The organism is Flavobacterium sp. (assembly GCF_024710485.1).
Classification (GTDB): Bacteria; Bacteroidota; Bacteroidia; order Flavobacteriales; family Flavobacteriaceae; genus Flavobacterium.
In genome coordinates, this window is sequence record NZ_JANJUQ010000044.1 from 1 (window position 1) to 57,671 (window position 57,671).

43 protein-coding genes, 1 tRNA gene and 1 pseudogene (1 of these 45 running past the window's edge) are annotated in these 57,671 nt (G+C 38.8%); 32 read left to right on the forward strand and 13 right to left on the reverse strand.

What is annotated here, in order from left to right:
* From Q0M21_RS11380 to aat, 3 genes and pseudogenes are all read left to right on the forward strand, one after another.
* Nucleotides 1-440, forward strand: a pseudogene (locus tag Q0M21_RS11380) (flavin reductase family protein); the annotation flags it as partial.
* Nucleotides 441-452: 12 nt separating this feature from the next.
* Nucleotides 453-869 carry a DUF3127 domain-containing protein gene (locus Q0M21_RS11385; protein ID WP_295338305.1) on the forward strand — a complete coding sequence of 139 codons (417 nt, stop codon included), beginning with the start codon at nt 453-455 and terminating at the stop codon, nt 867-869.
* 104 nt (nt 870-973) lie between these two features.
* Nucleotides 974-1,609 (forward strand): leucyl/phenylalanyl-tRNA--protein transferase, encoded by a 636-nt coding sequence (aat, locus tag Q0M21_RS11390; RefSeq protein WP_295338306.1) that lies wholly within the window; start codon nt 974-976, stop codon nt 1,607-1,609.
* 57 nt (nt 1,610-1,666) lie between these two features.
* Here aat and Q0M21_RS11395 read toward each other — a convergent pair whose 3' ends face one another.
* Nucleotides 1,667-2,227, reverse strand: a complete 561-nt coding sequence (locus tag Q0M21_RS11395; protein ID WP_295338307.1) for a DNA-3-methyladenine glycosylase I — start codon at nt 2,225-2,227, stop codon at nt 1,667-1,669.
* A complete protein-coding gene (locus Q0M21_RS11400; protein ID WP_295338308.1) occupies nt 2,217-2,867 on the reverse strand; it encodes a queuosine precursor transporter in 651 nt (216 codons plus the stop codon). Before Q0M21_RS11400 ends, Q0M21_RS11395 begins: the two co-directional genes overlap by 11 nt.
* Nucleotides 2,868-2,966: 99 nt before the next feature.
* Between Q0M21_RS11400 and Q0M21_RS11405 the strand changes: the two genes are divergently transcribed.
* A complete protein-coding gene (locus Q0M21_RS11405) occupies nt 2,967-5,081 on the forward strand; it encodes a M3 family metallopeptidase (RefSeq protein WP_295338309.1) in 2,115 nt (704 codons plus the stop codon).
* A gap of 104 nt (nt 5,082-5,185) precedes the next feature.
* Here Q0M21_RS11405 and tsf read toward each other — a convergent pair whose 3' ends face one another.
* The 4 genes from tsf to rplM form a co-directional block, all read right to left on the reverse strand.
* Nucleotides 5,186-6,148: a translation elongation factor Ts gene (tsf, locus tag Q0M21_RS11410; protein ID WP_295338310.1), complete on the reverse strand. Its 963-nt coding sequence runs from the start codon at nt 6,146-6,148 to the stop codon at nt 5,186-5,188.
* A 120-nt stretch (nt 6,149-6,268) separates the two neighbouring features.
* A complete protein-coding gene (gene rpsB, locus Q0M21_RS11415) occupies nt 6,269-7,075 on the reverse strand; it encodes a 30S ribosomal protein S2 (RefSeq protein ID WP_295338311.1) in 807 nt (268 codons plus the stop codon).
* A 160-nt stretch (nt 7,076-7,235) separates the two neighbouring features.
* Nucleotides 7,236-7,622 (reverse strand): 30S ribosomal protein S9, encoded by a 387-nt coding sequence (gene rpsI, locus Q0M21_RS11420; RefSeq protein ID WP_295338312.1) that lies wholly within the window; start codon nt 7,620-7,622, stop codon nt 7,236-7,238.
* Entirely contained in the window at nt 7,622-8,077 is a 456-nt protein-coding gene (rplM, locus tag Q0M21_RS11425; protein ID WP_290875465.1) for a 50S ribosomal protein L13, read from the reverse strand. The genes rpsI and rplM overlap by 1 nt, the downstream gene beginning before the upstream one ends.
* Nucleotides 8,078-8,349: 272 nt before the next feature.
* Between rplM and Q0M21_RS11430 the strand changes: the two genes are divergently transcribed.
* On the forward strand, nt 8,350-9,375 hold the full coding sequence (locus tag Q0M21_RS11430) for a LacI family DNA-binding transcriptional regulator (RefSeq protein ID WP_295338314.1): 1,026 nt from the start codon (nt 8,350-8,352) through the stop codon (nt 9,373-9,375).
* A 32-nt stretch (nt 9,376-9,407) separates the two neighbouring features.
* Here Q0M21_RS11430 and ribA read toward each other — a convergent pair whose 3' ends face one another.
* On the reverse strand, nt 9,408-9,995 hold the full coding sequence (gene ribA, locus Q0M21_RS11435; RefSeq protein ID WP_295338316.1) for a GTP cyclohydrolase II: 588 nt from the start codon (nt 9,993-9,995) through the stop codon (nt 9,408-9,410).
* Between the two features lie 172 nt (nt 9,996-10,167).
* On the opposite strand from ribA, the gene Q0M21_RS11440 reads away from it, so the two are divergent.
* Nucleotides 10,168-10,695 (forward strand): ankyrin repeat domain-containing protein, encoded by a 528-nt coding sequence (locus Q0M21_RS11440; RefSeq protein ID WP_295338318.1) that lies wholly within the window; start codon nt 10,168-10,170, stop codon nt 10,693-10,695.
* 6 nt (nt 10,696-10,701) lie between these two features.
* Nucleotides 10,702-11,460: a T9SS type A sorting domain-containing protein gene (locus Q0M21_RS11445; RefSeq protein ID WP_295338320.1), complete on the forward strand. Its 759-nt coding sequence runs from the start codon at nt 10,702-10,704 to the stop codon at nt 11,458-11,460.
* Nucleotides 11,461-11,513: 53 nt separating this feature from the next.
* Here the strand turns inward: Q0M21_RS11445 and Q0M21_RS11450 are convergent, their stop codons facing one another.
* On the reverse strand, nt 11,514-12,824 hold the full coding sequence (locus tag Q0M21_RS11450) for a serine hydrolase (RefSeq protein WP_295338322.1): 1,311 nt from the start codon (nt 12,822-12,824) through the stop codon (nt 11,514-11,516).
* A 24-nt stretch (nt 12,825-12,848) separates the two neighbouring features.
* Complete coding sequence (polA, locus tag Q0M21_RS11455; protein ID WP_295338324.1) at nt 12,849-15,707, reverse strand: DNA polymerase I; 2,859 nt, start codon at nt 15,705-15,707, stop codon at nt 12,849-12,851.
* 136 nt (nt 15,708-15,843) lie between these two features.
* On the opposite strand from polA, the gene Q0M21_RS11460 reads away from it, so the two are divergent.
* Nucleotides 15,844-17,076, forward strand: coding sequence for a metallophosphoesterase (locus tag Q0M21_RS11460; RefSeq protein WP_295338326.1), 1,233 nt, complete (start codon nt 15,844-15,846; stop codon nt 17,074-17,076).
* 74 nt (nt 17,077-17,150) lie between these two features.
* Nucleotides 17,151-17,447, forward strand: a complete 297-nt coding sequence (locus Q0M21_RS11465; protein WP_295338327.1) for a co-chaperone YbbN — start codon at nt 17,151-17,153, stop codon at nt 17,445-17,447.
* Here the strand turns inward: Q0M21_RS11465 and Q0M21_RS11470 are convergent.
* Both Q0M21_RS11470 and Q0M21_RS11475 read right to left on the reverse strand, forming a co-directional pair.
* Complete coding sequence (locus tag Q0M21_RS11470; RefSeq protein WP_295338329.1) at nt 17,444-18,085, reverse strand: polysaccharide deacetylase family protein; 642 nt, start codon at nt 18,083-18,085, stop codon at nt 17,444-17,446. The two genes, Q0M21_RS11465 and Q0M21_RS11470, sit on opposite strands and share 4 nt — an antisense overlap.
* A gap of 68 nt (nt 18,086-18,153) precedes the next feature.
* Nucleotides 18,154-21,432, reverse strand: a complete 3,279-nt coding sequence (locus tag Q0M21_RS11475) for a DUF2723 domain-containing protein (protein ID WP_295338332.1) — start codon at nt 21,430-21,432, stop codon at nt 18,154-18,156.
* Between the two features lie 224 nt (nt 21,433-21,656).
* Here Q0M21_RS11475 and Q0M21_RS11480 point away from each other — a divergent pair.
* A tRNA-Gln gene (locus Q0M21_RS11480) sits at nt 21,657-21,727 on the forward strand.
* 91 nt (nt 21,728-21,818) lie between these two features.
* Here the strand turns inward: Q0M21_RS11480 and Q0M21_RS11485 are convergent.
* Nucleotides 21,819-22,643: a universal stress protein gene (locus Q0M21_RS11485; protein ID WP_295338335.1), complete on the reverse strand. Its 825-nt coding sequence runs from the start codon at nt 22,641-22,643 to the stop codon at nt 21,819-21,821.
* A 170-nt stretch (nt 22,644-22,813) separates the two neighbouring features.
* On the opposite strand from Q0M21_RS11485, the gene rimP reads away from it, so the two are divergent.
* The 3 genes from rimP to infB are packed head-to-tail and all read left to right on the forward strand — an operon-like array spanning nt 22,814 to nt 27,330.
* Nucleotides 22,814-23,284 carry a ribosome assembly cofactor RimP gene (rimP, locus tag Q0M21_RS11490; protein WP_295338451.1) on the forward strand — a complete coding sequence of 157 codons (471 nt, stop codon included), beginning with the start codon at nt 22,814-22,816 and terminating at the stop codon, nt 23,282-23,284.
* An 8-nt stretch (nt 23,285-23,292) separates the two neighbouring features.
* A complete protein-coding gene (nusA, locus tag Q0M21_RS11495; RefSeq protein WP_295338338.1) occupies nt 23,293-24,534 on the forward strand; it encodes a transcription termination factor NusA in 1,242 nt (413 codons plus the stop codon).
* 42 nt (nt 24,535-24,576) lie between these two features.
* Entirely contained in the window at nt 24,577-27,330 is a 2,754-nt protein-coding gene (gene infB / locus Q0M21_RS11500) for a translation initiation factor IF-2 (protein WP_295338341.1), read from the forward strand.
* 35 nt (nt 27,331-27,365) lie between these two features.
* Here infB and Q0M21_RS11505 read toward each other — a convergent pair whose 3' ends face one another.
* A complete protein-coding gene (locus tag Q0M21_RS11505) occupies nt 27,366-27,776 on the reverse strand; it encodes an SPOR domain-containing protein (RefSeq protein ID WP_295338345.1) in 411 nt (136 codons plus the stop codon).
* A gap of 196 nt (nt 27,777-27,972) precedes the next feature.
* On the opposite strand from Q0M21_RS11505, the gene Q0M21_RS11510 reads away from it, so the two are divergent.
* The 19 genes from Q0M21_RS11510 to cyoE form a co-directional block, all read left to right on the forward strand.
* Nucleotides 27,973-29,313, forward strand: a complete 1,341-nt coding sequence (locus Q0M21_RS11510; RefSeq protein ID WP_295338348.1) for a c-type cytochrome — start codon at nt 27,973-27,975, stop codon at nt 29,311-29,313.
* Between the two features lie 32 nt (nt 29,314-29,345).
* Nucleotides 29,346-32,408 (forward strand): TAT-variant-translocated molybdopterin oxidoreductase, encoded by a 3,063-nt coding sequence (locus Q0M21_RS11515; protein WP_295338352.1) that lies wholly within the window; start codon nt 29,346-29,348, stop codon nt 32,406-32,408.
* 39 nt (nt 32,409-32,447) lie between these two features.
* A complete protein-coding gene (gene nrfD, locus Q0M21_RS11520; protein WP_295338355.1) occupies nt 32,448-33,857 on the forward strand; it encodes an NrfD/PsrC family molybdoenzyme membrane anchor subunit in 1,410 nt (469 codons plus the stop codon).
* A gap of 8 nt (nt 33,858-33,865) precedes the next feature.
* Nucleotides 33,866-34,393, forward strand: a complete 528-nt coding sequence (locus Q0M21_RS11525; protein ID WP_295338358.1) for a DUF3341 domain-containing protein — start codon at nt 33,866-33,868, stop codon at nt 34,391-34,393.
* 8 nt (nt 34,394-34,401) lie between these two features.
* Nucleotides 34,402-34,965 (forward strand): cytochrome c, encoded by a 564-nt coding sequence (locus Q0M21_RS11530; protein ID WP_295338361.1) that lies wholly within the window; start codon nt 34,402-34,404, stop codon nt 34,963-34,965.
* Nucleotides 34,966-34,992: 27 nt separating this feature from the next.
* Complete coding sequence (locus tag Q0M21_RS11535; RefSeq protein WP_295338364.1) at nt 34,993-36,324, forward strand: quinol:cytochrome C oxidoreductase; 1,332 nt, start codon at nt 34,993-34,995, stop codon at nt 36,322-36,324.
* Nucleotides 36,325-36,343: 19 nt separating this feature from the next.
* Nucleotides 36,344-37,534, forward strand: a complete 1,191-nt coding sequence (locus Q0M21_RS11540; protein ID WP_295338367.1) for a cytochrome c oxidase subunit II — start codon at nt 36,344-36,346, stop codon at nt 37,532-37,534.
* Nucleotides 37,535-37,557: 23 nt separating this feature from the next.
* Nucleotides 37,558-39,351 carry a cbb3-type cytochrome c oxidase subunit I gene (locus tag Q0M21_RS11545; RefSeq protein WP_295338370.1) on the forward strand — a complete coding sequence of 598 codons (1,794 nt, stop codon included), beginning with the start codon at nt 37,558-37,560 and terminating at the stop codon, nt 39,349-39,351.
* An 80-nt stretch (nt 39,352-39,431) separates the two neighbouring features.
* A complete protein-coding gene (ruvB, locus tag Q0M21_RS11550) occupies nt 39,432-40,454 on the forward strand; it encodes a Holliday junction branch migration DNA helicase RuvB (RefSeq protein WP_295338373.1) in 1,023 nt (340 codons plus the stop codon).
* Nucleotides 40,455-40,573: 119 nt separating this feature from the next.
* Entirely contained in the window at nt 40,574-41,497 is a 924-nt protein-coding gene (gene queG, locus Q0M21_RS11555; RefSeq protein ID WP_295338376.1) for a tRNA epoxyqueuosine(34) reductase QueG, read from the forward strand.
* Between the two features lie 84 nt (nt 41,498-41,581).
* Complete coding sequence (locus tag Q0M21_RS11560) at nt 41,582-43,873, forward strand: NADP-dependent malic enzyme (protein WP_295338379.1); 2,292 nt, start codon at nt 41,582-41,584, stop codon at nt 43,871-43,873.
* An 81-nt stretch (nt 43,874-43,954) separates the two neighbouring features.
* Nucleotides 43,955-44,536, forward strand: a complete 582-nt coding sequence (ruvA, locus tag Q0M21_RS11565) for a Holliday junction branch migration protein RuvA (RefSeq protein ID WP_295338383.1) — start codon at nt 43,955-43,957, stop codon at nt 44,534-44,536.
* A 66-nt stretch (nt 44,537-44,602) separates the two neighbouring features.
* Nucleotides 44,603-51,811, forward strand: coding sequence for a cell surface protein SprA (gene sprA, locus Q0M21_RS11570; RefSeq protein ID WP_295338454.1), 7,209 nt, complete (start codon nt 44,603-44,605; stop codon nt 51,809-51,811).
* An 87-nt stretch (nt 51,812-51,898) separates the two neighbouring features.
* Complete coding sequence (gcvH, locus tag Q0M21_RS11575) at nt 51,899-52,279, forward strand: glycine cleavage system protein GcvH (protein WP_295338457.1); 381 nt, start codon at nt 51,899-51,901, stop codon at nt 52,277-52,279.
* Nucleotides 52,251-52,643 (forward strand): VanZ family protein, encoded by a 393-nt coding sequence (locus Q0M21_RS11580; protein ID WP_295338386.1) that lies wholly within the window; start codon nt 52,251-52,253, stop codon nt 52,641-52,643. Before gcvH ends, Q0M21_RS11580 begins: the two co-directional genes overlap by 29 nt.
* A gap of 110 nt (nt 52,644-52,753) precedes the next feature.
* On the forward strand, nt 52,754-53,497 hold the full coding sequence (deoC, locus tag Q0M21_RS11585; RefSeq protein WP_295338389.1) for a deoxyribose-phosphate aldolase: 744 nt from the start codon (nt 52,754-52,756) through the stop codon (nt 53,495-53,497).
* Nucleotides 53,498-53,515: 18 nt separating this feature from the next.
* A complete protein-coding gene (locus Q0M21_RS11590) occupies nt 53,516-55,630 on the forward strand; it encodes a gliding motility protein RemB (RefSeq protein ID WP_295338392.1) in 2,115 nt (704 codons plus the stop codon).
* A 400-nt stretch (nt 55,631-56,030) separates the two neighbouring features.
* A complete protein-coding gene (locus Q0M21_RS11595; RefSeq protein WP_295338395.1) occupies nt 56,031-56,651 on the forward strand; it encodes a fasciclin domain-containing protein in 621 nt (206 codons plus the stop codon).
* 268 nt (nt 56,652-56,919) lie between these two features.
* A protein-coding gene (gene cyoE, locus Q0M21_RS11600) for a heme o synthase (protein ID WP_295338398.1) crosses the window boundary here: on the forward strand, nt 56,920-57,671 show its 5' portion. It continues 151 nt past the right edge of the window; only the first 752 of its 903 coding nucleotides appear in the window; its start codon is at nt 56,920-56,922; its stop codon lies off the right edge, out of view.

The window sequence follows — 57,671 nt, forward strand, 5'->3', positions numbered from 1 at the left end:
GCAATCAAGGCGGTGCCGGCAATTTGATTATTTGCGAAGTGGTAAAAATCCACATCAACGAGAGTGTTTTAGATGATAAAGGCGCGATAGACCAGAGCAAAATTGACTTGGTTTCCCGTTTGGGCGGCAATTGGTATTCGCGTTCCAATGCCGGTTTGTTTGAAGTGGAAAAACCTTTGGTAACCTTAGGAATCGGCGTGGATTCTATTCCGGATTTTATCAAAAAAAGCCCGATTTTCGACGGGAATGATTTGGGAAAATTAGGAAACGTAGAAGCCTTGCCAACCGAAGAAGAAATTGCTATATTTGTACAACAAAATTTTGCCGTGAAAGGCGTTTTAAGCTCCGATGACGAGCAAAAAATCCACCAAAAAGCAAAAGAATATTTGAATAACAACGAAGTACTCTCCGCCTGGAAAGTGCTTTTAGCAAAACAATAAACTAATTATATTATGGAAGTTATAGGTAAAGTTAAAGTAAATGGTGAAGTGCAATACTTTTTGAATGGAAAAGTTGCTGTTAATGAAGAGGATAAGTCAAAAGCATCATTTAGAAAAAGAGAATTGGTAATTACAACAGAAGAGCAATATCCTCAAATAATTATGATTGAATTTATTCAAGATAAATGTGATTTGTTAAATTCAATTAATGTAGGTGAAAATGTAAAAGTTTCTATTAACTTAGGAGGAAGAGAATGGGTGAATCCGCAAGGGGAGACTAAATATTTTAATTCTATAAAAGGTTGGAGAGTGGAAAAACTACAACCGGAAGCTCCCGCTGCATCCGGAATGGCGCCAATGCCACCGGCCGAAGCATTTGCACCGGCTACGAACTTTAACGAAGAAGAGCACGACGATTTACCTTTTTAATCTTTGATTAAAAAGTAATCAAATAACAAATTTCAAATCCCAAATTCCAAAAATGGTTGTTTGGGATTTTTTATTGGAATTTAAATTATTAGAATTTCTAACAGATGCATTTCCTAACCAAAGACTTATACTTTCCGCCGGTTGACGAAGCTTCCTATGAAGGCATTTTAGCCATCGGTGGTGATTTGTCGACTGAGCGATTGCTGTTGGCGTATCGCAACGGCATATTTCCTTGGTTTAATGAAGACGAACCTATCTTGTGGTGGTCGCCACCGGAACGAATGGTGGTAGTGCCGCAGTTGTACAAGGTGTCAAAGAGCATTCGGAATTTATTGAATCGAAAGCAGTTTGAAGTTACGTTTAACCAAGATTTTGCGTCGGTTATCCGTAACTGTCAACAAATACCACGTAAAGAGCAAGACGGCACTTGGATTACGGAAGATATTATTACTTCATACACCAAATTACACCAAATGGGTTTGGCAAAATCAGTAGAAGTATGGCAAAATGGTGACTTGGTAGGCGGATTGTACGGGGTGGATTTGGGACATGTTTTTTGTGGGGAAAGTATGTTTTCTAAAGTGTCGAATGCGAGTAAGATTGCGTTTGTAACTTTAGTACAATATTTAAAAGACCACAACTATAAATTACTCGATTGCCAAATTCACAATGAGTATTTGGAGCAATTGGGCGCTTTTGAGATTTCACGCGATACTTTTATTAAAGTCCTGAAGAGTTAGTCACAGTTTACAGTCGCAGTTTACAGTCTTTCTGACTACTGTGACTGCGACTGAACACTATTTTCGCTTCCAGCAATCTTCCACGTGATCATTGACCATTCCTGTGGCTTGCATGTGCGCGTAGACTACGGTGGAGCCTACAAACTTAAATCCGCGTTTTTTCAAATCTTTACTAATGGTGTCAGACAGCGGTGTGGTAGCCGGAACATCGGCCAATGTTTTGGGTTGGTTGTCGATAGGTTTTCCGCCGGTAAAATTCCAAATGTAGTTAGAGAAGCTGCCAAATTCTTCCTGAACTTTGATAAAGGCAATGGCATTGGCAATCGTGCCTTGGATTTTGAGTCGGTTTCGAATGATTCCGGTGTCTTTCATTAATTTCTCTACTTCATAGTCATCAAATACGGCTACCGTTTTATAATCAAAATCGGCGAACGCTTTCTTGAAGTTTTCTCTTTTCTTCAAAATGGTGTACCAACTCAGTCCGGCTTGAAAAGTTTCCAAGACTAAAAACTCGAACAATTTGGCGTCGTCGTATACCGGATTTCCCCACTCGGTGTCGTGGTAATGGCGGTATAAATCGTCTTTTTCGCACCAAGTGCAGCGTATTTTATTTTCCATCTTTGGCTATGTATTTTTGGATTAAGTAATGTCCCAAATAGATGAAAGGCGTCATTCCAACGGCGATAAGTAACTTGACTGTATAACCCGTTAATCCCGAAATGATATACGTTTTAGTGTCCATAATACCCGGAATCCAAAAAGCAATCCCTAAAACTATAAAACTGTCAAAAAATTGAGAGATTACGGTAGAACCGGTACTTCTGAGCCAAATCATTTTGTTGCCTGTTCTTCTTTTAACAAAATGAAAGATGGTCACGTCTATCAATTGAGAGGCTAAGAAGGCGATAATACTGCCTAGTATAATTAACTGACTTTGTCCGAACACTGCATTGAACTGTTCCGAAGAGACCGAACTGATTGCGGTAGACGGAATTTGCATCGCAAAATGCAGAATAATAAAGGTGTAAGCGATGAGTCCTGCAGTGATGAAGGAAAGTTTTCGTACGCCTTTTTCTCCGAAGTATTCATTAATCAAATCGGTGGTAACAAATACTATCGGCCAAGGCAGAATACCGATGCTCATTACTGCGGAGCCTACATCGATGAGTTTGCCGCCTATCAGTTCAGCTACAATAGCATTAGTGATGAATATGCCGGCTAAAACAACATAGACGGTGTCTTTTTTTGATTGGAACATACTTGTGCAACTTTTTCTCAAATGTAGTCAATAATAGGCTAAGATTTAAAGTAGTCTTTCATGCAAATTTTAAGTACATTTGAAAAAAGGAGAATCAAAATGAAAAAAATACTATTAACATTGCTTATGAGTGTTCCTGTTGTAACTACTAATGCCCAAACGAATCAAAATCCGTTACTAGCAGATTGGAAAGGTCCTTACGGAGGAGTTCCGGCTTTTGAAACCTACGCTATAAAAGATTTCAAGCCGGCCATCGAAGCTGCTATTGCTGAAAAGTTGAGCGAATATGATAAGATTGCGAACAATTCGAAAGCGCCGACATTTGAAAACACTATCGTCGCCATGGAAAGAGCAGGTAAAAAATTATCCCAAGTAAAGGCAATATTTGATTTGTACAGTTCCAATTTAAACAGTCCGGAGTTTGAGCCGATAGAGACTGCCATGATGCCTAAGTTTTTTGAAACGAATAATAAGATTTACCAAAATGCCAAGCTTTTTAATCGAATAGCAACAGTATATCGTTCGGCTGAAAAGAATAAGTTAACGAAAGAGCAACAGCGCTTGGTATGGTATCACTATGCTAATTTTGTCAGAGAAGGTGCTCAGGCCGATGCCAAAAGTAAAGCGCGTATCGCCGAAGTTAATCAGGAATTGGCAGGGTTGTTTACCAAATTCAGTCAGAATCAATTGGCAGATGAAAGCAATTATTATTTAGTTTTAGAAACCGAGGCCGATTTTGACGGATTGCCATCAGAGTTAAAAAATGCGGCGATAGCGGAAGCCAAAGAACGAAAACTTAACGTTATGGGTTGCATTGCCAATACCCGTTCGTCTGTTGAGCCTTTTTTGACTTTTTCCAACCGAAGAGATTTACGAGAAAAAGCTTTTCAGATTTTTGTGAGTCGTGGCGATAATAATAATGCTAACAACAACAATGAAACGTTGGTAAAAATTCTTAAACTTCGTGCAGAAAAGGCTAAGTTGTTGGGATTTAAAACTTTTGCCGATTGGAGTTTGTCGAATACCATGGCGCAAAAACCGGAAAAAACAATTGATTTAATGATGTCGGTTTGGAATCCGGCTTTAGCCAAAGTAAAGGAAGATGTAGCCGAAATGCAAAAAATGGTTGATGCCGAAGGCGGTACATTTAAAATTGCGCCTTGGGATTATCGCTATTATGCCGAAAAAGTGCGTAAGTCCAAATTTGATGTTGATGCTAACCAGATTAAACCTTATTTGCAATTGGAAAAATTGAGAGAAGGCATGTTTTGGGTAGCCGGTGAAATATTTAATTTAAGCTTTAAACAAGTGAATGATGTACCCGTTTTTCATCCTGATGTACGCGTTTGGGAAGTGTCTGATAAGACTACGGGTAAAGTTGTAGGGTTGTGGTATTTTGATCCTTATGCGCGCAAAGGAAAACGCTCAGGAGCTTGGATGACTGCCTATCGTGAACAAAGCAAAATTAATGGTGATGTGCTGACTTTAGTGTCAAACAATTGCAATTTTATCAAAGGAAATGAAAACGAGCCGATTTTAATTTCTTGGGATGATGCCAGTACCTTGTTTCACGAGTTTGGTCATGCCTTACACGGTTTGTGTTCGAATGTAAACTATCCAACGTTATCGGGAACGAATACTCCACGAGATTATGTGGAATTCCCTTCGCAAATTTTGGAGCGATGGTTGGCTACTCCGGAAGTATTGAACCAGTTCGCCTTACACTATCAAACCGGTATGCCAATGCCGATGTCGTTAGTAGAACGCATTGAAAAAGCTGCTACCTTTAATGAAGGGTTTTCTACCGTAGAAACCATTTCAAGCGCTTTGGTAGACATGAAATTGCATTTATTGGAGAATCCGAATATTGATCCGAAAGTCTTTGAAAAAGAAACTTTGGCCAGTTTGCGTATGCCGTCTGAAATTGTAATGCGCCATCGAATTCCGCAATTCGGGCATATCTTTTCGGGAGATGATTATGCCGCCGGATACTACAGCTATCTATGGGCCGATGTGATTAGTGCCGATGCGACTGAGGCGTTTACTGTAGACGGGAAAGGATTGTATGATAAAGCAGTAGCCAAACGATTGTTAGAACATGTGTTTAGCGTAGGTAATACGGTAGATCCGGAAGAATCGTATAAAATATTCAGAGGGAAAGCTGCTTCGAGTGATGCTTTGATGCGCGCGAGAAGTTTTCCGGTAACAGAATAGAATATTGCCAAAAATCTGAGCATAGTGTTTCTCAAAACAAAAACCCCGATTCTTTATGGAATCGGGGTTTTTATATGTTGAATTAATAATTTTAATTCATAGGATTAACCTAAAGAAACTCTTTTGAAACCTGTAATTTCAACGTTGAAACCTTTTACATAATCCCCTACTTTTTTACTGTCATCTTTGATGAAGTTTTGATCCAATAAGGCTTTCTCTTGGTCTAAAGTAGTGTTGTCAGAGATGAAACGTTGTACTTTACCAGGAATAATTTTATCCCAAATTTGTTCCGGTTTGCCTTCCGCTTTTAATTCTGCTTTAGCATCTTCTTCCGCTTGTTTTAAAACTTCAGGAGTTAATTGAGAGAAAGAGATATATTTAGGAACATTTTTCAATGTTTTTCCTAAACGTTTTGCTTCTTCATTTTCTTTTTCGATTACAGCGATACGAGCAGCCAATTCAGAGGCAACGTAAGCAGGGTCAAAATCTTTGTAAGATAATGTTTCAGCACCCATAGAAGCTACTTGCATAGAGATGTCTTTGGTTAAAACATCAGCGTTGGCAACTGGTGCAGAAATAGCAGTTAGGGCAGCAATTTTATTTACGTGAACATAAGATCCAACGAAAGCGCCTTCTAAGATTTCGAAACCACCGATTTCGATTTTCTCACCGATAACACCGGTTTGCTCGATTAATTTTTCAGCTACAGTGATTCCGTTGAAATCAGAAGCTAAGAATTCTTCTAAAGAAGAGAAGTTGATTGCTCTTTCCACTAATTCTTTAGCCAAAGCAACGAAAGCTTCATTTTTACCTACGAAATCTGTTTCACAGTTTAAAGTAAGGATGGCTCCTTTGGTATTGTCAGCATTGACAAAAGAAACAGCAGCTCCTTCAGAAGACTCACGGTCAGAACGGTTAGCGGCTACTTTTTGTCCTTTTTCTCTAAGGATTTGAATCGCTTTATCGAAATCACCTTCCGCTTCAACTAGCGCTTTTTTACAGTCCATCATTCCGGCACCTGTAGTTTGTCTTAATTTATTTACGTCTGCAGCAGTAATTGTTGACATAATATTTTTTTGTTTTTTTAAATTGAAAACTCTTTTAAAAGTAAATTACGAATTACGAATTTCAAATTACGAGTCATCATAATCCGTAATTTTTAATTCATAATTCGTAATTATTTTGTTTTACTCTTCAGTACTGTTTTCTGTAGCTTCTACTTCAGGAGCTGCTTCTACAGCCGGAGCCGGAGCTGCAACTACTTCTACAGTTTCTTCAGCGTCAGTTTCAGGAGCAGCGTCAGCAGTTCTGTTGGCTAGTCCGTCTTTTACAGCGTCGGTTACTAAAGATAAAATTTTATCAATTGATTTTGAAGCATCATCATTGGCCGGGATAACGTAATCTACTTCACGTGGATCAGAGTTAGTATCAACCATTGCGAAAACTGGAATGTTTAATTTTTGTGCTTCTTTTATTGCGATATGTTCAGCTTTGATATCTACTACGAATAAGGCAGCAGGTAATCTAGACATGTCAGCGATAGAACCTAAGTTCTTCTCTAACTTAGCACGTAAACGATCAACTTGTAATCTTTCTTTTTTAGACAAAGTCATGAAAGTACCGTCTTTTTTCATTTTATCAATAGAAGCCATTTTTTTAACGGCTTTACGGATAGTAACGAAATTGGTCAACATACCACCTGGCCATCTTTCAGTGATGTAAGGCATGTTGCATGCTTGTGCTTTTTCAGATACGATATCTTTTGCTTGTTTTTTGGTAGCTACGAAAAGTATTTTTCTACCGGAAGCAGCGATTTTTTTCAAAGCTTCGTTAGCTTCTTCAATTTTAGCTGCAGTTTTATATAGGTTAATGATGTGAATACCATTACGCTCCATATAAATGTAAGGAGCCATATTTGGGTCCCATTTACGAGTCATGTGTCCGAAGTGAACACCGGCTTCTAATAATTCTTTAACTTCAATTTTGTTTGCCATTGTGTAATAGTTTACGTTCCGTTGGTTAGCAATTTTCAAGTAGCTCTTGCGATGGTCTTGAAAATTTAGATGCTAAACTAATTCCTTTTTCAACAAAAAGAATATCGGCAACTTGTTTTTTAATTTCAATACTAAATGAACGAATAAAACTTCTAATCGATTAACGTTTAGAGAATTGGAATCTCTTACGTGCTTTTTTCTGACCGAATTTTTTACGTTCAACCATTCTTGGATCTCTGGTTAGTAATCCTTCTGGTTTTAGGATAGCTCTGTTTTCAGCTTCTACTTCGCACATTGCGCGAGCGATAGCCATTCTTACAGCTTCTGCTTGTCCTGTAGTACCACCACCATATACATTTACTTTTACGTCAAAGTTCTCAGCGTTGTTTGTCATAGACATTGGCTGTAATACTTTGTACTGTAAAGTAGCTGTTGGGAAGTAGTTGTTGAATTCTCTTTTGTTAACGGTAATTTTTCCTGTTCCTTCCGAAACATAGACACGTGCTACAGCACATTTTCTTCTACCGATTTTGTGAATAACTCCCATTACTTTAAGTCGTTAAGGTTTACGGTTTTCGGTTGTTGAGCAGCATGTTTGTGCTCTGGACCAACATTTACATTCAAATTGCGGAATAATTCGGCGCCTAATTTGTTTTTAGGCAACATTCCTTTTACAGCTTTTTCCACTAATAATGCAGGGTTTTTTTGTTGCATTACTTTAGCAGTCAAGCTTCTTTGTCCTCCTGGGTAACCTGTGTGTCTGATGTACGTTTTGTCATCTAACTTGTTACCAGTCAAGTTGATTTTCTCTGCGTTGATAACAATTACGTTATCTCCACAATCAACGTGCGGTGTATAACTTGGTTTGTATTTACCTCTCAAAAGCATCGCTACTTTTGAAGCTAAACGACCTAAGTTATGACCTTCAGCGTCTACAACAATCCATTGCTTGTCTGCATTGGCCTTGTTTACTGAAACTGTCTTGTAGCTTAATGTGTTCACAATAATTTATTTTAATTAAACATTCCATCCCCAATAAAGGGGTTGCAAAAGTACAATTAAATATGATAAAAGCAAATACCCTTTTTTAAATATTTTGCTAATCTACTGCTTTTTACCTAAAAACCTTGACCGCAATGGACTTAACAGCTGCTTTATAATTTTGAAACTATTGAAAAACACTTCAAAAATCAGATTATTTATTGGGAACTTTCATTCAACGGTTAGAGGTTGCAGCAGAAATTTTACTATTTTTACACTTTAACTCAGAAAAAATGAAGTCGAAAGCCACCTTAAAACAAATTGCCAAAGAGTTAGGCGTGTCAGTTTCCACCGTTTCCAAAGCACTTAACGGAAGTCCCGAAATTAGCGAGCCTACTAAACAACGTGTTCAGGAGTATGCCAAGTTAAAAAATTACAAGCCGAATGTGATTGGTTTGAATCTTAAAAACCGTCGCACCAAAACCATAGGTGTCATCATTCCTAATATATTAAATTCTTTTTTTGCTAAGGTGTTCAGCGGCATTGAAAAAGTGGCCGATGAGAAAGGGTATAAGGTTATCACTTGTATCTCCAATGAATCGTTGGAGAAAGAAATCAATGCGCTCGAAATGTTGAGCAACGGTACTATAGATGGTTTTATTCTTTCTATAGCCGAAGAATCTCAAAAGTTGCAACAGTACAGTCACTTCACTTCCATCATCAACGAAGGCACGCCTATAGTTATGTTTGATCGTATAGCCGATGAAGTCAATTGCGATAAAGTGGTAGTAGATGATTTCGAATCGGCGGTCAATGCTACCGAACATTTGATTAAAACCGGTTGTAAAAAAATTGCTTTGCTTTCGGCGATAGATAATTTAAGTGTTGGTAAGCTCAGAGCTAAAGGTTTTTACAAAGCCTTGGAAGATCACGGAATGAAAGCCGACGAAAACTTAATTATCTTAGCCAATACTAATGAAGAATTTAATGCTAAAATTGGTGGCTTTTTCATCAAAAATAAGCCCGATGGCGTTTTTGCTTTAGACGAGCATGCATCGGTTACGGCCATGAAATTAGCGCTTCAAAACGGCTATAAAGTGCCGCAAGAATTATCATTGATTGGTTTTGCCGATGGTGTTTGGTCACGCCGTATGACGCCAAGTTTGTCTACAGTGAGTCAGCACGGACCGGAAATAGGGGAAGTAGCGGCTAAACTTCTTATCGATAAATTAGAGAGCGAAGCCGAAACATACACCTACACTACTACTGTGATCAATACCGAATTACGACAACGCGATTCTACGAGAAAGTTATTGTAGTTTTTAAAAAAGGATTTTCTTTTAGGTGTTTTTTACAAATCAAGGAAGTGTTTGAAAAATGACTTTTTGGTTTCAAGGTATTTTTTACTTTCCTCAGACGCCTTAATTTCAATGGGTATTCTGCCTTTTAACACAATCGGAGAGTTGTCAAAAACCGACAGTTTTTCGGGATTATTGGTCATTAAATAAACAGAACTCACTTTTAAATCCATCAAAATTTCCAGAGCTTCCTTAAAAGAGCGAGAGTCAGCCGGTAAGCCTAATGCCAGGTTAGCTTCAACCGTATCTTTCCCTTCTTCTTGCAGTTTATATGCTTTTAGTTTATTGATAATGCCAATATTACGACCTTCTTGCCGCAAATAAATTAAGATACCTCCGTTTTCTTCAAAATAAGCCATCGCATTGTGAAGCTGTTTACCGCATTCACATTTTTTGGAATGAAAAATATCACCGGTCAAACATTCGGAGTGAAAGCGAATGGGTATCGTAGTATTGAAATCGGTTTTTTCATGGATTAAAACGATGTGTGGCATCCAATCGTTTTCATCTTCAGAATAGGCAATAATTTTGAAATTCCCCCAATCCGTAGGTAAAATGGTTTCAACTTGGTTTTTCAGCATTTTATAGTTCTTTTTCCAGCAGTACAAAATTAGCCAAAATCTTGGAAAGCCGACTTTAATGTCTATTAAACTTTAGTACAGCTTTTATTTTTAACACAAGATAAAAGAGTAAACATTTTCACGCAACCTATTGCAGATTTTGGTATCATTGCATTATTAATACACTATTTTTATGAAAGTTATCAAATTGATTGTATTGACGTTACTCCTTGGGATGCCATTTTTGTCTAGTGGTCAGCAAGCATTGGATGCCTTTGAAATAGCCCGTAAAGGGACAATAAGTCAAGCCAAGGAAATACTGGAAACCAATCCAAAAGCTTTCAATGTGGTCAATGAAAACGGATTTTCTCCATTAATCTTAGCTTGTTACCGAGGTAATAATGAAGTGGCTAAGTTTATCATTACTCAAGGCGCCGACATCAATGTCAAAAGTGACATGGGTTCAGCATTGATGGCATGCATAGTAAAAGGGAATAATGAAACAGCCCAATTTTTAATTGCTAATAAAGCCGATTTAAATCTTGTTGACAACCAAGGAACAACCGCACTAATGTATGCGGTTCAATTTAAAAACGTACCCATCATTAAACTGTTATTGGCTAATAATGCCAATAAGGATTTGAAAGACAACAAAGGAAAGACGGCCTTTGAATACGCTGTTTTCTCCGGCGATGAAGCAATAATCAACCTTTTAAAATAACCAAATATGAAAAAAATTACACTTTTACTTTTATTGCCTTTTTTAGGTTTTTCCCAATCTAAAGTATCCAATACAGTGTCGGTTTCTAACAGTAATGTTACTATTTTACTAGACAATGACACTCAAACAGCCACTCTAACCTTAGTTGGTCCGTCGGATCGATGGTTAGCAGCACAATTCGGTTCTTTTTCAGGTGGAATGGAAGCCGGTAGCGATGTCGTTTATTATAACGGAACTGTTTTAGTTGACGCAACTCACGGTGGAATCGGTGTGGCTCCAACGGCCGATGCACAGAACAATTGGACTGTTGCGACGAATACAGTTGCTTCAGGTGTCAGAACCATAGTAGCTACCCGACCTTTCAATTCTCCGGACGCGACCGATTATGACTTTAATTATAACAATACTACCATAGGAATTGCTTTAGCACAAGGAAATTCGGCTTCATTTAGTTTGGCTTATCACGGTGCGGCTAACAGAATATCAAATACGGCAGTTCCTTTTACTACTTTGGGCGTTGAAGATTTTTCGCTGAACGCCACTCAAATTTATCCTAATCCGTCCAATGGAGATTTCTCCATTCAACTTAAAACTTCGTTAACCCAAGTTAACATTTACTCACAAACGGGTGCTTTTGTAAAAACCATTAAGGTTGAAGAAAGTGACAGTGCAACAGTTAGCGTAAACGGTTTATCCACCGGTGTTTATTTATTAGAATTGGTCAACAATACGAATAAGGCTTGGAAAAAAGTTATCATAAAATAATTTGGTTTATAATTGTAGTAAAAAAGCCGAAGTCAATTACTTCGGCTTTTTTATTATTCTTTAGTAAACTCAAACTCCATTCCGCCCTGCTTTAATACGAATTTATTATCGCCAAAAATCATTTGAATTCCGGCCGAATCAAAAACAAAATCGCTGTCACTTTTGGCAGTAAGCGGAAACGAACTCTGTCCTGTGGCTTGCGCAGTCAATTGGCCATCATTTTCTGCTATGGTGATTTTTATCGGTATACTTTTAGAACTGTAAGTGCCTACATATTTAGCGAGTAGGGTTTCTGAAACGGCAAAGCCTTTTACATCTGGGAATTGGTAATCCTTTCCGTAATACAAACTCAGCACGCCAATCATAATGTCATTGCGATTGAAATTGTCTCCGTTAACCACTATGGCAAAACCGGTTTTTTCTTCGATGTTATAGCCGGCCGCAGCTCTGAAATTTTCAATGCCGCCGGTATGTCCGTAGAATTTTCGTTCTTCAAATGGAGCAATAACTAAACCTTTACCATAGCCGTCTTTAAAGGTTTTCATTTCTGATAAAGATGCTGCTGAGACGAGTTTACCATTAAAAAGTCCGCTTAGAAACAAATTTAAATCATCAGGAGTTGAGGCAATGGCGCCTGCAGCAAAAGCCAAGGAATTGTTCCATTCCGGTATTTTTTCCCATTGGTTTCCATTAAAAGTAAAGGAAAAGGCTTCGTTTTGGCTTGGATCAATCTTTACTGGGAACGAGGTGTTTTTTAAACCCAACTTTTTAACAATGCGGGAATTCAAGTTCTCGGCAAACGTTTTTTTTGTGATGTCTTCTACAATATAGCCTAATAAATTGTAGTTCGAATTGCTGTATTTGAATTGCGAATCGGGTTCAAATGCCGAGGTATAGCCTTCGATGCGTTTGAGTAAATCGGCTTTTTTGTTTTCGATGTAAATGTATTGCGCTACCGTTGGATCATCGTTCAGGAAATCGGGAATCCCTGTTCTGTGGTGCAATAGCATGGCTATCGTGATTTTATCGGCATTAGCCACTTTCGGATAAAATTGCGATAATTTGGTGTCGAGTGATAGCTTTTTCTCATCTACCAATTGCAGAATCATTGTAGCCGTAAAGGTTTTGGTGATAGAGCCGATTTTGAGTTTGGTTGTATTGTCCAGTTTCTTTCCGCTTGACAGTTCCGCCCAACCATAAGCTTTGGAAAAGACAATTTTATCTTTTTCCAATATAGAAAGCGAACCCATAAACTTGTTATTGGTATATAAAAAGTTTAGTAAGCTGTCAATTTTCTGAAATTTATCGGTTTGGGCAAATGCCGATGATAATCCGAATAGGAATAGTAAGAGCAATTTTTTCATGTTTACAATGGTTTATTTCGATAATTAATGCGCTTCCAGCCAATTTTGGCCTACGCCCATTTCCACTTCTAATGGAACCGACATCGTAAAGGCATTTTCCATTTCGTGTTTGATCATAGGCTTGATTTTTTCCAATTCAGAGTGGTGAACGTCAAACACCAATTCGTCATGAACCTGTAATAACATTTTAGATTTCCAATTTTCAGAGGTCAGTTTTCGGTGGATGTTAATCATCGCCAATTTGATGATGTCGGCGGCACTTCCTTGGATAGGCGCGTTAACTGCATTGCGTTCGGCAGCTCCACGAACCACTGCGTTGGCCGAATTGATGTCTTTTAAATAACGACGGCGGCCCAAAACCGTTTGCACATAACCATGCTGACGGGCAAAATCGACTTGGTCGGACATGTACGATTTCAATTTCGGATAGGTTTTATAGTAAGCTTCAATCAAAGCGGCACTTTCGCTACGGGAAAGCGATGTTTGGTTACTTAATCCAAAAGCAGAAACCCCGTAAATAATTCCGAAGTTTACCGTTTTGGCATTGCTTCGTTGCTCTTTAGTTACGTTTTCTAAAGCTACGTTGAATACTTTGGCGGCAGTGCTGCGGTGAATGTCTTCGTTGTTTCTGAAGGCTTTAATCATGTTTTCTTCACCGGATAAAGCCGCAATAATACGCAGTTCTATTTGAGAGTAATCCGCAGAAAGCAAACTGTAGTTTTCATCTCGAGCAATGAAGGCTTTTCGAATTAATCTGCCTCTCTCGGTGCGAATCGGAATGTTTTGCAAGTTCGGGTTATTGGAGCTCAAACGGCCGGTTGCGGCTACGGTTTGCATATAATCCGTATGAACGCGTTGGGTTTTTGGGTCGACTTGATTCGGCAAGGCCTCAATGTACGTACTTTGGAGTTTGACCATTTGTCGCCACTCTAAAATATCTCTTACGATTTGGTGTTCGTTGGCCAAATAACTTAATACTTCTTCGCCGGTAGCGTATTGACCGGTTTTGGTTTTCTTTTGTTTGGCACCGCCGATTTTGAGTTTATCGAATAAAATGTCACCCAATTGTTTCGGAGATGCTAAATTGAATTTTTCGCCGGCCGTTTCATAGATTTTTTGTTCAAAATCGATGATTTCTTTTTGCATATCGGCTGCCATGGCTTTGAGGAAGTTTACGTCTAAGCGAATGCCTTCGGCCTCCATATCTGCGAGCACCGGAACGAGCGGAATTTCAATCTCATCGAATAGTTTTTTGGTGCCGACTTTCTCCAATATCGGTTGGAAATGTTCTTTAAGTTGCAACGTCACATCAGCATCTTCTGCAGCGTATTCTTTGATGTCTTCCAACGGAACTTCGCGCATCGACAATTGGTTTTTGCCTTTTTTACCAATGAGCGTTTCGATGGATTTGGGGGAATATTTCAAATAGGTTTCGCTCAACACATCCATATTGTGACGCATATCAGGATTGATGAGGTAATGCGCAATCATCGTATCGAAAAGCGGTCCTTTGATTTGAATGTCGTATTTGGCCAGTACTTTAAGGTCGTATTTCATGTTTTGCCCTATTTTTTCGATGGCTTCATTTTCGAAAAACGGCTTGAATTTGAGAGCTAATTGTTGGGCTTCTTCTTGATTTTCAGGAAAAGGAACGTAAAACGCTTCGCCTTTGGACCAAGAGAACGACATGCCGACTAATTCCGCATTTAGCGCGTCAATTCCGGTAGTTTCTGTGTCAAAACATACAGATGATTGATTCATTAAATTCTGCAAAAACAATTTCACACCCAATTCACCTTGGATAATCATGTAGTTGTGTTTGGTGTTTTCCAAGGTTGCGTAATAGGAGTGTTGTTTCGGTTCTCCGGTTGCTTCATCCGAAAAACCAAATAAGTCAAATTGCTCTTCGTTCGTTTTTTTGGCTATTGGTTTCTTAACGGTTTTTTCGGTATTGCCATCGTCATTCCCATTGACTTCAATCTCGTCGTATTCTTTACCGGTGCCGAAGAGTTTGTCGAACTGCGCTTTCATTTGTCGGAACTCCAATTCTTGGAACAAGGCATCGGTTTTTTCCACATCGGGTTTTGATAATTCGAAATCGGTCGCATCGAAAGTTACCGGACAATCCAATAAGATGCGCGCTAATTTTTTAGACAGTATGCCAAGCTCTTTATTTTTTTCGATTTTATCTTTAAGTGCCCCTTTGAGTTTGTCGGTGTTTTCCAAAAGATTTTCCATCGTGCCGAATTCTTTCAGCAATTTTTTCGCAGTGACTTCACCAACGCCCGGGAATCCCGGAATATTATCGGCAGAATCGCCCATCATTCCCAAAAAGTCAATGACTTGTTCCGGTCTTTCAATTTCAAATTTTTCTAAAACTTCAGGTACGCCCCAAATTTCTATGTCGTTGCCCATACGAGCCGGTTTGTACATAAAAATGTTTTCGGAAACCAATTGGGCAAAATCCTTATCGGGAGTAACCATGAACACTTGATAGCCTTCTTTTTCAGCCTGTTTGGCTAAGGTTCCGATTAAATCATCGGCTTCGTAACCCGCTTTTTCCATAATCGGAATGTGCATCGCTTTCAGTAATTCTTGGATATATGGCACGGCAATTTTAATCGCTTCCGGAGTTTCATCGCGATGTGCTTTGTATTCTTGGTACATTTCGTTGCGGTAATCGCTGCCGCCTTTGTCAAAAGCTACTGCTAAATGGTCGGGTTTTTCGCGCTTAATAACATCCATCAAAGAATTCATAAAACCCATAATGGCTGAGGTATCCATGCCTTTAGAATTGATTCTCGGATTTTTAATAAAAGCGTAATAACCGCGGAAAATTAAGGCATAGGCGTCTAAAAGAAAAAGGCGTTTTTGTTGTGACATTGTAGTAAAAAATTATAAAGCGTAAAGGTAACGAAACTTTGTCTTCTGACAGGCAGAAAAAATTTAAGTTAAATTTAGTTAAATCGCGAATAATTATGCCTGCTTTCTTTGTTATTTTGCCTAAAATTTGTGAGACATGTCACGTTGGATTTTCTTTTTCCTTTTTGTAGCCATAGTGGAAGTATATGCTTTTCAGGCACTTAAAACCATCACCAAAACCCGATGGATTTTAGTAGCTTATCAAGTGATTTCTTTGTTGGCTGTACTTTACATTGTTTTTCAATTTACCCAATTTGACCGCAGAGTGGGTCAAAACAGCAAAACGTTAATCACTTTTGGATTGCTGTTATTGTTGTTTATTCCGAAACTGATTTTAACCAGCATCATGTTGTTGGAAGATGTATTCCGTATTTTTTCGGGTACGTTCACCTTCTTTTTTGTAGACAATCAAAAGGAGAGTTTTTTGCCCGACAGAAGGCGTTTTGTGAGTCAGGTTGCTCTGGTGATAGCTGCTATACCTTTTTCCTCATTGCTGTATGGAATGACCAAAGGCAAATACAATTTCAGAGTAATTAGGCAAACCCTTTTCTTTCCCGATTTGCCGGAAGCATTTGACGGGTTTACTATTACTCAGATTTCCGATATTCATAGCGGTAGTTTCGACAATGCCGAGAAAATAAATTATGCGGTTGACTTGATTAACGAGCAAAATGCCGATATGCTTTTGTTTACAGGAGATTTGGTCAATACCCACGCTACGGAAATGCGTCCTTGGATTGATGTTTTTAATCGCATTCAGCCTCACCAATACGGAAAGTTTTCGGTGTTAGGGAATCATGATTACGGCGAATACATTCAGTGGCCAAGTCAAGCAGCCAAAACCCAAAATTTTGAAGACATCAAAGATGTACACCGTCAAATCGGCTTTGATTTGTTGTTGAATCAACATACTAAAATCAAAAAAGGAGACAGTGAAATTGCTGTAGTCGGAGTAGAAAATTGGGGCAAGAACTTTAAACAAGCCGGCGATTTGAACAAAGCATCCGAGGGATTAACCAAAGAAGATTTTAAGATTTTGATGAGTCATGATCCAAGCCATTGGGAATATGAAGTGAAACACGATGACAAACACTATCAATTAACGCTTTCCGGTCACACGCACGGCTTACAGTTTGGTATAGAAATTCCGGGTATCTTTCAATGGAGTCCGGTGCAATACGTTTACAAACAATGGGCCGGTTTATATGAAAATGTGGGGCGCTATATTTATGTGAATCGCGGTTTTGGTTTTCATGCTTATCCGGGACGAGTTGGAATTTGGCCGGAAATCACGGTTTTTGAACTAAAAAAAGGGGAAAAAGTAGCATAATTAGTTAAAAATGCTACATTTGTGGTTTAATAGTTCTTTTTCAACGGTAAAAGAAATAAAAATATTTTGGTTTTATGTCAAAATTTGGAGAATTAATCAACGCTCAAGTACCTGTGTTAATTGACTTTTACACAGAGTGGAACGAATCTTCAGTATCCATGCATCCTGTAATCAGAGATGTTGCTGCAGCGCTTGGTGATAAGGCAAAAGTGATCAAAATTGATGTAGATAAAAATCAGGAGTTGGCCGATGCCTTGCGCATAAAAGGATTACCAACTTTGATGATTTACAAAGACGGTCAAATGGTTTGGAGACAATCAGGGGAATTAGATGCCAATACCATAATAGCTATAGTTCAGGAGCAACTTTAGTTTAGCTTTTCACAAACGAATTCCTTTTTCTTCAGAAATGCCAAAGTTTTTGGTAAAACATATTCAAGGTTTTGCCATGCTTTAACGCTGTCGTGAAATACGATTATACTTCCGCTTTCTATATTGTTTACTACGTTTTCCAGGCATTTTTCGGGAGTAACAGTAGCGTCAAAATCCATACTTATCACATCCCACATAATGATTTTATAGCCTGAATGTCGCAGAGCTTTGGCTTGTGAGGGTTTTATTTTTCCGTAAGGCGGACGAAATAACCTAGTATTTGGTGTTTTTGTATTATAGTTGGCGATTACTTCTGCGCATTTTTCGGTGTTTTCTATATATTCTTCTAAAGAAGTTTGCCAGCCTTTTAAGTGGTTGAAAGTGTGGTTCCCTATGCTGTGATGGTCATCGATTATTTTTTGAAAAATCTCCGGATACTTTTGTATGTTGTCGCCTATGCAAAAGAAGGTGGCTTTGGCATTGAATTGATTTAATTGGTCCAAAACCCATTCAGTTACTTCCGGAATCGGTCCGTCATCAAAAGTTAAGTATACTTTTTTTTCAGTATTAGGAATATCCCAAACATACTTCGGAAAGATAGTTTTGATGAACCGATTCGTTTTAACCCATAAACTCATGGTATAAAAGTAAAAAAAATGTGCCGACGGAACGCATTCTATCGGCACATTTTCAGATTTTAAAACAGTTATTCCAAATCTCTTCCGAAACGGGTAAAGCGTTGTACGTATGAGTTGAATATCGGTTTATTTTTGTTGTAGTATTCCAAATCGTTACGATTTTTCATTACTAATAATAAGCTTCTGTAACGCTCAATGTCAGTGATGATATCTGTGGCAATTCCGTTTTGAATAGACGGTTGAATGCCGGCAAAGTAGGTTAGATTTTGTTTGTATTTGTTCATCAATTTATCTAACAATTCACGTGCTTTCGCTTTTTCGCCTAATTCATAATAAGCAATGGCAAAAGGTTCTAACATGGTATAATATCCATAATAATCCATCGGCATTTTGGTCAGTGCTAAATCGATTATTTTTTTCGCTTTTTCAGTTTTTCCTTCGTTGATAAGCTCTTGGGTTAAGCGCGCCATGTTAGTGCGATAAGAAATACTGTTTTTACGGGTTTCAGGATCGTGGTAAATGGTTGTTAATTCACCGTTACCCCATTGCCATTGGGTTACCAAATCATACATTTTATCACTGTCAATTCGGCCCATATCATAAGGATTTTCTTTGTCGATAGGCGTTTTAATCGGCACTAGTTTGTATACTAAACCGTCCAATTGCAAGTAGTCTTTCATCCACAAATAATCGTCGTCACCAAAACTTCCTCCGGTAAAGTAGATTGGTCTTTCCCAGTTGTTGTTGGCCAAAATATCCAACATCATTAATCGGTTTTTGTATAGTGCACTTCCTTTGATGTCTAAATCAATGAAAGGAACAATAGAATCATTCAAAGCCGGATTGACCACTTTGTTTTTGATGATTGCGTTTTTGTCTACCGGGATTCTGATTTTATTGGTTGGATAGAAATGAATGGTTTGTCCGTTTTGCAAATCAATGGTCGATTGTGGGTTTTTAATGAACTTGATAAAGTCTTTCACATCCCAACGCGCATCGGTTTTCGGAATATGGGCGACATAATCTAATTTGTCACCGACATATTCGCTATGGTCAAATGAAATGGGTAAACCTTTTGCTTCATAAGTTTTGAATTTCATTTGGTCGATGTACCAATCGGTCATAAATAAACTCGTGTTTACAATTTTGACATCGGTTCGGATACCTTCAATTTCTTGTGCGTACCAGAGCGGGAAGGTGTCGTTGTCACCAATAGTGAATAAGATGGCATTAGGTTCACAAGAGTTGAGGTAGTTTTTAGCCATGGCTATGGCCGTATATCGGTTGGAGCGATCGTGGTCGTCCCAATTCTGACTGGCCATTAAAATTGGTGCTGCTAAGAGTGATGCAGCAATGACAATAGGTCCGGCCAATTTCGACTTAATATAATCAGATACAATTTCATAAATCGCATATACGCCGAAGCCTATCCATATAGCGAAAACATAAAATGATCCTACTAGGGCATAGTCGCGTTCTCTGGGTTCGAAAGGTCTTTCATTTAGGAAAACTTTTAGGGCGATACTGGTGAATAAGAACAGCACTAATAATACATAGAAACTTTTAATGTCTCTTTGTGCATGGTACATCAATCCGATTAATCCTAAGATGAACGGTAAGAAATAATAAACGTTTCTGCCTTTGTTATTGACTACATCGTCCGGAAGGTTTTCTTGTGAGCCTTTCCCGAGGTGGATTTCATCAATAAATTTGATGCCGCTGATCCAGTTGCCGTCTAAGTTGTCGTATTTGCCTTGGATGTCGTTTTGTCTTCCTACAAAATTCCATAACAAATAACGACCGTACATGTAACCGAATTGGTATTCGCCCATGAACAATAGGTTATCAGCAGTTGATGGTTTCTCTACAACTAAATAATCACTGTATTTTTTCAGGAAATTTACATAGTCTTCATTGTCGATTTGCTTCTGTGCATAAGCTGTTTTGAAATCGTTGATGTTTTTTTGCATTTCATCTTTCAACTGTGCTACGGCTTGCATGATTTGCTCGTCGCTCAGGCTGTCTAAATCAACCCCGTACTGCGCCAAATCTTCTTCATAAGGATAATTGTGATTCAGCGTAAATTTCGGTGGTCCTGTGAATTGGATGTAATTTTCTATATGATCTGTGCTCCACATTCTTGGTAAAACCGCTTTGTGATTGTCATCAGTATTTTGTTCGGCATTTTTGTAATTGTTTACAATCACATATTTGCCGGTTTTGTAATCTCTTTCGTAGTTAGGAGCTTTGTCTAAGTATGGTTGGTCTTCATCCAATCCGGCAAAAGCATCGGTGTATTGCGGACCATAAAATAATGGATTGACACCGTATTGCTCACGGTTGTAGTAAGCCAAAACTTCGGCTGCATCTGAAGGTTTGTTTTCGTTGATTACCACATTGGCATTGGCTCGAATCGGCAACATCATCCAAGTAGAGAAACCGATTAATACAAAAAGAATACAAAGCAAAGCAGTGTTATAAAACGGATGGCCTTTTTCACGAGTATACTTTAATCCGAAATAGAAGAAGGCAATCACCAACAAAGCGGCAATGATAGTTCCTGAGTTGAAAGGTAATCCTATGCTGTTTACCATGAAAATTTCCATTTTACCAAAGAAGGCCAAGGTATAAGGTAATAACAACTTAAATATAAACAATAAGATGGCTACTATAATAATGTTGGCGATGATAAAACTCTTAACGGTTATTTCTTTGTAATTTTTGAAATAATACAAAAACCCGATAGACGGAATAGTTAACAGCGCCATAAAGTGCACCCCGAAAGAAAGTCCGATTAAAAGGGATATTAACAATAACCAACGATTGCCTCTCGGATTGTGCATATCTTCTTCCCATCGCAAAGCTAGCCAAAACAACAACGCTATAAAAAGGGAAGCCATGGCATATACTTCTGCTTCAGCGGCACTCGCCCAAAAACTATCTGAAAAAGTAAAGGCAAGTGAGCCAACCAAGGAACTTCCCAAAACTACTATGGCTTTATTCTTGTCGAACTCGGTGTAAGAAGACACGATTTTTCTCAACAAGATAGAAGACGACCAATACATGAACAAAATGGTGAAAGCGCTCGAAAAAACTGAAGTCATATTTACCATTAAGGCAATGTGTTCTTTGCTGAATGCGAACATCGAGAAAAAGGCACCGATGATTTGAAATAATGGCGCTCCTGGTGGATGACCTACTTCTAATTTGGCTGCAGTAGAAATGTATTCACCACAATCCCAAAAACTCATAGTGGGTTCAACAGTTAACGAATAAGTGATTAAGGCAATGACAAAGGTTGTCCATCCTAAAAGGGTATTCCACTTGTTGAAGTTAAAATTCATCATAGAAATAGGATATGAGATAGGTTTATTTTTACGCTTACAAAGAAACTATTTTTTTTCACGTGATTTAACCCGCTTTAATAAAAATTTATAAAACAGTTAACGGATTAATTTCAAGTTTATTATGGGTTTGGCAAAGAAAGTAAAACAAAAATTACCTAATTTTTTTTGAGAATTGTTTGTGTAGAAAAAAATTTGTTCTAAATTTGCACTCGCATTAAGCCAATTGGTCTATGGTGTAATGGTAACACTACGGTTTTTGGTGCCGTCTTTCTAGGTTCGAGTCCTAGTAGACCAACGATAAATCCCGCTTCAAGCGGGATTTTTTGTTTTTATTTCATTCATAAAAAAAGCCGCATTAATGCGGCTTTTTGATTTGTATTTTATAACTAAATTTTAAAAGTAACCACCGGTCTTACCGCGTGATTAACTAAATCTTCACTGATGCTGCCGTTAAAGAAATGTGCTAAGCCTTTTCTGCCGTGAGTACTCATTCCGATTAAGTCGGCATCGATACTGTTGGTAAAGTTCAAAACGCCGCTTTCAACGTTTACATCGTTGTAAATATGAGTAGAATATTTGTTGATGTTGAATCCTGCAATGAAAGAATTCATAATTTCATTAGCAATATGAGTTGGTTTGAAGCTGCTAGGTGTGTTTATCATGACCAGGTGTAATTCAGCGTCAAATTTATTAGCAAATTCTACTACTTTGGCAAAAGGTTTTTTAATTTCGTCTGAAAAATCAGAAGCAAAGACAAATTTTTTCACTTCAAAATCTCCGGCTTCTTTTTTGATGATTAATACCGGAATTTCAGAATTTCGGACTACTTTTTCAGCATTCGAACCGATAAACATTTCTTTGAAGCCATTGGCGCCGTGAGAACCCATAACAATCAAATCAACATCATTTTTCTTGCTGATATTCATGATTCCGTCAAAAGCCAATTCAAATTGTATAATTTCAGAAACTTTAATGCCTTCTAAACTCGGGTCGTCCATCAAGTCTTCTAAACGATTGATGGCTGCATTTTTGAAAAGCATAATTTCAGGTAATTCATGTCCGCTACCAATAGCATCGCCTGCTTCACTGGGCAATTCTAACATGTGAAGTAAAAAGATTTCGCCGTTGTTCTTTCGGGCAATTTGAGCCGCAACTTTCAAGGCGTATTTGGCATGTTCTGAGAAGTCGGTTGGGACTAAGATTTTTTTCATAATATAAAAACGTAATTTTTGGATAGGATATTTTAACTCAATAAAGGTATTATTTTTTTTTGATTCGGCAATGATTTTTTGATTTATAAAAAAATAACTATATTTGCGCCGTTATTTACCATACAAATTAAATAATGAGGGAAGCACTGCTTCCCTCTTTTTATACAACAATGACATTTAAAGAAAAAGTTTCAAATTTAATAACAGAAGAATTGGCAAACAATTCCTCTTTGTTTTTGGTAGATTTGAGTGTTTCAGAGAGTTATAAAATTACCGTAACTTTGGATGGAGATCACGGCGTAACTCTACAGGATTGTATTGATGTTAGTCGAGCTGTAGAAAACAACCTTGACCGTGAGGAACAGGATTTTTCATTAGAAGTAGCGTCTGCAGGAGTTTCTTCGCCTTTAAAGTTGGTCCGACAATACAAGAAAAATATTGGTCGCACATTAAAAGTAAAAACTACGACCTCGGAAACTATCGAAGCTAAGTTGGAAGCAGCTAATGAGGAATATATTACTCTTGTTTGGACGGCAAGAGAACCAAAAAAAATAGGGAAAGGGAAGGAAACGGTCGAACACAAACGGGAAATCCCTTATTCAGAAATAAAAGAAGCAATTGTTACAATAATTTTTAATTAAAAACAGGCATGGAAAATATTGCATTAATCGAATCATTTTCAGAGTTTAAAGACGATAAACTTATTGATCGAGTAACGCTTATGGCGATTTTGGAAGATGTATTTAGAAACGCATTAAAAAAGAAATACGGTTCTGATGATAACTTTGATATCATTATCAATCCTGATAAAGGAGATATGGAAATTTGGAGAAATCGCGTGGTGGTAGCTGATGGAGAAGTGGAAGATGAGAACCAACAGATTGCCTTGTCTGAAGCACGTAAAATTGAGCCTGACTTTGAAGTTGGTGAAGATGTTTCAGAAGAAGTAAAATTAATCGATCTAGGAAGAAGAGCGATTTTGGCTTTACGTCAAAACTTGATTTCTAAAATTCACGAACATGACAATACCAATCTTTACAAGCAATTTAAAGATTTAATAGGTGAAATTTATACGGCCGAAGTACATCATGTTCGCCCAAGAGTTGTAATTTTGGTGGATGATGAAGGCAACGAAATTGTTTTGCCTAAAGAAAAACAAATCCCGTCCGACTTTTTCCGCAAAGGCGATAACGTGCGCGGAATCATTGAAAGTGTTGAATTGAAAGGTAATAAGCCGCAAATCATCATGTCTAGAACGGCAGATAAATTCTTGGAAAAACTATTTGAACAAGAAATTCCAGAAGTATTTGACGGTTTGATTATGATTAAAAAGGTAGTGAGAATTCCTGGTGAAAAAGCGAAAGTAGCCGTAGATTCTTATGATGACAGAATTGATCCGGTTGGCGCTTGTGTGGGAATGAAAGGGTCTCGTATTCACGGTATTGTTCGTGAGTTAGGCAACGAAAATATCGATGTAATCAACTACACCAGCAATTTGCCGTTGTACATCACCAGAGCTTTAAGTCCGGCTAAAGTTTCTTCTGTTAAAATCGACGAAGAGAAAAAAAGAGCCGAAGTATTTTTAAAATTAGAAGAAGTTTCTAAAGCCATCGGTCGCGGTGGTCATAACATCAAATTGGCCGGATTGTTAACCGGTTACGAATTAGACGTGATTAGAGAAGGAAGTGCTATTGAAGAAGATGACGTTGAATTAACAGAGTTCTCAGACGAAATCGACGGTTGGGTAATCGACGAGTTTGCTAAAATCGGTTTAGATACCGCTCGCAGCATCCTGAACCAAGACGTAGCCGATTTAGTGAGAAGAACTGATTTGGAAGAAGAAACTATCTTAGAAGTAATCAAAATATTGAAAGAAGAGTTTGAAGACTAAACTTTCGCCAACACAACAATAAGTTAACATTAATTAGATTTTATGTCTGAAGGAAATATTAGAATTAATAAAGTTTTAAGGGAATTAAATATTTCTTTGGAAAGAGCTGTGGATTATCTTAAGGATAAAGGGATTGCTATTGAAGCAAGTCCTAACACAAAAATTTCCGATGATGTATACAACATTCTTTGTGGTCAATTTGCCGGCGACAAAGGCAACAAAGAAGCTTCTAAAGGAATAAGCGAAGAGATCAGAAAAGAAAAAGAAGCCCTTCGTTTAGAAAGAGAAAAAGAAATTGAAGACAAGCGCAAACAGGAAGAGGAACGCCAACGTCTTGAGCTCATCAAAGCCAAAGCCGTAATCAGCGGACCGAAGCAAGTCGGAAAAATCGATTTAGAACCGAAGCAAAGTGTTGCTGCCCCGGAAACTCCTAAGATTACCGCGGAAAAATCAGAAAGTGTTACTCCAAAAAGTGAAGCAGCACCGGTAGCCGAGCCAAAAAAAGAGGCTCCAAAAGAAGTTGTTGCTCCTAAAGTAGTGGCTGCAAAGCCAGCGGATACAGCGGCAGATGAGACTATAACTACGCAATACCAAAAATTGTCCGGTGCCACTTTGACCGGTCAGGTAATTGATTTGTCTCAATTTAACAAGCCGAAAAAGAAGAAAGAAGAATTCAAGAAAGACAATGGTAAACCGGCTGCTGCTAACGGACAAAGTACTAATGCAAGTCAGAATGCCAACAAAAATAAACGCAAAAGAATTGCGCCGAAACCCGGAGACAAACCGGCTATAACAGGAGGCAATAATGCACAAGGCGGACCTTCTAAATTTGGCAATAAACCAGGCTTCCAAAAAGGGAATCGTCCGGCTATCGTTCAAAAAGTAGAGCCGACAGAAGAAGAGGTTAAAAACCAAATCAAAGAAACTTTAGAGCGTTTACAAGGAAAAGGAAACAAATCCAAAGCTGCGAAATACCGTAGAGACAAGCGTGATACACACCGTCAACGTTCGGAAGATGAAATGCAGGCGATGGAAGAAGGAAGCAAAATCCTGAAAGTAACCGAGTTTGTTACTGTAGGTGAAATTGCGACCATGATGGACGTGCCAATTACTAAAGTAATCGGAACTTGTATGACCTTGGGAATCATGGTAACCATGAACCAAAGATTAGACGCCGAAACACTTTCTATTGTAGCCGATGAATTTGGTTATCAAGTAGAATTTATTACCACTGATATTGAGGAAAACCTTGAAGTAGTTGAGGATAAACCGGAAGATTTAGTACACCGCGCGCCTATCGTAACCGTAATGGGTCACGTAGATCACGGTAAAACTTCCTTGTTGGATTACATTCGTAAAACCAATGTAATTGCAGGAGAATCCGGAGGAATTACCCAACACATCGGTGCTTACGGAGTAGAATTAGAGAATGGTCAAAAAATAACATTCTTGGACACGCCAGGTCACGAAGCTTTTACCGCTATGCGTGCTCGTGGTGCTCAAGTTACTGATATTGCCATCATTGTTATTGCTGCGGATGACGACATCATGCCTCAAACCAAAGAAGCTATCAGTCATGCTCAGGCAGCCGGCGTTCCTATGATTTTTGCCATCAATAAAGTGGATAAACCTGCCGCTAATCCTGAAAAGATTAAAGAGCAATTGGCGGGAATGAATTTGTTGGTAGAAGACTGGGGTGGAAAATACCAATCACACGATATCTCAGCTAAAGCCGGAACCGGTGTGAAAGATTTATTAGAAAAAGTATTGTTAGAAGCTGAATTGTTAGATTTGAAAGCAAATCCAAACAAACCTGCTGTAGGTACAGTAGTAGAGGCTTTCTTAGATAAAGGTCGCGGATATGTGTCAACTGTTTTGGTTCAAGCCGGAACATTAAAAGTAGGCGATTATGTATTGGCTGGGAAGAATCACGGTAAAGTAAAGGCCATGCACGATGAAAGAGGACACAATGTATTGGTGGCCGGTCCGTCAACGCCCATATCCATTTTAGGATTGGATGGAGCGCCAACAGCGGGTGACAAGTTCAATGTGTTTGAAGACGAAAGAGAAGCCAAACAAATCGCAGCCAAACGTACTCAATTATTGCGTGAGCAATCGGTTCGTACGCAAAAGCACATTACTTTGGCAGAAATCGGTCGTCGTATCGCTTTAGGACAATTCAAAGAATTAAATATTATCTTAAAAGGAGATGTTGACGGTTCGGTAGAAGCATTGTCTGATTCCTTCTCTAAATTGTCAACCGAAGAAATTCAAATCCGAATCATACACAAAGGTGTTGGTGCGATTACTGAGTCTGATGTATTGTTGGCTTCGGCTTCCGATGCAATTATTATCGGATTTAACGTTCGCCCTTCCGGAAACGCTAAACAATTGGCTGACAAAGAAGAAATCGATATCAGAAACTATTCAATTATTTACGATGCTATCGACGACTTGAAAGATGCGATGGAAGGCATGTTGTCTCCGGAGATGAAAGAAGAAATTACCGGAACAGCTGAAATCCGTGAGCTTTTCAAAGTTTCTAAAGTGGGAACTATTGCCGGATGTATGGTTACCGATGGTAAGATCTTCCGTAACTCTAAAATCCGTTTGATTCGCGAAGGAGTTGTTATTTACACCGGAGAATTGGCTACCTTAAAACGTTTTAAAGACGATGTGAAAGAAGTGTCTAAAGGATATGATTGCGGTATGCAAATCAAGAACTACAACGACATTCGTGAATACGATACTATCGAAGCTTTCCAAGAAGTGGAAGTGAAGAAAAAGTTGAAATAACAAATAAAAAAAGCCTCGAATTTCGAGGCTTTTTTTTATTTATTTGGTTTGATTAAGAAAGCGGTTGGGTATTTTTTCTTGAGTAAAACCAAGTTTTTTTCGGCTTCTATACGGGTTTTAAAATTACCTACCCAAACCTTGTATAATGGAGTGCTAAACACAATGGTGGCATCTAAATTTTTAAACTCTTTTTTAAATTCAATCAAAGTCTTTTTTGAGTTTTCAGTGTCGCCGTTAAAGATCTGAATTTTATAACGATCATTAATAGTAATTGAACTGTTAATTTTCCTTTTTTCATTTAGCAACTGTTCAAACCTAACATCTTGGTCGACGGTCACTTTTGCGTCTTGAGAAAAGCTTTTTTGACAAATAAAGAAAACGATTGCGTAGAAAAAAAGAGGTTTTGTTTTGGCTGAAAATTCCATAATGATTTGATTTTTATACAAATGTAAAACTTAATAAATTAAACAAAACAGGATTTGTTATTTAGAATTAATATAAATTGGTATTTATGATATATTTAAGGTTTTGAGAATAGTTCATAAGTCGTATTTTTGTGCAAGTTTTAAAGAAAGCGTCGATTTTTAGCTGAAAATCTTTCAGAAAGAATCATGCCAACATTAGTCGATAATCATTTATTATATGAAAAAAATGGGTAACCATAATTCGATTTCAAGGACAATAGTCTTCAGTTTAGCTTTGATGCTAACGTTCTCCTTCTCTTCATTTTCACAAGAAACTCCGGCAACAACTGATGCTGCAGCTCCTGCCGCAACAGATGCAGCCCCGGCAGCTGCCTCAGGAGGTGATCCGGTAGCTGGTAAAGCTTTGTTCAATTCGAATTGTGCGGCATGTCATGGTCTTGATAAAAAAATGACCGGTCCTGCATTGAGAGGTGTTTCTGCAAAGTATGACAAGGAATGGCTTTACAAATGGATTAATAACAGTTCGGCTCTTATCAAATCCGGAGATGCTAAGGCTATCAAAATTTTTGAAGAGTATAACAAGTCAGTAATGACTGCTTTTCCTCAATTGTCAACAACAGATATAGACAACATCATTGCTTATACCGATGAGAAAAAAGCGGAACCTGCTGCTGCAGTAGCTGCTGTGCCTGGAGCCGGTGGTGATGCTAATCAAGGAGGGATTTCCAACGATGTAATTCTTGGAGCCTTGGCTTTGGTGATGTTCATGTTGGTGGTGATGCTGTTCTTTGTGAACAATGTACTTACTAAAGTGGCTAAGTCTAACGGGATTGAATTGCCGTCTAAAGAAGGTGTTTCATTGTGGAAAGCTTTTGCTAAAAATCAATTTTTAGTGTTGGTGGCCTCAATCTTTTTGTTGTTGTCTAGTGGTTACTTTGTGTACGGATGGATGATGCAGGTAGGTGTTGATCAGGATTATGCGCCTATTCAACCAATTCACTTCTCTCATAGAATTCACGCCGGTAGTAATGGTATCGATTGTAAATACTGTCACTCTGCTGCCAGAGTTAGTAAGAATGCAGGTATTCCTTCGTTGAATGTGTGTATGAACTGTCACAAGAATATTGCTGAAGTAGCTGATACTACTGCAACACCTGAGTATACCAAAGCATTTTATGATGGCGAGATTCAAAAGTTGTATGATGCTGTAGGTTGGGATAAAGCTACTCAAAAATACACGGGTAAAACTAGTCCGGTTAAATGGGTTAGAATACATAATTTGCCTGATTTTGCTTATTTCAATCACTCTCAACACGTAACTGTGGCTGGTATCGAATGTCAGAAATGTCACGGTACGGTTCAAGAGTACGAAATTCAGAAGCAATTTGCGCCTCTAACTATGGGATGGTGTATCCAATGTCACCGTGAGACCGATGTTAAGATGGAGGGTAATGCCTATTACACTAAAATTCACGAAGAGCTTTCTAAAAAGTATGGTGTAGACAAGTTGACTGCAGCACAAATGGGAGGTTTAGAATGTGGTAAGTGCCACTATTAATCAAATTATTAAGAAGCTAATATTTATATACGATGTCATCGAACAAAAAATACTGGAAAAGTGTTGAGGAACTAAACGAAAATAGTTCTATTGTTGAGACGCTTAGAAATAATGAGTTCTCAGAACCAATCCCAACGGATGAGTTTTTGTCTGATAAAGAATCCTTATCCTCTTCTTCAACAACTCGTCGTGATTTCTTGAAATACGTTGGATTTAGTACAGCAGCTGCCACTTTGGCTGCTTGTGAAGGTCCTGTGCACAAATCAATTCCTTACGTTTTACAGCCGGAGCAAATAATTCCGGGAGTAGCAGATTATTTTGCGACTTCAATGTTTGATGGATTTGATTTTGCCAATTTATTGGTAAAGTCACGTGAAGGTCGTCCGATTAAAATTGAAAACAATACTATAGCTGGTGCTAAGTTCACTGCCAATGCCAGAGTTCATGCTTCGGTTTTGTCTTTGTATGACAACACACGTCTTAAAGTAACCAAAGTAGATCAGAAAGATGCTACTTGGGCAGCGGCTGATATGAAAATCAAAGCCAGTTTGGCTGATGCGAAAGCAAAAGGCGGTCAAGTGGTGTTGTTGACTAATACTTTAGCGAGTCCTTCTACTGAAAAGTTGATTGCTGAGTTCATCGCACAAAATCCAAATGCTAAGCATGTGGTGTATGATGCGGTTTCTGAGTCAGCTGCTTTGGATGCTTTTGAAGCAGTTTACGGTGAAAGAGCTTTAGTTGATTATGATTTTTCAAAAGCAAATACTATAGTTTCCGTTGGAGCTGATTTCTTAGGAGATTGGCAAGGTGGCGGATACGATACCGGTTATGCTCAAGGCAGAATTCCTCAAAAGGGGAAAATGTCTAAGCATTACCAATTTGAAGCTAACATGACTTTGTCGGGTGCTGCTGCGGATAAAAGAGTCCCAATGAAAGTGGCTGACCAAAAATTGGCCTTAGTGAAAATTTATAATATAGTTACTGGAGCTTCAACGAGTGTTGGTAAAGTTGCTAACGATGATTTAGTGACTAAAGCGGCACAACAATTAAAAGCTGCAGGTGCAAAAGGTCTTTTAGTTTCCGGTATTCAAGATAAAAATGCACAATTGTTAGTGTTGGCCATTAACCAGGCTTTGGCAAGTGAGGCGTTTTCTACTGCCGGAACTCGTCAAATCAGAAAAGGATCTGATGCCAAAGTGACCCAATTGTTGGCGGACATTAATGCAGGGAATGTACATACTTTAATCATGAGTGGTGTTAACCCTGTTTATACTTTAGCCAATGGTAAAGCCTTTGCTGAAGGATTGAAAAAAGTAAAATTATCAGTAGCGTTCTCTTTGAAAGAAGATGAAACAGCTTCTGTTACCAATATTGCTGTTCCTGCACCTCATTACTTAGAGTCATGGAACGATTTAATGTTAACCAAAGGAACCTATTCTATTGTTCAACCAACCATTCGTCCGTTGTTCAGTTCTAAACAATTCCAAGAAGGATTGTTGTCATGGACAGGGAATAGTGCTTCTTATTATGATTATATCAAAGCCAATTCAGCAGCTTACTTAAACGGATTGACTTGGAACAAAGCTGTTCATGACGGTGTAGCTCCAGGTGTTGCTGCTCCGGCTTCTGCAGGTTCAGCTGATTATGCTGCTGCTGCTGCTGCTTTAGCACAATCTAAGACATTAGCCAATTTCGAATTGGTATTGTATACGAAAACCGGTATGGGAGACGGTCAACAAGCCAATAACCCATGGTTACAAGAATTCCCGGATCCGATTACCAGAGTGTCTTGGGATAATTACTTAACGGTTTCGAAAGTTGATGCTGAAAAGTTAGGCTTGAAAAATGAAATTGTGGCCAATGGTGGTTTAGACGGAAGTTATGCTACAGTAAAAGTAGGTTCAACTTCTATCACGGCTCCGGTTATTGTTCAACCTGGTCAAGCGGTAGGTACTATCGGTTTGGCTTTGGGTTACGGTAAAACAGCCGGATTAAAAGAAGAAATGCAAGTAGGTGTTAATGCTTACGCTTTATATAACAACTTTGACAATGTTCAGTCGGCTACACTAACTAAAGCTGACGGTAACCATGAGTTTGCTTGTGTTCAATCACAAAAAACATTAATGGGTAGAGGTGATATTATCAAAGAAACAACCTTAACGGTTTTCACTGCTAAGTTTGATGATCCTGAAGTATGGAACCCAACACCAATGGTTTCTTTAGATCATAAAGAAGTACCTGCTACCTCTGTAGATTTATGGGAATCTTTTGATCGTTCCGTAGGACATCATTTTAACTTGTCAATCGATTTAAATGCTTGTACCGGTTGTGGTGCTTGTGTGATTGCTTGTCATGCAGAAAACAACGTGCCTGTAGTTGGAAAATCGGAAGTTAGAAGAAGTCGTGATATGCACTGGTTGCGTATTGACAGATACTATTCTTCTGAGGAGACTTTTGAGGGTGATAACAAGAAAAAAGACGAGTTCGACGGTTTATTCGGAGATAAAGGTTCATTGGGTGGTTTTGGTCAAATGGAAAACCCAAGTGACAACCCTCAAGTGGTATTCCAACCGGTAATGTGTCAACATTGTAATCACGCGCCATGTGAAACTGTATGTCCTGTGGCTGCTACTTCTCACGGTCGTCAAGGTCAAAACCAAATGGCATACAACCGTTGTGTGGGTACTCGTTACTGTGCTAACAACTGTCCGTACAAAGTACGTCGTTTCAACTGGTTCTTATACAGCAACAACAGCGAGTTTGATTTCCACATGAATGATGACTTAGGTCGTATGGTGGTGAATCCTGATGTAAACGTTCGTTCACGAGGGGTTATGGAGAAATGTTCAATGTGTATCCAAAAAACACAATTAACTATCTTAACGGCAAAACGAGAAGGTAGAGAAGTTGGTGTAGATGAATTCCAAACGGCATGTTCTGCTGCTTGTACTACAGGCGCAATGGTTTTCGGAGATGTGAACAACAAAGAAAGCAAAATTGCTAAGTTAGCCGAAGACAAAAGAATGTACCATTTGTTAGAAAGTGTTGGAACCAAACCAAATGTTTTCTATCACGTTAAAGTTAGAAATACCTAGTATCAATAAGTAATTAATTAAGAAACAATATAAAGGATTATGTCGTCTCATTACGAAGCACCCATTAGAAAACCTTTAGTTATAGGTGATAAAACTTATCACGATGTAACTGTAGATGTAGCCGCTCCGGTGGAAGGAAGAGCCAATAAACAGTGGTGGACTGTATTTTCTATCGCATTAGCCGCTTTCCTTTGGGGGATAGGTTGTATTATCTACACCATCTCAACAGGAATCGGTACATGGGGATTGAATAAAACCATTGGTTGGGCTTGGGATATCACCAACTTCGTTTGGTGGGTAGGTATCGGTCACGCCGGTACATTGATCTCTGCTGTATTATTATTATTCCGTCAAAAATGGAGAATGGCCATTAACCGTTCGGCTGAGGCGATGACCATCTTCTCGGTAATCCAAGCCGGTTTATTCCCAATCATCCACATGGGTCGTCCTTGGTTAGCTTATTGGGTAGTGCCAATTCCAAACCAATTCGGTTCATTATGGGTTAACTTTAACTCACCACTTCTTTGGGACGTATTTGCGATTTCAACTTATTTATCTGTTTCATTAGTATTCTGGTGGACAGGGTTATTACCGGATTTCGCCATGTTGAGAGACAGAGCAGTAACACCTTTTGCCAAAAAAATATACACTATCGTATCATTCGGATGGAGCGGTAGAGCTAAAGATTGGCAACGTTTTGAAGAAGTATCCTTAGTATTGGCCGGTTTGGCTACTCCGTTAGTACTTTCTGTACATACTATCGTATCCTTTGACTTTGCTACTTCGGTAATTCCGGGTTGGCATACCACCATCTTCCCTCCGTATTTCGTTGCCGGTGCAGTATTCTCAGGTTTTGCCATGGTAAACACCTTGTTAATTATCATGAGAAAAGTTTCAAACCTTGAAGCTTACATCACCATCCAACATATCGAGTTGATGAACATTGTAATCATGATTACAGGTTCCATTGTAGGGGTTGCTTACATCACCGAGTTATTCGTGGCTTGGTATTCAGGAGTAGAGTATGAGCAATACGCTTTCTTAAACAGAGCAACAGGACCTTACGCTTGGGCTTATTGGGCGATGATGACTTGTAACGTTTTCTCTCCACAGTTCATGTGGTTCAAAAAATTAAGAACCAGTATCATGTTCTCATTCGTAATCTCTATTGTGGTTAACATCGGAATGTGGTTTGAGCGTTTCGTAATCATCGTAACCTCATTGCACAGAGATTACCTTCCGTCATCTTGGACTATGTTCCAACCGACGTTTGTTGACATTGGTATCTTCATCGGAACTATTGGTTTCTTCTTTGTGTTATTCTTATTGTATGCGAGAACTTTCCCTGTGATTGCACAAGCAGAGGTTAAAACAATTTTGAAATCTTCCGGAGAAAATTACAAAAGACAAAGAGAATTAGAAGGTCATAATCATTCAGATAAACATTAATAATTGCTATGAGTAGTAATAAAGTTATACACGCAATATACAATGATGATGATGCATTAATGCACGCGGTTCACCAAACCCGTTCAGCTCACCATCATATTGAGGAAGTTTATACTCCTTTTCCGGTACACGGATTAGACAAAGCTATGGGATTGGCTCCAACAAGATTAGCCATCTGTGCTTTTATCTACGGATGTATTGGTTTATCAGTAGCCACTACCATGATGAATTATATTATGATATCTGATTGGCCGCAAGATATTGGAGGAAAACCAAGTTTTAGTTACATCCAAAACATGCCGGCTTTTGTACCGGTTATGTTTGAGATGACGGTTTTCTTTGCAGCGCACTTGATGGTTATCACTTTTTATATGAGAAGTAAATTGTGGCCATTCAAACAAGCGGAAAATCCTGATGTAAGAACAACCGATGACCACTTTTTAATGGAAGTAGCCGTTCACGGTGACGAATCTGAAATGGTTAAATTCTTCGAAGGAACCGGAGCAGTTGAAGTGAAAGTAATTGAAAAGCATTAATATTAGATATGAAAAGTTTATTTAGAACCGCACTTGTATTAGGCATCATGGTTTCAGTATCTTCTTGCAAAGACGATTTGAAACCTAACTATCAGTACATGCCTAATATGTACGAATCAGTAGCCTACGAAACCTATTCAGAATCTGATGCTTTCAATTCTCCTACCGGTGAGAAAGGTAAGGAAGGCCAAATCCCAGCAGACGGTGCTATTAAAAGAGGTTTTGTGCCCTACGAAGTACCGAATACTCCGGAAGCCTTAGCTATGTTAAAAGCTACCAATCCGAAATCACCATTGGATTCTACGCAAGTTGATATGAAAAAAGCAGAAGAACTTTACGGTATTTATTGCGCTATTTGTCACGGAACAGAGGGTAACGGTAAAGGGAAACTAGTACAACAAGAGAAATTCTTGGGTGTTCCGAGTTATGCTGACAGAGTAATTAATGAGGCTAGTATTTTCCATGTGGTTACTTACGGTTTGAACTCAATGGGTTCTCATGCCAATCAAATGAGTCAAGAAGAACGTTGGTTGGTTTCCGCTTATGTAATGCAACTTAAAAGCAAATTATAATTGTAGAACAAACAGATTGTTATAGATATGTATACATTTTCAAGTAAATTAAAAACCTTTTCTTTTGTCCTAATGATCATTGGTGTTCTTGGGATTGGTTATGGTTTTTTAACTGCACCAAAAACTATCCAAGATGTTGAGACTATTTTGGCATCTGATAGTCACGGACATTCTAATGCTCACGATGCAGCAGCTACTCATGATGCTCATGGAGCTGAAGCAGGTCACGATGCAAAAGCTACCGCTGAGCACACCGAGCACTTAGAGCACGTTCTACACCAATTACAAAACAAACCGTGGGCAGCCTTGTATGTAGCATGTCTGTTCTTTATGTTAATTGCCTTAGGAGCTTTGGCTTTCTATGCCATTCAACAAGTAGCACAAGCAGGTTGGTCTCCGGTTTTATTCCGAGTGATGCAAGGCATAACCGCTTATTTGTTACCGGGTTCAATTATTTTCTTTGTATTGTTGCTTTTATCAGGTTTCCACTTTAATCATTTGTTTATTTGGATGGATGAAGAAGTTAGAGCAACAGACGAATTAATTCAAGGTAAAGCCGGTTATTTGAACTTCCCATTCTGGATTATCAGAGCGGCTGTATTCATCTTTGGATGGAACTTGTACAGACATTTATCAAGAAAGAATTGTTTGGCTCAAGACGAAGCTACTGATAATACTTTCTACAAAAAGAATTTCAAAATGTCTGCTGCATTTTTAGTATTCTTCATTGTGTCTGAATCTATCATGTCATGGGATTGGATTATGTCGGTTGATCCGCATTGGTTCAGTACATTGTTCGGTTGGTATGTTTTTGCCAGTTTCTTTGTGAGCGGTATCACTGTAATCTCAATGGTTACTATATACCTAAAATCAAAAGGATATTTAGAAAATGTAAATTCAAGTCACATCCACGATTTATCTAAATTCATGTTTGGTATCAGTGTGTTTTGGACTTACCTATGGTTCTCTCAATTCATGTTGATTTGGTACTCTAACATTCCGGAAGAGGTAACTTATTTCAAAACTCGTATCGAAGATTTCGGTTTGCCTTTCTGGGGTGCGGTTGTAATGAATTTCATTTTCCCGTTCCTAGTATTAATCAACACCGATTTCAAACGTATCTCATGGATTATCGTTATGGCTGGTATTGTAATCCTATTAGGTCACTATGTTGATTTCTTCAACATGATTATGCCTGCAACGGTAGGGGATCAATGGTTTATTGGAGTGCCTGAGATTTCTTCAATCTTATTCTTCCTTGGCTTGTTTATTTTTGTAGTATTCACTGCCTTGACTAAAGCACCATTGACACCGAAACGCAATCCTTTTATTGAAGAAAGTAAACATTTTCATTATTAATATTTAAAGTAAATTACAAATGACAACTTTTTTGATACTTATAGTTGTAGTCTTATTGGCAGTTGCCCTATGGCAGTTAACTAAAATATTCGACTTAACTCAAGTTGGTGGTGGAAATGTTAATGACACTCAAATTGCAGATGATAATGATAACAAAGTAAACGGTTATTTGATGTTTGCCTTTTTAGGTTTCATCTATCTCACTACAATTTTGTGTTTGCTAAACTATAGCGATTTACCGCTAATCGGTGATTCTGCTTCTGAGCATGGTCCGCAAGTTGATAACTTGATGATGATTTCGTTAGTGCTTATCTTCATTGTGCAAACTGTTACTCAAGCTTTATTACACTACTTTGCATTTAAATACAGAGGAAGACAAGGACAAAAAGCTTTATACTTCGCTGATAATAACAAATTAGAGTTTATCTGGAGTATTATTCCTGCAATTGTTCTAGCCGGTTTGATTTTGTACGGATTATATGCTTGGACAAACATTATGTTCATTGATGAGAAAGACGAGCAAGATGCTATCGTAATCGAATTATATGCGCAACAATTTAAATGGGAAGCTCGTTATGCCGGTGCAGATAATGTATTGGGTAAAGCAAACGTTAGATATATTGAAGGTGTAAACAACTTAGGGGTTGATTTGTCTGACCCAAATGCACAAGATGATTTTACATCTGCAGAATTACACATCCCTAAAGGAAAAAGAGTAGTTTTCAAAATGCGTTCTCAAGACGTATTACACTCGGCTTACATGCCGCACTTCAGAGCACAAATGAACTGTGTTCCTGGTATGGTTACTACGTTCTCTTTCATTCCTACCATGACAACGGCTGAGATGAGAGAAAAACCTGCTATGATTACAAAGGTGGCTAACATCAATGCTATTAGAGCCAAGAAAAGTGAGAAGCTAGTGGCTGAAGGTCAAACAGCTTTAGATCCTTACACTTTCGATTATTTATTATTATGTAATAAGATCTGTGGTTCTTCTCACTACAATATGCAAATGAAAATTGTTGTAGATACACCGGAAGAATACGCCGCATGGTTAAAAGAAAATTCTGCTAAAACAATTGTTCAAGCAGTAAAAACAGCAGCTGCTGAAGCCAAAGCTTCTGAAACACCTGCTGCTCCTTCAAAAGATTCATCTTCAACTGCCGGTAAAGACACTACAGTAGTTGCCCAAGCAGAACCAAAACAGTAATTAAATTTAAAAGTTTATAATATATGTCAGCTCACAACCACGATCACGGTCACGACGCACACGAACACCACCATAAAGACACCTTTATTACTAAATATATTTTTAGTATTGATCACAAGATGATATCAAAACAATATTTGATTACAGGTATCATTATGGGGATCATTGGTGTAGGGATGTCAATGCTTTTCAGAATGCAATTGGCTTGGCCTGAAGAATCTTTTAAAATTTTCAGCTTCTTCTTAGGTGAGCGTATGGCTCCGGGAGGTGTTATGAATAATGAAACCTATTTAGCATTGGTAACCATACACGGAACCATTATGGTATTCTTTGTATTGACTGCCGGTCTAAGCGGAACTTTCAGTAACTTATTAATTCCATTGCAAATTGGAGCTAGAGACATGGCTTCAGGATTCCTGAATATGGTTTCCTACTGGTTGTTCTTCCTTTCAAGTGTAGTAATGGTTATTTCCTTGTTTGTTGAATCAGGACCGGCATCAGCAGGTTGGACAATTTATCCTCCGTTGAGTGCTTTGCCTCAAGCTATGTCTGGTTCAGGAGCAGGGATGACATTGTGGTTAGTTTCAATGGCTATCTTTATTGCGTCTTCATTGCTTGGTTCTTTGAACTACATTGTAACTGTAATCAACCTTAGAACTAAAGGGATGTCGATGACAAGAATGCCACTTACCATTTGGGCTTTCTTTATCACTGCTATCATTGGAGTTATTTCTTTCCCTGTATTGTTATCAGCAGCTTTGATGTTAATCATGGACAGAAGCTTCGGTACTTCATTCTTCCTATCTGATATTTATATCGCCGGTGAAGTATTGCATTACCAAGGAGGTTCTCCGGTATTGTTCGAACACTTATTCTGGTTCTTAGGACACCCTGAGGTTTATATCGTATTGTTACCGGCTTTGGGAATTACTTCCGAAATTATTGCTACTAACTCTCGTAAACCAATCTTCGGTTACAGAGCGATGATCATGTCTATCATTGCCATTGCTTTCTTGTCAACTATCGTTTGGGGTCACCATATGTTTATCTCCGGTATGAATCCATTCTTAGGATCTGTATTTACTTTCACCACTTTGTTGATTGCCATACCTTCTGCGGTAAAAGCGTTCAACTACATCACTACTTTGTGGAAAGGTAACTTACAATTAAATCCTGCGATGTTGTTTTCTATCGGTTTGGTGTCCACTTTCATTACAGGTGGTTTAACCGGAATTATTTTAGGAGACAGTACTTTGGACATCAACGTACACGATACTTACTTTGTTGTGGCTCACTTCCACTTAGTAATGGGTATCTCTGCACTTTACGGAATGTTTGCAGGTATCTACCATTGGTTCCCAAGAATGTTTGGTAGAATGCTAAATAAAAACTTAGGTTATGTACACTTCTGGGTTACTGCAGTTTGTGCTTACGGGGTTTTCTTCCCAATGCACTTTATCGGTATGGCCGGATTACCAAGAAGATATTACTCTAACACAAGCTTCCCGTTATTTGACGACTTACAAAACGTAAACGTTATCATTACAACCTTTGCTCTAGTAGGAGGTGCATTCCAATTGGTATTCTTGTGGAACTTCTTCCATAGTATTTTCTACGGTAAGAAATCGGTGCAAAACCCATGGAGATCTAACACTCTTGAGTGGACTGCTCCTGTTGAACACATCCACGGTAACTGGCCGGGTGAAATTCCTGAAGTACACAGATGGCCTTATGACTACAGTAAACCGGGTCACGATGATGATTTTGTTCCTCAAAACGTACCAATGAAACCGGGTGAAGAAGTATTACATCACTAATTCATTGACAAAATATAAAAAAGCCTTTCCTAACCGAAAGGCTTTTTTATTGGCAACCAACTTTGTTATATATTTGTGAGATGAATGAAAATTTAGATCCAACCAACCAACGCTTCAACCCCGAAGAGCTCGACCTCGAGAAAAAATTGAGACCACTCAATTTTGATGATTTTACCGGTCAAGATCAGGTTTTGGAGAATTTGAAAATCTTTGTAGAAGCCGCTAATTTGCGTCAAGAGGCTCTCGACCATACTTTGTTTCACGGACCTCCTGGTTTAGGGAAAACCACTTTGGCTAATATTTTGGCTAACGAGTTAGGTGTTGGCATCAAGATTACTTCGGGACCCGTTTTGGACAAGCCTGGTGATTTAGCCGGTTTGTTGACTAATTTGGACGAAAGAGATGTTTTGTTCATAGACGAAATTCATCGTTTGAGTCCGGTAGTGGAAGAATACTTGTATTCCGCAATGGAGGATTTCAAAATCGATATCATGATTGAATCCGGACCCAATGCCAGAAGTGTCCAAATCAATCTTAATCCTTTTACTCTGGTTGGTGCCACAACCCGTTCGGGTCTTTTAACCGCCCCGATGCGCGCTCGTTTCGGTATCCAAAGTCGTTTACAATATTACAATACAGAATTGTTAACTACCATAGTTCAGCGTAGTTCAAGTATACTTAAAATGCCTATAACTATGGAAGCCGCTATCGAAATTGCAGGGCGTAGCCGAGGAACACCTCGTATTGCGAATGCTTTACTCAGACGAGTACGTGATTTTGCCCAAATTAAAGGCAATGGTAAAATCGATGTTGAAATTGCCCGTTTTTCACTAAAAGCACTTAATGTAGACGCCCACGGTTTAGACGAAATGGACAATAAAATACTCACCACTATCATCGAAAAATTCAAAGGTGGTCCGGTCGGATTATCTACCTTAGCCACAGCCGTTTCCGAAAGCGGTGAAACAATTGAAGAAGTATACGAACCTTTTTTAATCCAAGAAGGTTTTATCGTCAGAACACCGCGTGGTCGAGAAGTCACAGAGAAAGCCTATAAGCACCTGGGTAAGATCAACCCAAATATTCAAGGTGGATTATTTTAGGGCATTTCCCTTCGGGCAGTCGGCTTTCGCCTCGTGTCCCTACGGGTCGGGTTTTCCGCACTCGCTTTTTTTGCTGCACAAAAAAGAGCTCAAACAATCGCTCCAACCCCTAATGCACCATGAACTCAAGTAAAGAGAAATATACCCAATTCATCAAAGCCGAAGCCAAGCGCCTCGGTTTTATGGCTTGCGGTATTTCCAAAGCTGAGTTTTTAGAAGAGGAAGCTCCGCGATTAGAACGTTGGCTAAAACAAAACTATCACGGACAAATGGGTTATATGGAAGAGTATTTTGACAAGCGCTTGGATCCAACCTTATTAGTTCCCGATTCTAAAAGTGTCATCTCTTTATTGGTCAACTATTATCCTTCCGAGTTTCAAAATGCGGATACCTATAAAATTTCAAAATATGCTTACGGTAAAGATTACCATAACGTCATCAAGAAAAAAGTTGTTAAGATTTTAAAATCTATCAAAAGAGAAATTGGCGATTTCTCGGGTAGGGCTTTTGTCGATATGGCACCCATCATGGACAAAGCTTGGGCCGCTAAAAGTGGATTGGGATGGATTGGGAAAAACAGCAATTTGATCACCCAAAAAGTAGGTTCATTCTATTTCATAGCCCAGTTGGTCATCGATTTAGAACTGGAGTATGACAATCCCACAACAGATCACTGCGGTACTTGTACGGCATGTATCGACGCTTGTCCAACACAAGCTATAGTGTCACCCTATATAGTAGACGGTAGCAAGTGTATTTCCTATTATACCATCGAACTTAAAGAAAATATTCCCTCTGAAGTGAAAGGTAAATTCGACGATTGGATGTTCGGTTGCGATGTTTGCCAAGATGTTTGCCCGTGGAATAAATTTTCAAAACCACACCAAGAACCGGCTTTTAAAGCTTATCCTGAACTGTTGTCTTATTCCAAAAAAGACTGGGAAGAAATCACCGAGGAAACTTTTGCTAAAGTTTTCCCCAATTCACCACTCAAACGAGCCCAATGGGAAGGAATCAAGAAAAATATTAACTTTTTAAAGTAAAATTGGTAGTAAAAGAAACGGCTAAAAGTTTCCATATTTCGCTCAGTCTTCTACCTTTGTAAGTCATAATAAAACTACTCTCAAATGAACAAATATAGTAAGCGCAGAGAAGCCCTTTTATACCACGCAAAACCTGCACCCGGTAAAATTCAAGTGGTGCCGACCAAAAAATACGCTACCCAAAGAGACTTGTCATTAGCCTATTCTCCGGGTGTGGCAGAGCCTTGTTTAGAGATTGCTAAAGACGTTAATAACGTTTATAAATACACTGCTAAAGGAAATTTAGTAGCGGTTATCAGTAACGGAACGGCTGTTTTAGGATTAGGAGATATCGGTCCGGAAGCTTCCAAACCGGTAATGGAAGGGAAAGCTTTATTGTTTAAAATCTTCGCAGGAATTGATGTATTCGATATTGAAATAGATACGAAAGATGTCGATAAGTTCATAGAAACAGTAAAAAATATTGCGCCGACTTTCGGTGGAATCAACCTGGAAGATATTAAAGCACCGGAATCTTTTGAAATCGAAAGGCGTTTGGTGGAAGAGTTGAATATTCCGGTAATGCATGATGACCAACACGGAACTGCTATCATCTCCTCGGCGGCTCTATTGAATGCTTTAGAATTGGCGAAAAAGAATATAGCCGATGTAAAAGTTGTCGTATCCGGAGCCGGTTCTGCTGCTTTGGCTTGTGCCAATTTATATATTTTGTTAGGCATCAAACCTGAAAATATTGTGATGTTTGATAGTCGTGGAATACTTTCTCCGGAGAGAACTACGCTGTCTGAATTGCAAAAAAAATACGCAAATGGTAAAGAAGGAACAACCTTGGAAGAGGCTTTAGTAGGTGCCGATATTTTCTTAGGACTTTCTGCGGGTAATATTTTAACCCCTGAAATGTTGTTGGGCATGGCTAAAAATCCAATCGTATTTGCCATGGCGAATCCTTTACCGGAAATTGATTATAATTTGGCAATCGCTACCCGAAAAGATATTATTATGGCAACCGGACGTTCAGATCATCCTAATCAGGTGAACAATGTTTTAGGATTCCCCTATATTTTCCGTGGTGCGCTAGATGTCAGAGCTACCAAAATCAACGAAGAAATGAAAATGGCTGCGGTGCGTGCCTTGGCGGAATTGGCCAAAGAACCGGTGCCGGAACAAGTAAACATTGCTTACGGAGAAACCCGATTGAACTTCGGGAGAGACTATATTATTCCAAAACCATTTGATCCGAGATTAATCACTAAAGTAGCCCCGGCAGTAGCCAAAGCCGCTATGGACTCGGGTGTAGCCTTACATCCGATAACCGATTGGGAAAAATACGAAGAGGAATTGTTAGAACGATTAGGTTCTGATAATAAAATGGTTCGCTTATTAACCAATCGTGCTAAAACAGAGCCGAAACGTGTGGTTTTTGCCGAAGCTGATCATCTGGATGTGTTGAAAGCGGCCCAAATTGCTTACGAAGAAGGTATCGCACATCCGATTTTGTTAGGGAACAAAGAGTTGATTTTAGAGTTAAAAGAAGAGCTTGGATTTGATGCTGATGTGCCGATTTTTGACCCGAAAACCAAAGAAGAAGACGAGCGTCGAATGAAATATGCCGATATTTATTGGAAGTCGAGACAGCGCCGTGGTATTTCTTTGTTGGACGCCCAAAAATGGATGCGTGAGCGCAATTATTTTGCGGCTATGATGGTCAATGAAGGCGATGCAGATGCTATGGTTTCAGGGTATTCCAGAAGTTATCCGACTACTGTAAAACCTTTGATGCAATTGATTGGAAAAGCGCCCGGAATTTCCCTCATTGCTACCACCAATATGATGATGACCAACCGCGGACCGATGTTTTTATCCGATACGGCCATCAATCCGAATCCAACTGCCGATGAGTTGGCCAAGATTGCCTTGATGACCGCTAAAACAGTGAGAATGTTTGGAATGGAGCCGGTTATTGCAATGGTTTCGTTTTCAAATTTTGGTTCTTCTTCTCATGAAAGCGCTACCAAAGTGAGACAAGCCGTAGCTTACTTACACGAATATTATCCGGATTTAATTGTTGATGGTGAAATCCAAACCGATTTTGCCTTAAATCCAGAAATGCTTAAAAATAAATTCCCTTTCTCAAAATTAGCCGGTAAAAAAGTGAACACCTTGGTTTTCCCTAATTTGGAAGCAGCCAATATCAACTACAAGTTGTTAAAAGAACTTTACAAAGTTGATTCTATCGGTCCAATCATGTTGGGTATGAGTAAAGCAGTACATATTTTCCAATTAGGAGCGAGTGTGGAAGAGATGGTGAATATGGTTGCGGTAGCTGTAGTTGATGCCCAAGAAAAGGACAAAAGAAAGAAAGTGTCTGAAAAATAGTTTTGTAATATTGTTCAGATATTGTAAAGTGATGATGTCAGTTGAAGAATTTTGCTATATTTGGATTAGATTAAGGTTAAAATGATTGCACATATTCAAGGAAAATTAGTTGAAAAAACACCGACTGATGTGGTGATAGACTGCAATGGAGTAGGCTATCATATCAATATTTCATTGCATACGTTTTCATTGCTTCCGCAATCGGATTATATCAAATTGTATACTTATCTTCAAATTAAGGAAGATGCCCATTCTTTATACGGATTTGTAGAAAAATCGGAGAGAGAACTCTTTAAATTGCTTTTGTCTGTATCAGGAATTGGTGCTGGAATTGCGCGTACCATGTTGTCTTCCTTGGATCCTAAACAAATAATTCAGGCTATAGCCGGAGGTGATGTGGGAACCATCCAATCTATCAAAGGGATTGGCAATAAAACCGCTCAAAGAGTGATATTGGATTTAAGAGATAAGGTGCTAAAAATATACGACTTAGATGAAATTTCTGTGGCACAACACAATATTAACCGAGAAGAATCGTTATCTGCTTTGGAGGTGTTGGGTTATGTTAGAAAAAATGCCGAAAAAGTGGTCGATAAAATCCTAAAAGATAATCCTGAGGCATCAGTGGAAACCATCATCAAACAAGCATTAAAAAATTTATAATTCTTGAAAACAACATACGCATTTAATCACTTTTTTACTTTGAGAAATTTTCTTTTCGGAATCCTATTGTTGACAGGATTTTCCGCTTTTTCTCAAGTTAATCCAGCCCCACAAGACAGCACAGGTTACAATACCGGTAGGGTGCAGATTAAAAATCCAAAAAGTATAGTAAATGCTTATACTTACGACCCAATAACCAACAGATACATTTACACCAGTACTTTTGAAGGGTTTAACATCAATTATCCGATTATTCTAACGCCTAAAGAATACGAAGAATTGGTGATGCGCGAAGCCATGCGCGATTACTTCAAGAAAAAATCTGATGCTATAGACGGGAAAAAAGACGGAAGCGAAGCCGCTAAAAAAGACTTACTCCCGAGATACTACGTGAATTCAGGTTTCTTTGAAACCATTTTCGGTTCCAATACCATCGATGTAAAACCTACGGGTTCTGTCGAAATGGATTTAGGGGTTCGATATACCAAACAAGACAATCCGGCTTTTTCTCCTCGAAACAGAGCACAAACCACATTCGATTTCGACCAAAGAATCAGCATGAGTTTAATGGGGAAAGTAGGAACGCGTTTGAATGTGAATGCTAATTACGACACCGAATCTACTTTTGCTTTTCAAAACTTAATCAAGTTAGAATATACGCCAACAGAGGACGACATTATTCAAAAAATTGAAGTAGGTAACGTGAGCATGCCTTTGACTAATTCTCTCATTCGAGGAGCGCAAAGTTTGTTCGGGGTGAAAGCCCAATTGCAATTTGGTAAGACCAGTGTGACAGGGGTGTTTTCGGAACAAAAATCGCAAACCAGATCGGTAACTGCTCAAGGCGGCGGAACCATTCAGGATTTCGAAATTTTTGGATTGGATTACGACTCTGACCGACACTTTTTCTTATCGCAATACTTCAGAAACAAATACGACGACGCACTTAAGAATTATCCGTTCATTAATAGTCGTGTACAAATTACCCGTATTGAGGTTTGGGTAACCAATCGCCAAAATCGTGTAAGCCAAACCAATAACAACTTAAGAAATATCATTGCCTTGCAGGATTTGGGAGAGGCCCGATTGTCCGGATTAACAGACAGTCAAATTGTAGCTTTGAATCCGACAGATATTAATAACAACTTCTTCACTACGCCGCCTGACCCTACGGTGGATTCTCCTTCAGACAATAGCAACAATAAGTATGATCCGGATTTAATTAACACCGGAGGCGGGTTGTTGAACGGTAACATCAGAGATATAGTGACTTCAAGCGCCGGCTTTAATAACATAGTGCCGGTTGATGAAGGTACCGATTATTCTAAACTAGAAAACGCCCGAAAATTAGCGCCAAACGAGTATACTTACCATCCTCAATTGGGTTATATTTCCCTGCAACAGCGTTTGGCTAACGATGAAGTTTTAGCCGTGGCTTATCAATATACTGTAGGAGATCAGGTGTATCAAGTAGGGGAGTTTGGAACTGACGGAGTTGATGCTACTGTATTCGACGGAACCGATGCCGCTAACCCTACGGTTTCTTCTCAAAGTTTGATTTTGAAAATGCTGAAAAGTAATTTGACCAATGTTCAAAAACCTATTTGGAATTTGATGATGAAAAACATCTACCAAATTCCGGGCGCTTTTCAATTGCAACAAGAAGATTTCAGATTAAATATTTTATACACTGATCCGTCACCAATTAATTACATCAGTCCGGTAAACGGGGTGCCTTTCCCGGCTACAACCGATCCGGAGATGGTGGTTTCGGAAACGCCGCTGATTAAAGTGTTTAATGTTGACCGATTGAACTTTAACAACGATCCGCAGGCCGGAGGAGATGGTTTCTTCGATTTTATGCCGGGAATGACCGTAGACCAACAAAATGGTAGAATTATATTCACCACAGTAGAACCTTTCGGGAAATTGATTTTCGATAAATTAAAATTGGGCGCCGAAGATTACTACGATGTCAATTCTTATAACGGTAACCAACAAAAATATGTTTTCCGAAGCATGTACGCCAGCACACAAGCCGGAGCTTTACAAGATGCGGATAAAAATAAATTCCAATTAAAGGGGCGATTCAAATCGGCCGGTGGTGACGGTATTCCTATTGGTGCTTACAATGTACCGCGAGGTTCAGTTGTGGTAACTGCCGGAGGTAGAGTATTGCAAGAAGGTGTGGATTACAGTGTGAATTACCAAGCAGGAAGAGTGCAGATTTTAGATCCTTCACTGCAAGCGTCTAATACGCCAATTCAAGTTTCGGTAGAAAACAATGCCACCTTCGGACAACAAACCCGAAGATTTATGGGATTCAATGTAGAGCACAAGTTTTCCGATAAATTCATGGTGGGCGGTACTTTTATCAAAATGACGGAAAGACCGTTCACTCAAAAATCCAATTATGGTCAGGAATCGGTTAACAACACTATTTTCGGATTTAATGCCAATTATTCAACCGAAGTTCCGTTTTTAACCCGATTGGCCAATAAGTTACCCAATATTGATACCGATGTGCCTTCTAACGTATCCTTCAGAGGAGAAGTAGCTTTCTTGAAACCGGATACCCCAAATGCCGACCAGTTCCGTGGCGAGCCAACAGTTTATGTCGATGATTTCGAAGGTTCTCAAACCACTATCGACATGCGTTCTCCATTGTCTTGGAGTTTGTCCAGTGTCCCTAAGTGGCAAGCCGGCGTAGATTACAGCGATTTTGGTTCTGCCCTAGTCGGTTTGGATTATGGTTACAAAAGAGCCAAATTAAACTGGTATACGATTGACCCGACTATTTATGTGCAAACCCCTAATGAAATTGGACAAGACGGAATTTCATTGAACAGTACCAGAAGGGTTTTTAACCGCGAGTTGTTCCCTGACTTAGAGTTACAAGTAGGGCAGCAAACCGTTATCAATACCTTGGATTTAACATATTATCCGAGAGAACGTGGTCCGTATAATTATAATCCTGAAGCATTGAACCCTTCCGGATTTAGCGCGCCGCAAGAAAATTTTGGTGGAATTACCAGAGCCATCAACTCAACCAATTTCGAACAAAGTAACGTAGAGTACATCCAATTTTGGGTAATGGATCCATATTACGATCCGGCTAATCCAACCGTTTTACCAAGTCCATCCAATGTGGGAAGCTTGTATTTCAATTTAGGAGAAATCTCAGAAGATATACTGAAAGACGAACGTAAACAATACGAAAACGGATTGCCGGCCAGTAACAGTACATCATTGGTTAGTCCTACCGTTTGGGGTAGAGTACCTTCTTCCCAATCGTTGATTTATGCTTTTGATGTTGATGGCGGCAACCGTTCTTCACAAGACGTTGGTTTAGATGGTGTTGATGATGATGGAGAAAGAAGTTTACCGAACATTGGTGCTTTTGCCACTTTGGATGACCCGGCGGCGGATAACTACCAATACTTTTTAAGTGCGCCCGGCTCTACTGTTTTTGAACGCTATAAAAATTACAACGGATTACAGGGCAATTCTCCTGTAGCCGTGTCTGATACCAATCGTGGTTCAACGACTTTGCCGGATGTAGAAGACATCAATCGTGACAACACCATGAACACGGTAAATGCATACTACGAATACAAAATCAACATTCAGCCAAACATGCAGGTTGGGCAAAACTTCATTACCGATGTAAGAGAAACAAACATCGATTTACCTAATGGAGTGACAACCTCTGCTCGCTGGTACCAATTTAAAATTCCGGTAACTCAGCCAACTACAACAGTTGGTAGTATTTCCGATTTCCGTTCTATTCGTTTTATGAGAATGTTCATGACCGGATTTACCGATCCAATTACGCTTCGTTTCGGAGCCTTAGATTTGGTTCGTGGTGAATGGAGACGTTACGACCAATCTTTCCAACCTACCGACAGTGATCCGAATGACGACAATACCAATTTTGACGTATTGGCAGTGAACCTCCAGGAAAATGCGTCTCGCTTACCTATTCCTTACGTATTGCCTCCGGGTGTTATTCGCGAGGAAGTAGGGAACGGAAACCAAGTGATTAGCCAAAATGAGCAATCTTTATCTTTGAGAGCATCAGGTAACGGTTTGGAAGTTGGCGACTCAAGAGCGGTATTCAAAAACGTGAATGTTGACATGCGTCAATTCAACAAATTGAAAATGTTTTTACATGCCGAGGCTTTACCGGCGCCAACCGATCCAACCCCACTGTTAGACGACCAAATGACTGCATTCATTCGTTTTGGAAACGATTTCACCAATAACTTCTATCAAGTTGAAATTCCGTTAAAAGTTACACCTGAAGGGTCAACACGTCCGGAAGAAATTTGGCCGGAAGAAAATGAATTAAGCGTTGCCATGTCTTTGTTAACCCGAATGAAAGTCTTGGCGATGAGCATCGATCCGTCCACTTTACCAATAGAAGGGATTTATTATCCGGATGACGACGGTTCATTACCTGATGGAGACGGAGATGTGAAATTGCGTTTGGGAATTAAAGGGAATCCTAACTTCGGTTTGGTCAGAACCTTAATGGTAGGAATCAAAAACAACCACACTGATAGAATTCGCGGCGAAGTTTGGTTCAATGAGTTGCGCATAGCCGATATGAACAACAAAGGCGGTATGGCCGCTGTGGTAAACATGGATGCTAACATGGCCGATTTTGCTACGGTTTCCGCTACCGGTAGAATGAGTACCATTGGTTTTGGGGCTTTAGAGCAAGGGCCAAACGAGAGAAGCCGAGAAGATGTACAACAATATAATTTGGTAACCAATTTTAGTTTAGGTAAACTTTTGCCTAAAAAATGGGGCATTAATTTGCCGTTCAATTATGCCGTTGGAGAAGAAACTATTACGCCAGAATACGATCCTTACAATCAAGATATTCGCTTACAACAATTATTAGCCAATACTTCAGACGCTGCGGAAAGAGACAATATCGAAAACCGAGCGATAGATTATACCAAGCGTACCAGTATCAATTTCATCGGAGTAAAAAAAGAACGCGCCCCGGAACAAAAGCAACGCATTTACGATCCGGAAAACTTAACGCTTTCTTATTCGTACAATGAAGTGCTAAAACACAATTATGAAATTGAAAACTTCATCGACCAACAAGTGACTGCTACAGTAGATTATACTTATGCATTTAAACCTAAATCAGTAGAGCCTTTCAAGAAAAGTCAGTTTTTAAAGAAAAGTAGCTATTGGAAGTTGTTAAGTGATTTTAATTTCAATTTCTTACCGGCAAATATTTCTTTCAGCAGTAATATTATTCGTCAGTACAACCGCCAACAGTTCCGCCAAGTAGATGTAGACGGAATTCCGTTAGATGCTTTGTACCGCAGAAATTACATGTTCAATTACCAGTACGGTTTCAACTACAATATCACCAAATCGCTTAAAGTAAATTATACTGCAGCATCAAACAATATTGTGCGTTCTTACTTAAACGAAGATAACGTGCCGGACAACAGTTATACCGTTTGGACCGACTTTTGGAATATCGGTACGCCTAACTTACACAACCAACAAATTGTGGTCAACTACGAGTTGCCGATAAATAAAATTCCATTGCTGTCTTTTGTAAAATCTACTTACTCTTATACCGGAAATTACAGTTGGCAACGTGCCTCATTGGCCTTAGCAGAAGTGGACGGGTACAACTTAGGAAACACCATTCAAAACGCCGGTTCTCACCGATTGAACACTGCGTTTAATATGGAATCTTTCTACAAATATATTGGTTTAGGAAAGAAACCGGCGGCTCCGGCAGCAAGACCTGCAGCACTACCAAAGCCGGGAGAAAAAATAACCAATACCAAAGCCCAAACAGCAGCTAGTTCAAATGTTTTCTTAGACGGCTTGAAAGGTGTTTTGACCAGCGTGAAGAATGTACAAATTAACTACACTCAAAATGAAGGAACTTTGTTGCCGGGGTTCTTGCCTAGCCTTGGATTCTTTGGTTCTTCAAAACCAACTTTAGGCTTTGTTTTCGGGATGCAGGATGATGTTCGTTACGAAGCAGCTAAAAGAGGTTGGTTGACCACTTACCCTGATTTTAACCAAAGTTACACCCAAGCCATTACCAAAACTTTGGAAATGACGGCTAATGTGGATTTATTCCCTGATTTTAAAATTGATTTAACTGCTAACAGAGCTTACACCGAAAACTATTCAGAACAATATGATGTGGATGAAACTACCGGAATGTACAATCCGCGTTCTCCTTATAGTTTTGGAAATTTCTCTATATCTACGGTAATGTTGGCCACCTCATTTGGTAAAAGTGATGAGAACGGTTCCGCCGCTTTTGATGATTTCAGAAACAATAGAGCGATTATTGCCGACCGTTTGGCCACTCAATTCTACGGAACTACGGATTTCCCAAGATACGGCGATAATAATAATCCAATTCCGACTGATGTCAACGATCCGAGGTATAATTTCTATACGGCAAACCAAGGTTTCCCGATTGGTTTTGGTAGAAATAACCAAGCAGTTTTGATACCGGCTTTCCTAGCGGCTTATACCGGTGCTTCTGCCGATGCAGTTTCATTGGGGACTTTCCGCAGTTTCCCTATTCCTAACTGGAATATGAAGTATAATGGATTGATGCGTTACAAATTCTTCAAAGACCGATTCAAGCGTTTCTCTATCCAGCACGCTTATCGCGCTTCTTATACCATCAACTCGTTCCGTTCTAACTTTGATTACGATCAAAACCCGGGGTCACAAGACAATGGTGGATTTGGGAACTTCTTTAACAAAACTATTGTAGCGAATATCAACTTGGTGGAACAATTCAATCCGTTGGTGAGAGTAGATTTCGAGATGAAAAATTCCTTCAAGATTTTGGCCGAAATGAAGAAAGACCGAAGCTTATCGATGAGTTTCGACAACAACTTGTTAACCGAAGTGCAAGGTCATGAATACATCATCGGGTTGGGTTACCGATTCAAAGATGTGATTTTTTCTTCTCAGTTGGCCGATAATCCAACCGGTATTATCAAGAGCGACATCAATGTAAAAATCGATTTCTCTTATAGAAATAACAAAACCATAGTGCGTTATCTAGATTACGATAATAACCAATTGGGTGGTGGTCAAAACATTTGGTCGGCCAAAGTAACAGCAGATTACTCTTTCAGTAAAAACTTAACGGCTATTTTCTTCTACGATCATTCGTTCTCTAAGCCGGTAATTTCCACATCGTTCCCAATGACAAATATCAGAACCGGATTTACGATGCGTTATAATTTCGGAAATTAAGAAAGTTTTAAACCAAAGATTTTAATAATCTGTCGAGAAATCATACTTTTGAAGAAATTTTAAAACAACAACTAAACAAGCTGAATGATGAACATACCAAGCAACTTAAAGTATACAAAAGACCACGAATGGGTTTCAATTGACGGCGATGTAGCCACTGTAGGCATCACAGATTTCGCCCAAAAAGAATTAGGAGATATCGTTTACGTGGAAGTGGAAACATTAGACCAAACTTTAAATAAAGACGAAGTTTTCGGAACAGTTGAAGCTGTAAAAACAGTTTCTGATTTGTTTTTGCCATTATCTGGTGAAATTTTAGAATTCAACGAGGATTTAGAGGTAAACCCGGAGAATGTTAACTCAGATCCTTATGGTAAAGGTTGGATGATTAAAGTGAAAATTGCCAATACTGCTGAGATAGAGGAATTACTGGATAGCGATGGGTACAAACAACTCATTGGTGCTTAAAAATACAACACTAAGTCTGGCCATCGGCTGGACTTTTTTAGTTTTAGTCCTTTGCTTGGTCAAGTTCAACGATTTGCCGGCCATCAAAGTTTCCGGTGCTGATAAGTATGTGCATTTTATATTTCATTTTACTTTCACACTGCTCTGGGGTTTTTACAGTCGATTGCGACTGGGGAAAGTGGCTTGGAAAAGTTTAGCTTGGATTGTCTTAATCTCTTTGGGCTACGGAATTCTAATTGAATTTTTACAAGAAACCTTGACCCAAACTCGTAAAGCGGATGTAAAGGATGTGTTGGCCAATTTTGCGGGAGCATTTACTGCTTTCTTGGGCTTGGTTGTTTTCAAACCAAGACCAAGCAGTTGAAACGGATTCCTATTTGGATAACGATACAGCCGTTTTCTTTTTTAAGAAGGAGACGGTTTTTTTTATACTTTTATGCCATGCATAAGTCCACCGAAAATATATTTTGATATATGAATATAAAACAATACCTCGATTCCACTTATCTCAAAACAGCAGCCCAAGCCGGTTTGACTGAAAAAGAAAATAATAGTGTTGTTGAAGGCTTTATTCAAGAAGCTATCAGCGAAGGTTTTAAATTGATAATGATTCGCCCTAATCAAGTGAAAACAGCCGCTCAAATGATTGCTAAAGCTGATTCCAAATTGCTTGTCGGAACAGTGATTTCTTTTCCTGAAGGCACAAATTCGCTGGAAGAAAAATTAGCAGAAGCCCAAAAAGCCATCGAAGACGGAGTTGACGAATTGGATTATGTGTGCAATTACGAAGCCTTCAAAAGAGGTGAAATAGACTTGGTTAAAGAAGAGGTTTTACAAGGTACAAAATTAGCTTTCGACCATCATAAAGTTGCAAAATGGATTATTGAAGTGGCGGCTTTAACGGATGATCAAATCATTCAAATTTCCGCATTAATCAAAAATGTAATCATGGCCAATTTCAAAGAAGATTGCTATCATAACGTTTTTGTCAAATCATCCACCGGATTCTACGTGACTGAAAATAACAAACCCAACGGAGCTACCAAGCATACTGTGATTATGATGCTCGAAAATGCTTCGCCTTTACCGGTAAAAGCGGCCGGAGGAGTCCGAACTTATGAAGAAGCGGAAGAAATGATTCAATTAGGGGTTAAACGAATCGGTACCTCTTCAGCCAAAGCCATCGCAAACGGTGAAACAGCATCGGGCGGTTACTAATTACTTTATTCCTTATTCATGAAAAAGATATTTTCCTTTATATTCTTGTTTTCTCTTATGGCTTCGGCCCAAGTTTTCAAAAAATCTACGGAAAGATTTCCGGTTTTTCCTGCTTGTGAAGGACAGGAGTTAAAAGCCTTAGAAACTTGTTTTTACAATCAGGTCCAGGATTTTGTGTATAATAATTTCAAAGTGCCTAATGCGCTACAAGAGAATAATTACAAAGGAAGTTTAATTGTTTTGTTTGAGGTAAACAACCAAGGTAATTTTAAAGTCATTTATGTTGATGCAGTTGAAGAATCATTAGCAACTGAAAGCAAAAGGGTTTTTGGTCAGATGCCTAAAATCAGTCCGCCTACCTATAATGGCGAGCCAACTTATGCCAAATACACTATTAAGATTGGTATTCCATTGCAAAGTGCAGCTGAAATTCAGGCGCAAAAAGAAGCTGAATTGGCTGCAGAAAAAGCAGCTCAAGAATACAGACCGAATACGGCTTACTTGACGGAATTGGACAATATGAAGTACAACACTTTTTCTAATCCGCAATTTAAAAGCCATTTAAACATTCCGTTTTCACACAGTTATTATGCCCAGTTTGACGACGAAATGAATCAGGTTGGCGCCAATAACCATACGGGTTCTAAACCTTATAGTTATGCGGATGTGTCCAAATATTACGATTTGACTTCTGAGAACCAAAAGCTGATGAAGAACAAGCAAGGCTGGTGGGGTAAAAAGCTTTGGAACGAAAATATGGTGCAAATTCAAGGCGAAGACTATTGGTTTACATTAAATCCGATTTTGGATTTACAGTTCGGGAAAAGCGACCCGAGTGTAAGTAGCTATACCTACGTAAATACACGCGGAATACAATTTAATGGCGGTTTGGGAAGCCAACTTAATTTTACTACAACCATTTACGAAAGCCAAGGACGATTTGCCGATTATTTTAATCGATATGCTGAATCCATGGCACCCGACGGTGGAAATCCGGCCATTATTCCGGGTATTGGGATTGCCAAAAGATTCAAAACAGATGCTTATGATTTTCCTTTAGCGGAAGCCAATTTGGCCTATACACCGAGTAAATTCATTAATATGAATTTGGGTTACGGGCGCAATTTCATAGGTGACGGTTATCGTTCTTTATTGTGGAGCGATGGCGCGAGTCCGTATCCTTATTTTAAATTGAATACCACTTTTTGGAAAATTAAATACACCAATTTATATACTTGGCTGAAAGATGTTCGTCCGGATGCTACACTCGACCGAACATATGCTACCAAGTTTGCTGCGAGTCATTATTTGAGTTTGAATGTTACCAATAAATGGAACATCGGTTTGTTTGAATCGGTGGTTTGGGCCAATAACAACAATCGTGGTTTTGATATGAGTTTTGTAAATCCGCTCATTTTTTATCGTTCGGTTGAATTTGCTTCGTCTTCCAGAAGTGGGAATGCGATGTTGGGATTGACTTCCAAATACAAATGGAACAATCAAATTCAGTTTTACGGACAGTTCTTGTTGGACGAGTTTTCGTTAGATGATGTTCGTTCGGGCGATAAGAGTTGGAAGAACAAGTTCGGTTACCAATTGGGTGCGAAATACTTCCATGCGTTTAACATTAAAAATTTGTTGTTGCAGGCAGAATTCAATGCTGTTCGTCCGTATGTGTACGCGCATAGCGAGGCGATTACCAATTACGGTCACAACAATCAAAGTTTAGGACACCAATGGGGTGGTAATTTAAGAGAATTCATCGCCATAGCCCGTTATCATAACGGTCGTTATTTTGCAGATGCTAAAATTACAGTTGGTACTCGTGGTTTGGATTTTAATAATAGTAGCGACACCTTCAATTACGGAAGTGATATTTACCGCGATTATGATGAAGAAAGACCGTTTAATACCGGAGTAGTTGTTGGTCAAGGAAATAAAACCAATGTGTTTATCGCCGATTTACAAGCGGGTTATTTAATTAATCCGGCCACCAACATGAAATTGTACGGTAGTTTGATTTACAGAAATTTTTCACCGGCTACCGAGACTACTTTAGCGGTCAAAGAAAGTACTACTTGGTTTTCTCTAGGATTGCGATGTGATATCTTCAATTGGTATTTTGATTATTAAACCACTTTCTGTTTGTTTTTAATCGATAAAACTCGGTTTTGGAAGTCTGTTGAAAGGAATGGGGTTTTGAACTTATTCTTTTGCTGTTTTTTGTTGCCATCCAATCGGCTATAGCAGCTTTTGTTTAACATTATTTTGTTTTTTTATTTCGATTTTGATTAAGGTTTCTTTTCTGAAGCTCTTCTGAATATTGTATTTTGTTGTTTTTCAGTATTTTGTGTTTTTTATTGGTTTTCAAACGATTGTTAAATATGTACTAAATTAAAGTTGACAATTAATTTTTGTTTAACTTTGAGTTGTAAATATTAAACAAAATTAAGCCCCAAGTTTTAAGTCACTGTTTTGTTTAAAGTTATGTAGTAGAATTTTCAATCATTATAAACTTTAAAAATTAATTACTATGAAAAACTATCGCTTAAATTTGGGAACTTCCATCAAGGTTTTTGTATTAACAGCTTTCATGACATTTGGATTTACCTCTTGTTCCTCTGACGATAATGCCGTTGACAACAACACCAATGCAAAATTAACGATCAAAGAAACTTTTGATGCCTTGAATCGCGCTCCGGCTCCGGGAGCTTCTTCTATCGCCGGAATTGCGGTCAATGCTGGTTTTAATGAATTGGTTTCGGCATTGGTATATGTTGATTCAGAATTGGATGCAGGTTTAGTAAATCTGTTTGCTAACGGAACAGATCAGTATACAGTATTTGCGCCAACTGATGAGGCTTTTCAAAATTTATATGCTGCTCTGAATGTTTCAGATGTGACTGAATTGCCGGCGCCGTTGGTTAGAGATGTTTTATTGTACCATGTAGTTGAAGGTAGAAGAGCAGCTAATAGTGTTGTGCCGAAACGTGGCACCAGAACTATTACCACTCTTTTAGGAAGTCAATTTTCAGTAACGCCAACAGCGTCTATTAACGCTATTGGTAATACGGCTAATATTACTTCGGCCAATATTTCAGCCTCTAACGGGATTATTCACGTTATTGATGCGGTAATTCTGCCAATCAATTAAGATTTTCCTTGCTTATTTTTGTTATTTAACCAGAGAGATCAAATTTTAATTTGGTCTCTCTTTTTAGTGTAATATCCTTTGTTTCTGATGGGGAACTTCATATTCTCTGTAATTTAACAATGACCGGTTTTTGAGAGAGTTTTCAAAAACTCGGAAATCGATAAATGTATCGTTGTTTTTTTATTATTTTAAAACAATCATTTTTTATGAATTGTTTTTTGCCAAATCGTTTTCTATAAAGTACCTTTGCGCTAGCTTAAAAATAAGGATGAACGCGACAGCAAATACATTTTCTTTCAAACAAATTGCTACCGATTTTAAAGAAATCACCAAAGCAGGTTTGGCTGTGAGCGTTGTTTTTTCATCCATAGCCGGTTATTTGCTTGGTATTGAGGATTTTCAGGGTTTGCAATGGCCCACTTTACTTATGCTGGCAGTTGGCGGTTATTGCATGGTTGGCGCTTCAAATGCGTTCAATCAAGTTATTGAAAAAGATTTAGACGCTTTGATGGATCGCACCAAAAATCGACCGGTGGCGTCGGGAAGAATGGCGCCGAATCGCGCTTTATTTGCAGCTAGCTTACTGACTATAGTAGGATTGATTTTGTTATACATGATTAATCCTAAGTCGGCCATGTTTGGAGCGATTTCCATCTTTTTATATACCAGTATTTACACACCCTTAAAAACAGTTACACCGCTTTCTGTTTTTGTAGGTGCTTTTCCAGGCGCCATTCCTTTTATGTTGGGTTGGGTTGCCGCTACGGATCATTTTGGGATTGAGGCCGGAACGCTTTTTTTGATACAATTTTTTTGGCAGTTTCCTCATTTTTGGGCCATAGGTTGGTTTTTGTATGAGGATTACGAAAAGGCAGGCTTCTTCATGTTGCCAACGGGTAAAAAAGACACATCAACCGCTTTACAAACCATCTTGTATTCAGTTTGGTTGTTGGTAGCCTCTTTATTACCTTGTTTAGGATATACCGGAAAGTTGTTTATTTCTCCCGTAGCCGCCGGTAT

Bases quoted from the DNA above. Each gene is read 5' to 3' on its own strand.
- Q0M21_RS11385 (WP_295338305.1), top strand. From the start codon at position 453: ATGGAAGTTATAGGTAAAGTTAAAGTAAATGGTGAAGTGCAATACTTT.
- aat (WP_295338306.1), top strand. From the start codon at position 974: ATGCATTTCCTAACCAAAGACTTATACTTTCCGCCGGTTGACGAAGCT.
- Q0M21_RS11395 (WP_295338307.1), bottom strand. From the start codon at position 2,227: ATGGAAAATAAAATACGCTGCACTTGGTGCGAAAAAGACGATTTATAC.
- Q0M21_RS11400 (WP_295338308.1), bottom strand. From the start codon at position 2,867: ATGTTCCAATCAAAAAAAGACACCGTCTATGTTGTTTTAGCCGGCATA.
- Q0M21_RS11405 (WP_295338309.1), top strand. From the start codon at position 2,967: ATGAAAAAAATACTATTAACATTGCTTATGAGTGTTCCTGTTGTAACT.
- tsf (WP_295338310.1), bottom strand. From the start codon at position 6,148: ATGTCAACAATTACTGCTGCAGACGTAAATAAATTAAGACAAACTACA.
- rpsB (WP_295338311.1), bottom strand. From the start codon at position 7,075: ATGGCAAACAAAATTGAAGTTAAAGAATTATTAGAAGCCGGTGTTCAC.
- rpsI (WP_295338312.1), bottom strand. From the start codon at position 7,622: ATGGGAGTTATTCACAAAATCGGTAGAAGAAAATGTGCTGTAGCACGT.
- Q0M21_RS11430 (WP_295338314.1), top strand. From the start codon at position 8,350: ATGAAGTCGAAAGCCACCTTAAAACAAATTGCCAAAGAGTTAGGCGTG.
- ribA (WP_295338316.1), bottom strand. From the start codon at position 9,995: ATGCTGAAAAACCAAGTTGAAACCATTTTACCTACGGATTGGGGGAAT.
- Q0M21_RS11440 (WP_295338318.1), top strand. From the start codon at position 10,168: ATGAAAGTTATCAAATTGATTGTATTGACGTTACTCCTTGGGATGCCA.
- Q0M21_RS11445 (WP_295338320.1), top strand. From the start codon at position 10,702: ATGAAAAAAATTACACTTTTACTTTTATTGCCTTTTTTAGGTTTTTCC.
- Q0M21_RS11450 (WP_295338322.1), bottom strand. From the start codon at position 12,824: ATGAAAAAATTGCTCTTACTATTCCTATTCGGATTATCATCGGCATTT.
- polA (WP_295338324.1), bottom strand. From the start codon at position 15,707: ATGTCACAACAAAAACGCCTTTTTCTTTTAGACGCCTATGCCTTAATT.
- Q0M21_RS11460 (WP_295338326.1), top strand. From the start codon at position 15,844: ATGTCACGTTGGATTTTCTTTTTCCTTTTTGTAGCCATAGTGGAAGTA.
- Q0M21_RS11465 (WP_295338327.1), top strand. From the start codon at position 17,151: ATGTCAAAATTTGGAGAATTAATCAACGCTCAAGTACCTGTGTTAATT.
- Q0M21_RS11470 (WP_295338329.1), bottom strand. From the start codon at position 18,085: ATGAGTTTATGGGTTAAAACGAATCGGTTCATCAAAACTATCTTTCCG.
- Q0M21_RS11475 (WP_295338332.1), bottom strand. From the start codon at position 21,432: ATGATGAATTTTAACTTCAACAAGTGGAATACCCTTTTAGGATGGACA.
- Q0M21_RS11485 (WP_295338335.1), bottom strand. From the start codon at position 22,643: ATGAAAAAAATCTTAGTCCCAACCGACTTCTCAGAACATGCCAAATAC.
- rimP (WP_295338451.1), top strand. From the start codon at position 22,814: ATGACATTTAAAGAAAAAGTTTCAAATTTAATAACAGAAGAATTGGCA.
- nusA (WP_295338338.1), top strand. From the start codon at position 23,293: ATGGAAAATATTGCATTAATCGAATCATTTTCAGAGTTTAAAGACGAT.
- infB (WP_295338341.1), top strand. From the start codon at position 24,577: ATGTCTGAAGGAAATATTAGAATTAATAAAGTTTTAAGGGAATTAAAT.
- Q0M21_RS11510 (WP_295338348.1), top strand. From the start codon at position 27,973: ATGAAAAAAATGGGTAACCATAATTCGATTTCAAGGACAATAGTCTTC.
- Q0M21_RS11515 (WP_295338352.1), top strand. From the start codon at position 29,346: ATGTCATCGAACAAAAAATACTGGAAAAGTGTTGAGGAACTAAACGAA.
- nrfD (WP_295338355.1), top strand. From the start codon at position 32,448: ATGTCGTCTCATTACGAAGCACCCATTAGAAAACCTTTAGTTATAGGT.
- Q0M21_RS11525 (WP_295338358.1), top strand. From the start codon at position 33,866: ATGAGTAGTAATAAAGTTATACACGCAATATACAATGATGATGATGCA.
- Q0M21_RS11530 (WP_295338361.1), top strand. From the start codon at position 34,402: ATGAAAAGTTTATTTAGAACCGCACTTGTATTAGGCATCATGGTTTCA.
- Q0M21_RS11535 (WP_295338364.1), top strand. From the start codon at position 34,993: ATGTATACATTTTCAAGTAAATTAAAAACCTTTTCTTTTGTCCTAATG.
- Q0M21_RS11540 (WP_295338367.1), top strand. From the start codon at position 36,344: ATGACAACTTTTTTGATACTTATAGTTGTAGTCTTATTGGCAGTTGCC.
- Q0M21_RS11545 (WP_295338370.1), top strand. From the start codon at position 37,558: ATGTCAGCTCACAACCACGATCACGGTCACGACGCACACGAACACCAC.
- ruvB (WP_295338373.1), top strand. From the start codon at position 39,432: ATGAATGAAAATTTAGATCCAACCAACCAACGCTTCAACCCCGAAGAG.
- queG (WP_295338376.1), top strand. From the start codon at position 40,574: ATGAACTCAAGTAAAGAGAAATATACCCAATTCATCAAAGCCGAAGCC.
- Q0M21_RS11560 (WP_295338379.1), top strand. From the start codon at position 41,582: ATGAACAAATATAGTAAGCGCAGAGAAGCCCTTTTATACCACGCAAAA.
- ruvA (WP_295338383.1), top strand. From the start codon at position 43,955: ATGATTGCACATATTCAAGGAAAATTAGTTGAAAAAACACCGACTGAT.
- gcvH (WP_295338457.1), top strand. From the start codon at position 51,899: ATGAACATACCAAGCAACTTAAAGTATACAAAAGACCACGAATGGGTT.
- Q0M21_RS11580 (WP_295338386.1), top strand. From the start codon at position 52,251: ATGGGTACAAACAACTCATTGGTGCTTAAAAATACAACACTAAGTCTG.
- deoC (WP_295338389.1), top strand. From the start codon at position 52,754: ATGAATATAAAACAATACCTCGATTCCACTTATCTCAAAACAGCAGCC.
- Q0M21_RS11590 (WP_295338392.1), top strand. From the start codon at position 53,516: ATGAAAAAGATATTTTCCTTTATATTCTTGTTTTCTCTTATGGCTTCG.
- Q0M21_RS11595 (WP_295338395.1), top strand. From the start codon at position 56,031: ATGAAAAACTATCGCTTAAATTTGGGAACTTCCATCAAGGTTTTTGTA.